The organism is Crenothrix sp. (genome assembly GCF_043729335.1).
GTDB lineage: Bacteria > Pseudomonadota > Gammaproteobacteria > Methylococcales > Methylomonadaceae > Crenothrix.
On sequence record NZ_JAYTLQ010000050.1, the window covers coordinates 53,710 to 109,518 of the forward strand.

60 protein-coding genes and 2 pseudogenes (2 of these 62 cut by a window edge) are annotated in these 55,809 nt (G+C 44.3%); 30 read left to right on the forward strand and 32 right to left on the reverse strand.

What is annotated here, in order from left to right; translation table 11 throughout:
- From ACHZC4_RS10950 to ACHZC4_RS10990, 9 genes are all read left to right on the forward strand, one after another.
- A protein-coding gene (locus tag ACHZC4_RS10950; protein WP_394753885.1) for a BrnT family toxin crosses the window boundary here: on the forward strand, window positions 1–191 show its 3' portion. It extends 106 nt beyond the left edge of the window; the window shows 191 of its 297 coding nt (coding positions 107–297); the start codon falls outside the window, past its left edge; its stop codon occupies window positions 189–191.
- Complete coding sequence (locus ACHZC4_RS10955) at window positions 181–459, forward strand: hypothetical protein (RefSeq protein ID WP_087145756.1); 279 nt, start codon at window positions 181–183, stop codon at window positions 457–459. Before ACHZC4_RS10950 ends, ACHZC4_RS10955 begins: the two co-directional genes overlap by 11 nt.
- A gap of 28 nt (window positions 460–487) precedes the next feature.
- Entirely contained in the window at window positions 488–712 is a 225-nt protein-coding gene (locus ACHZC4_RS10960) for a BrnA antitoxin family protein (RefSeq protein ID WP_394753886.1), read from the forward strand.
- A 5-nt stretch (window positions 713–717) separates the two neighbouring features.
- Window positions 718–954: a hypothetical protein gene (locus ACHZC4_RS10965; RefSeq protein ID WP_394753887.1), complete on the forward strand. Its 237-nt coding sequence runs from the start codon at window positions 718–720 to the stop codon at window positions 952–954.
- 7 nt (window positions 955–961) lie between these two features.
- Window positions 962–1,168, forward strand: coding sequence for a hypothetical protein (locus tag ACHZC4_RS10970; protein ID WP_394753888.1), 207 nt, complete (start codon window positions 962–964; stop codon window positions 1,166–1,168).
- Between the two features lie 81 nt (window positions 1,169–1,249).
- Window positions 1,250–1,684, forward strand: coding sequence for a BrnA antitoxin family protein (locus ACHZC4_RS10975; RefSeq protein ID WP_394753889.1), 435 nt, complete (start codon window positions 1,250–1,252; stop codon window positions 1,682–1,684).
- Between the two features lie 281 nt (window positions 1,685–1,965).
- Window positions 1,966–2,223, forward strand: coding sequence for an AbrB/MazE/SpoVT family DNA-binding domain-containing protein (locus ACHZC4_RS10980; protein ID WP_394753890.1), 258 nt, complete (start codon window positions 1,966–1,968; stop codon window positions 2,221–2,223).
- Window positions 2,223–2,555: a type II toxin-antitoxin system PemK/MazF family toxin gene (locus ACHZC4_RS10985; RefSeq protein WP_394753891.1), complete on the forward strand. Its 333-nt coding sequence runs from the start codon at window positions 2,223–2,225 to the stop codon at window positions 2,553–2,555. Before ACHZC4_RS10980 ends, ACHZC4_RS10985 begins: the two co-directional genes overlap by 1 nt.
- Window positions 2,556–2,692: 137 nt before the next feature.
- A complete protein-coding gene (locus ACHZC4_RS10990; RefSeq protein ID WP_394753892.1) occupies window positions 2,693–4,255 on the forward strand; it encodes an ATP-binding protein in 1,563 nt (520 codons plus the stop codon).
- A 69-nt stretch (window positions 4,256–4,324) separates the two neighbouring features.
- Here ACHZC4_RS10990 and ACHZC4_RS10995 read toward each other — a convergent pair whose 3' ends face one another.
- The 7 genes from ACHZC4_RS10995 to ACHZC4_RS11025 all read right to left on the reverse strand — a co-directional run bounded on the left by ACHZC4_RS10995 (window position 4,325) and on the right by ACHZC4_RS11025 (window position 8,652).
- A complete protein-coding gene (locus ACHZC4_RS10995; protein ID WP_394753893.1) occupies window positions 4,325–4,585 on the reverse strand; it encodes a hypothetical protein in 261 nt (86 codons plus the stop codon).
- Complete coding sequence (locus tag ACHZC4_RS11000; protein WP_394753894.1) at window positions 4,582–4,785, reverse strand: hypothetical protein; 204 nt, start codon at window positions 4,783–4,785, stop codon at window positions 4,582–4,584. The genes ACHZC4_RS10995 and ACHZC4_RS11000 overlap by 4 nt, the downstream gene beginning before the upstream one ends.
- A gap of 67 nt (window positions 4,786–4,852) precedes the next feature.
- Window positions 4,853–5,620 (reverse strand): TfpX/TfpZ family type IV pilin accessory protein, encoded by a 768-nt coding sequence (gene tfpZ, locus ACHZC4_RS11005; protein ID WP_394753895.1) that lies wholly within the window; start codon window positions 5,618–5,620, stop codon window positions 4,853–4,855.
- 65 nt (window positions 5,621–5,685) lie between these two features.
- The gene (locus ACHZC4_RS11010) at window positions 5,686–6,168 is read right to left on the reverse strand and encodes a pilin (RefSeq protein ID WP_394753896.1); all 483 of its coding nucleotides are present in this window, start codon (window positions 6,166–6,168) and stop codon (window positions 5,686–5,688) included.
- A gap of 197 nt (window positions 6,169–6,365) precedes the next feature.
- Window positions 6,366–6,905: a pilin gene (locus tag ACHZC4_RS11015; RefSeq protein WP_394753897.1), complete on the reverse strand. Its 540-nt coding sequence runs from the start codon at window positions 6,903–6,905 to the stop codon at window positions 6,366–6,368.
- Between the two features lie 525 nt (window positions 6,906–7,430).
- Complete coding sequence (locus tag ACHZC4_RS11020; protein ID WP_394753898.1) at window positions 7,431–7,751, reverse strand: hypothetical protein; 321 nt, start codon at window positions 7,749–7,751, stop codon at window positions 7,431–7,433.
- Window positions 7,752–7,836: 85 nt separating this feature from the next.
- The gene (locus ACHZC4_RS11025) at window positions 7,837–8,652 is read right to left on the reverse strand and encodes an Rpn family recombination-promoting nuclease/putative transposase (RefSeq protein WP_394753899.1); all 816 of its coding nucleotides are present in this window, start codon (window positions 8,650–8,652) and stop codon (window positions 7,837–7,839) included.
- A 550-nt stretch (window positions 8,653–9,202) separates the two neighbouring features.
- On the opposite strand from ACHZC4_RS11025, the gene ACHZC4_RS11030 reads away from it, so the two are divergent.
- Window positions 9,203–9,397, forward strand: coding sequence for a hypothetical protein (locus ACHZC4_RS11030; RefSeq protein WP_394753900.1), 195 nt, complete (start codon window positions 9,203–9,205; stop codon window positions 9,395–9,397).
- Window positions 9,398–9,456: 59 nt separating this feature from the next.
- Here the strand turns inward: ACHZC4_RS11030 and lpxD are convergent, their stop codons facing one another.
- On the reverse strand, window positions 9,457–10,500 hold the full coding sequence (gene lpxD, locus ACHZC4_RS11035; RefSeq protein WP_394753901.1) for a UDP-3-O-(3-hydroxymyristoyl)glucosamine N-acyltransferase: 1,044 nt from the start codon (window positions 10,498–10,500) through the stop codon (window positions 9,457–9,459).
- 56 nt (window positions 10,501–10,556) lie between these two features.
- Window positions 10,557–11,033: a cyclic pyranopterin monophosphate synthase MoaC gene (gene moaC, locus ACHZC4_RS11040; protein WP_394753902.1), complete on the reverse strand. Its 477-nt coding sequence runs from the start codon at window positions 11,031–11,033 to the stop codon at window positions 10,557–10,559.
- A gap of 70 nt (window positions 11,034–11,103) precedes the next feature.
- Here moaC and ACHZC4_RS11045 point away from each other — a divergent pair, with 70 nt between their 5' ends.
- From ACHZC4_RS11045 to ACHZC4_RS11055, 3 genes are read left to right on the forward strand one after another with little or no spacing between them, the layout of a single operon-like run.
- Window positions 11,104–11,337 (forward strand): MoaD/ThiS family protein, encoded by a 234-nt coding sequence (locus ACHZC4_RS11045; protein WP_394754004.1) that lies wholly within the window; start codon window positions 11,104–11,106, stop codon window positions 11,335–11,337.
- 2 nt (window positions 11,338–11,339) lie between these two features.
- On the forward strand, window positions 11,340–11,786 hold the full coding sequence (locus tag ACHZC4_RS11050; protein WP_394753903.1) for a molybdenum cofactor biosynthesis protein MoaE: 447 nt from the start codon (window positions 11,340–11,342) through the stop codon (window positions 11,784–11,786).
- A 21-nt stretch (window positions 11,787–11,807) separates the two neighbouring features.
- Window positions 11,808–12,623, forward strand: coding sequence for a DUF2797 domain-containing protein (locus ACHZC4_RS11055; protein ID WP_394753904.1), 816 nt, complete (start codon window positions 11,808–11,810; stop codon window positions 12,621–12,623).
- Between the two features lie 161 nt (window positions 12,624–12,784).
- Here ACHZC4_RS11055 and ACHZC4_RS11060 read toward each other — a convergent pair whose 3' ends face one another.
- The 3 genes from ACHZC4_RS11060 to ACHZC4_RS11070 all read right to left on the reverse strand — a co-directional run bounded on the left by ACHZC4_RS11060 (window position 12,785) and on the right by ACHZC4_RS11070 (window position 17,048).
- Window positions 12,785–14,104, reverse strand: coding sequence for a hypothetical protein (locus ACHZC4_RS11060; protein ID WP_394753905.1), 1,320 nt, complete (start codon window positions 14,102–14,104; stop codon window positions 12,785–12,787).
- A 123-nt stretch (window positions 14,105–14,227) separates the two neighbouring features.
- On the reverse strand, window positions 14,228–15,466 hold the full coding sequence (locus ACHZC4_RS11065) for a pyridoxal-dependent decarboxylase, exosortase A system-associated (protein ID WP_394753906.1): 1,239 nt from the start codon (window positions 15,464–15,466) through the stop codon (window positions 14,228–14,230).
- Window positions 15,456–17,048 (reverse strand): acyl-CoA ligase (AMP-forming), exosortase A system-associated, encoded by a 1,593-nt coding sequence (locus ACHZC4_RS11070; protein WP_394753907.1) that lies wholly within the window; start codon window positions 17,046–17,048, stop codon window positions 15,456–15,458. Before ACHZC4_RS11070 ends, ACHZC4_RS11065 begins: the two co-directional genes overlap by 11 nt.
- A gap of 243 nt (window positions 17,049–17,291) precedes the next feature.
- Here ACHZC4_RS11070 and ACHZC4_RS11075 point away from each other — a divergent pair, with 243 nt between their 5' ends.
- The 7 genes from ACHZC4_RS11075 (at window position 17,292) to ispF (ending at window position 24,738) form a co-directional block, all read left to right on the forward strand.
- Complete coding sequence (locus ACHZC4_RS11075) at window positions 17,292–17,723, forward strand: hypothetical protein (RefSeq protein ID WP_394753909.1); 432 nt, start codon at window positions 17,292–17,294, stop codon at window positions 17,721–17,723.
- Window positions 17,724–17,771: 48 nt separating this feature from the next.
- The gene (locus tag ACHZC4_RS11080; protein ID WP_394753910.1) at window positions 17,772–19,118 is read left to right on the forward strand and encodes a VanZ family protein; all 1,347 of its coding nucleotides are present in this window, start codon (window positions 17,772–17,774) and stop codon (window positions 19,116–19,118) included.
- Window positions 19,119–19,125: 7 nt separating this feature from the next.
- Window positions 19,126–21,075, forward strand: coding sequence for an O-antigen ligase family protein (locus ACHZC4_RS11085; RefSeq protein ID WP_394753911.1), 1,950 nt, complete (start codon window positions 19,126–19,128; stop codon window positions 21,073–21,075).
- A gap of 33 nt (window positions 21,076–21,108) precedes the next feature.
- Window positions 21,109–21,903 carry a serine protease gene (locus tag ACHZC4_RS11090; RefSeq protein WP_394753912.1) on the forward strand — a complete coding sequence of 265 codons (795 nt, stop codon included), beginning with the start codon at window positions 21,109–21,111 and terminating at the stop codon, window positions 21,901–21,903.
- A 61-nt stretch (window positions 21,904–21,964) separates the two neighbouring features.
- The gene (locus tag ACHZC4_RS11095; protein WP_394753913.1) at window positions 21,965–23,353 is read left to right on the forward strand and encodes a TIGR03013 family XrtA/PEP-CTERM system glycosyltransferase; all 1,389 of its coding nucleotides are present in this window, start codon (window positions 21,965–21,967) and stop codon (window positions 23,351–23,353) included.
- Between the two features lie 219 nt (window positions 23,354–23,572).
- Entirely contained in the window at window positions 23,573–24,265 is a 693-nt protein-coding gene (gene ispD / locus ACHZC4_RS11100; RefSeq protein WP_394753914.1) for a 2-C-methyl-D-erythritol 4-phosphate cytidylyltransferase, read from the forward strand.
- Window positions 24,262–24,738 (forward strand): 2-C-methyl-D-erythritol 2,4-cyclodiphosphate synthase, encoded by a 477-nt coding sequence (gene ispF, locus ACHZC4_RS11105; protein ID WP_394753915.1) that lies wholly within the window; start codon window positions 24,262–24,264, stop codon window positions 24,736–24,738. Before ispD ends, ispF begins: the two co-directional genes overlap by 4 nt.
- A 174-nt stretch (window positions 24,739–24,912) precedes the next feature.
- On the opposite strand, the gene ACHZC4_RS11110 is transcribed toward ispF, so the two are convergent.
- The 3 genes from ACHZC4_RS11110 to rluD are packed head-to-tail and all read right to left on the reverse strand — an operon-like array spanning window position 24,913 to window position 27,410.
- Complete coding sequence (locus ACHZC4_RS11110; protein ID WP_394753916.1) at window positions 24,913–25,740, reverse strand: ZIP family metal transporter; 828 nt, start codon at window positions 25,738–25,740, stop codon at window positions 24,913–24,915.
- A 4-nt stretch (window positions 25,741–25,744) separates the two neighbouring features.
- Entirely contained in the window at window positions 25,745–26,476 is a 732-nt protein-coding gene (gene pgeF, locus ACHZC4_RS11115; protein ID WP_394753917.1) for a peptidoglycan editing factor PgeF, read from the reverse strand.
- Entirely contained in the window at window positions 26,463–27,410 is a 948-nt protein-coding gene (gene rluD / locus ACHZC4_RS11120) for a 23S rRNA pseudouridine(1911/1915/1917) synthase RluD (protein WP_394753918.1), read from the reverse strand. Before rluD ends, pgeF begins: the two co-directional genes overlap by 14 nt.
- A 116-nt stretch (window positions 27,411–27,526) precedes the next feature.
- Here rluD and ACHZC4_RS11125 point away from each other — a divergent pair, with 116 nt between their 5' ends.
- Window positions 27,527–28,405, forward strand: a complete 879-nt coding sequence (locus ACHZC4_RS11125) for an outer membrane protein assembly factor BamD (protein ID WP_394754005.1) — start codon at window positions 27,527–27,529, stop codon at window positions 28,403–28,405.
- A 215-nt stretch (window positions 28,406–28,620) separates the two neighbouring features.
- Here ACHZC4_RS11125 and ACHZC4_RS11130 read toward each other — a convergent pair whose 3' ends face one another.
- From ACHZC4_RS11130 to smpB, 3 genes are all read right to left on the reverse strand, one after another.
- Complete coding sequence (locus tag ACHZC4_RS11130; RefSeq protein WP_394753919.1) at window positions 28,621–28,962, reverse strand: HopJ type III effector protein; 342 nt, start codon at window positions 28,960–28,962, stop codon at window positions 28,621–28,623.
- A 43-nt stretch (window positions 28,963–29,005) separates the two neighbouring features.
- The gene (locus ACHZC4_RS11135) at window positions 29,006–29,575 is read right to left on the reverse strand and encodes an isochorismatase family protein (protein ID WP_394753920.1); all 570 of its coding nucleotides are present in this window, start codon (window positions 29,573–29,575) and stop codon (window positions 29,006–29,008) included.
- A 128-nt stretch (window positions 29,576–29,703) separates the two neighbouring features.
- The gene (gene smpB, locus ACHZC4_RS11140; protein WP_394753921.1) at window positions 29,704–30,189 is read right to left on the reverse strand and encodes an SsrA-binding protein SmpB; all 486 of its coding nucleotides are present in this window, start codon (window positions 30,187–30,189) and stop codon (window positions 29,704–29,706) included.
- A 91-nt stretch (window positions 30,190–30,280) separates the two neighbouring features.
- Between smpB and ACHZC4_RS11145 the strand changes: the two genes are divergently transcribed.
- From ACHZC4_RS11145 to ACHZC4_RS11155, 3 genes are read left to right on the forward strand one after another with little or no spacing between them, the layout of a single operon-like run.
- The gene (locus tag ACHZC4_RS11145; protein WP_394754006.1) at window positions 30,281–31,645 is read left to right on the forward strand and encodes a sodium-dependent transporter; all 1,365 of its coding nucleotides are present in this window, start codon (window positions 30,281–30,283) and stop codon (window positions 31,643–31,645) included.
- Window positions 31,646–31,647: 2 nt separating this feature from the next.
- On the forward strand, window positions 31,648–32,082 hold the full coding sequence (locus ACHZC4_RS11150) for a type II toxin-antitoxin system RatA family toxin (protein WP_394753922.1): 435 nt from the start codon (window positions 31,648–31,650) through the stop codon (window positions 32,080–32,082).
- Between the two features lie 18 nt (window positions 32,083–32,100).
- A complete protein-coding gene (locus ACHZC4_RS11155; RefSeq protein ID WP_394754007.1) occupies window positions 32,101–32,367 on the forward strand; it encodes an RnfH family protein in 267 nt (88 codons plus the stop codon).
- Window positions 32,368–32,407: 40 nt separating this feature from the next.
- Here the strand turns inward: ACHZC4_RS11155 and glcF are convergent, their stop codons facing one another.
- From glcF to ACHZC4_RS11210, 11 genes and pseudogenes are all read right to left on the reverse strand, one after another.
- A complete protein-coding gene (gene glcF, locus ACHZC4_RS11160; RefSeq protein WP_394753923.1) occupies window positions 32,408–33,622 on the reverse strand; it encodes a glycolate oxidase subunit GlcF in 1,215 nt (404 codons plus the stop codon).
- Window positions 33,623–33,660: 38 nt separating this feature from the next.
- Window positions 33,661–34,593, reverse strand: a complete 933-nt coding sequence (locus tag ACHZC4_RS11165; protein WP_394753924.1) for a cation diffusion facilitator family transporter — start codon at window positions 34,591–34,593, stop codon at window positions 33,661–33,663.
- Window positions 34,594–34,640: 47 nt separating this feature from the next.
- Entirely contained in the window at window positions 34,641–35,690 is a 1,050-nt protein-coding gene (glcE, locus tag ACHZC4_RS11170) for a glycolate oxidase subunit GlcE (RefSeq protein WP_394753926.1), read from the reverse strand.
- A complete protein-coding gene (locus tag ACHZC4_RS11175; protein ID WP_394753927.1) occupies window positions 35,690–37,156 on the reverse strand; it encodes an FAD-linked oxidase C-terminal domain-containing protein in 1,467 nt (488 codons plus the stop codon). Before ACHZC4_RS11175 ends, glcE begins: the two co-directional genes overlap by 1 nt.
- Window positions 37,157–37,251: 95 nt before the next feature.
- Window positions 37,252–37,356: pseudogene (locus ACHZC4_RS11180) on the reverse strand (IS5/IS1182 family transposase); the annotation flags it as partial.
- A 181-nt stretch (window positions 37,357–37,537) separates the two neighbouring features.
- Window positions 37,538–40,585, reverse strand: a complete 3,048-nt coding sequence (locus ACHZC4_RS11185; protein WP_394753928.1) for a type I restriction endonuclease subunit R — start codon at window positions 40,583–40,585, stop codon at window positions 37,538–37,540.
- On the reverse strand, window positions 40,578–40,907 hold the full coding sequence (locus ACHZC4_RS11190; RefSeq protein ID WP_394753929.1) for a nucleotidyltransferase family protein: 330 nt from the start codon (window positions 40,905–40,907) through the stop codon (window positions 40,578–40,580). Before ACHZC4_RS11190 ends, ACHZC4_RS11185 begins: the two co-directional genes overlap by 8 nt.
- Window positions 40,904–41,326, reverse strand: a complete 423-nt coding sequence (locus ACHZC4_RS11195) for a nucleotidyltransferase substrate binding protein (protein WP_394753930.1) — start codon at window positions 41,324–41,326, stop codon at window positions 40,904–40,906. Before ACHZC4_RS11195 ends, ACHZC4_RS11190 begins: the two co-directional genes overlap by 4 nt.
- 166 nt (window positions 41,327–41,492) lie before the next feature.
- Entirely contained in the window at window positions 41,493–42,092 is a 600-nt protein-coding gene (locus ACHZC4_RS11200; protein ID WP_394753931.1) for a transposase, read from the reverse strand.
- Window positions 42,093–42,312: 220 nt separating this feature from the next.
- The gene (locus ACHZC4_RS11205) at window positions 42,313–42,978 is read right to left on the reverse strand and encodes a restriction endonuclease subunit S (protein WP_394753932.1); all 666 of its coding nucleotides are present in this window, start codon (window positions 42,976–42,978) and stop codon (window positions 42,313–42,315) included.
- Window positions 42,979–43,198: 220 nt separating this feature from the next.
- Window positions 43,199–45,439 (reverse strand): N-6 DNA methylase, encoded by a 2,241-nt coding sequence (locus ACHZC4_RS11210; RefSeq protein ID WP_394753933.1) that lies wholly within the window; start codon window positions 45,437–45,439, stop codon window positions 43,199–43,201.
- 539 nt (window positions 45,440–45,978) lie between these two features.
- On the opposite strand from ACHZC4_RS11210, the pseudogene ACHZC4_RS11215 reads away from it, so the two are divergent.
- A pseudogene (locus ACHZC4_RS11215) lies at window positions 45,979–46,073 on the forward strand (IS5/IS1182 family transposase); the annotation flags it as partial.
- A gap of 7 nt (window positions 46,074–46,080) precedes the next feature.
- Here ACHZC4_RS11215 and ACHZC4_RS11220 read toward each other — a convergent pair.
- Together ACHZC4_RS11220 and ACHZC4_RS11225 are read right to left on the reverse strand one after the other, a co-directional pair.
- Window positions 46,081–47,760, reverse strand: coding sequence for a hypothetical protein (locus ACHZC4_RS11220; protein ID WP_394753934.1), 1,680 nt, complete (start codon window positions 47,758–47,760; stop codon window positions 46,081–46,083).
- Between the two features lie 87 nt (window positions 47,761–47,847).
- On the reverse strand, window positions 47,848–49,080 hold the full coding sequence (locus ACHZC4_RS11225; RefSeq protein WP_394753935.1) for an amidohydrolase family protein: 1,233 nt from the start codon (window positions 49,078–49,080) through the stop codon (window positions 47,848–47,850).
- A gap of 737 nt (window positions 49,081–49,817) precedes the next feature.
- On the opposite strand from ACHZC4_RS11225, the gene ACHZC4_RS11230 reads away from it, so the two are divergent.
- Window positions 49,818–50,198 (forward strand): DUF3597 domain-containing protein, encoded by a 381-nt coding sequence (locus ACHZC4_RS11230; RefSeq protein ID WP_394753936.1) that lies wholly within the window; start codon window positions 49,818–49,820, stop codon window positions 50,196–50,198.
- 72 nt (window positions 50,199–50,270) lie between these two features.
- Here ACHZC4_RS11230 and ACHZC4_RS11235 read toward each other — a convergent pair whose 3' ends face one another.
- Entirely contained in the window at window positions 50,271–51,251 is a 981-nt protein-coding gene (locus ACHZC4_RS11235; RefSeq protein WP_394753937.1) for a malate dehydrogenase, read from the reverse strand.
- Window positions 51,252–51,473: 222 nt separating this feature from the next.
- Here ACHZC4_RS11235 and ACHZC4_RS11240 point away from each other — a divergent pair, with 222 nt between their 5' ends.
- The 4 genes in view from ACHZC4_RS11240 to ACHZC4_RS11255 are tightly spaced (at most 41 nt apart) and all read left to right on the forward strand, a layout consistent with a single transcriptional unit that may run on beyond the window.
- Window positions 51,474–52,331: an NADP-dependent methylenetetrahydromethanopterin/methylenetetrahydrofolate dehydrogenase gene (locus tag ACHZC4_RS11240; protein ID WP_394753938.1), complete on the forward strand. Its 858-nt coding sequence runs from the start codon at window positions 51,474–51,476 to the stop codon at window positions 52,329–52,331.
- 9 nt (window positions 52,332–52,340) lie between these two features.
- The gene (locus ACHZC4_RS11245; protein ID WP_394753939.1) at window positions 52,341–53,681 is read left to right on the forward strand and encodes a glycerate kinase; all 1,341 of its coding nucleotides are present in this window, start codon (window positions 52,341–52,343) and stop codon (window positions 53,679–53,681) included.
- 39 nt (window positions 53,682–53,720) lie between these two features.
- Complete coding sequence (gene glyA, locus ACHZC4_RS11250; protein ID WP_394753940.1) at window positions 53,721–54,974, forward strand: serine hydroxymethyltransferase; 1,254 nt, start codon at window positions 53,721–53,723, stop codon at window positions 54,972–54,974.
- Window positions 54,975–55,015: 41 nt separating this feature from the next.
- On the forward strand, window positions 55,016–55,809 hold the 5' portion of the coding sequence (locus tag ACHZC4_RS11255; RefSeq protein WP_394753941.1) for an endonuclease/exonuclease/phosphatase family protein. It continues 37 nt past the right edge of the window; the window shows 794 of its 831 coding nt (coding positions 1–794); it begins with the start codon at window positions 55,016–55,018; its stop codon lies off the right edge, out of view.

Consider the following 55,809-nt stretch of genomic DNA (forward strand, 5'->3'; position numbering starts at 1 on the left):
CAGTGTTTTTTGATCCATTTTTTACGTTAACTGATGCAGATCACCCTAATGAAGTGCGTGATGCAGTGATTGGCTATGATGAATCAGGTCGCTTGCTGTTTGTGGTTCATATAGAATTTGAGAGTGACTGTATCCGCATTATTTCGGCTCGCAAAGCCACTATTACAGAGCGTGAATATTATGATTTCTGAGACCATTAAAAATCGCCTAGGCAAAAATCGCCCAATGACTTCCATTACTTTACGCATTCCGGTTGACGTGGTGGAGTCCATGAAGAAAATCGCCCCGTATAAAGGTTTTTCAGGGTATCAGGCATTGCTGAAAGCTTATATTAGCGAAGGTTTACGTCGTGATGAAGCGCAATTTACTTTTAGCAAGGAGGCCCAGTTGATTGCGGCATTAAAAAAGCGTGGCGTTCCTGACAGCATTATTGAAGATGCGGCTCGTGAAGTGGCTTGAGTACGTTTATGACAACAAGGTACACATCATGAAAGAAGAATATGACCTTTTCCAGATGAAATCGCGGAAAAACCCTTACGCATCGAAGTTAAAAACCCCAGTCACTATAAGGCTGAGTGAACATGTTGTTGGTTATTTCAAAGAAATGGCAGAGGGCACAGGCGTTCCTTACCAAAGTCTCATTAATTTATATCTTCGGGATTGTGTACACCAGCATCGAACCGTTGACATATCTTGGCCGAAGAGAGATTAAATACTATGTCACGTAACATTATCATGCCAACTGAAGAAGAGGACGCTGAAATCAATGCGGGGATTGCCGCTGACCCTGATACAGTCGAATGGACAGATGAAGATTTTGCAAATGCCCGCTCGGCTTATATTGAATCCGAAGCTGAAACCCAATTTAAACTGAGGGCGGCACGGGCAGATGCTCAACAGGCTAAAGCAATTCTTAATAAGCTAAATCAACATTTTGAGGGTGTACAACAGTAAGTTAGCCGTGGAATTTAAAGTTCGTATGATCGATACCTCTTTAGATGATGGCTACAAAGCTATGGCCACAGACCACGAGCGTGAAAATGAGGCCAGCGAATGGTGTAACGCCATTACTGGCGATATGATAAATATAAACGAAGCACAGCGGCAACGGGGGAATCCCAAGCGGGCATTACAATTGCTGGATGAATTGGATCAAATGAATCTTTAACAATAAAGTGACTGTATCTGCATTATTTGGGCTCGCACAAAGCCACAAAGACTGAATCTAAACACTACAAAGGTACACGGCATGAAAGAAGAATATGACCTTTCGCAAATGAAATCGCGGAAAAACCCGTATGCATCACAGTTAAAAAGTCAGCCACTATACGGCTGGGTGAAGATCATGAATGGCTTGAAAATGATTACGATGTCGATTGATGAAATGCACGCCGCACATGAACGTGGCGATTCAAAAACAGATTTTGCTGCTTTACATCAGTATAAATCATCTGGTATTGAACCCAGTGATGATGAAGACTCCCCTGATTTGACGTTAGTTATGCGTGAAGCAATGGCCAAACGCCGTGCTGCAAGACTTATCGGTAGCAGTGGTGAAGAGCAAGTAGCAATTCGGTTTGATAAAGATATTCTGGAAGCCTTTAGAGCCACTGGCAAGGGATGGCAAGCGCGTATGAATGATGCACTTAAAGAATGGCTTAAGGAACACGAGCTACTTAGTTAAATGGGTAGCCTTTTTAGAGCTAGCACTAAGACGGGACATCCGTTCGCTGAGCTTGTCGAAGGGTTTGTTGTTCATGGTTCGACAAGCTCACCACGAACGGCTTTTTTAAACTGTCCCGTCTTAGTGGGTAGCGGTTTTTTATAAGCAGGGTCAATACGCTCACATCTAGCAGAAAAAAATTTCACAGCAATTATATTTACCAAGGCTTTAACCTATTGTTAAATAAACTAGCCAGTGCTATATTAAATTATATTTTTATATAACTTAAAAGGAACATAGCCATGCACACAACAAATCTTCGTAAAGTGGGTGGTTCGACAATGCTGGTGATTCCACCGGCTTATCTTGATCAATTGCATATAAAAGCCGGTAATGCTGTGGATATTGAAGTTGAACAGGGCCGGTTAATAGTGAAGCCACAATTTCGCCAACGCTACACGCTTAGCGATTTATTGGCTCAATGTGATGCCTCGGAAGATATAACAGCAGAAGACCGTGCGTGGCTTGATTCTGCGCCCGTAGGTAACGAGCTTATCTGATGGAACGAGGTGATATTTATTTAGTTTCACTCGACCCAACCTTAGGCCACGAACAACAAGGCACACGCCCCGTTCTGATAGTATCACCCACAGCGTTTAACAAACAGACAAAAACTCCCGTCATTGTGCCTATTACAACGGGCGGAAATTTTGCCCGTGTGGCGGGTTTTGCTGTGTCGCTCATGGGATCAGGAACGCAGACAACAGGCGTTGTCCGATGCGATCAACCACGCACTATCGATCTTGCCTCACGCAATGCCAAAAAGCTTGAAAGCGTACCCGCATCGGTTATGGATGAAGTGCTGGCAAAACTGTCCGTTCTATTTGAGTGACGCGCGATGAGACGACGGATGAGCAAGAGCCGATCATGGTTCGACAAGGCTCTCATGAGCTTGTCGAATGGCTCACCATTTATGCCCTTTGGGTACGAACGGCTTACCTCTAACAATAAGTTTTTGAAATCACGAAAATGAAAAAACTCCCTATCGGCATTCAAACCTTCAGCAAACTACGTGAAGAAAACTGCTACTACGCTGACAAAACGGCTTTCATTTCAAGTCTGGTTAACGAAGGGACGCATTATTTTCTTGCCCGTCCACGCCGGTTTGGCAAATCATTATTGCTCAGCACTTTAAAATCAGCTTTTAGCGGTGAGCAGGCCTTATTCCACGGCCTGTATTTGCAGGATCACTGGGATTGGTCAGTGCACTATCCGGTGATTGATATTAGTTTTGGGCGAGGCATAGTGACTTCGGATGCAGTCTTGGGACAACGCTTTTTAGCGATGCTGGATGAAGTTGCAGAACGTTATGAAATCGTTTTACAACAGCAAGATTTGGCGAATCGCTTTGCCGAATTGATTCAGCGCTTACAGCAAAAGTATCAGCAAAAAGTGGTGGTGTTGATTGATGAATATGATAAACCAATTCTGGATAATATTGAAAAACCGCAACAAGCTATCGAAATCAGGGAAGGCTTGAGAAATATTTATTCGGTGATTAAAGACAGCGACCCGTACATTAAATTTACGCTGCTAACGGGCGTAAGTAAATTCAGTAAAGTGAGCCTGTTTAGCGGTTTGAATAATCTAAATGATATTAGCCTAAATCCGCGTTATGCAACCCTGTGTGGCTATACCTATCCAGAAATTAAAGCTGTTTTTAATGGCCATTTGGAAGGTGTCGATTTTGCGCGATTGGCCGAATGGTATAACGGCTACAATTTTCTGGGTGAAAAAGTTTACAATCCTTTTGATGTTTTACTGTATCTGGATCAACGGGTATTTAAAAACTACTGGTTTGAAACCGGCAGTCCATCGTTTTTAATTAAGCGTATCAGGGAAGGGCAATACTTAATCCCTGATTTTGAAAACGTAGTGCTGGATGAAGCCATGCTGGCCAGTTTTGATGTTAACGAAATCACCCTGGAAAACCTGCTGTACCAGACGGGTTATTTAACCATAGACCATGTGGAAGAATTGGGTGGTAACCGTTATTATCACCTGGCTTACCCTAACCGCGAAGTGAAGGCCAGCCTGAATGGCTATCTGCTGAGGGATTTAACACAAACCTCACCCAGTACGGTATCCAGCAATCAAATTCAGCTGTATAAAGCCTTAAACCAACCTGATTTTGCCAAATTGGAACAATCACTTTTGGCGCTGTTTGCCGCTATTCCGAACGACTGGTATCGTAAAAATCAGTTAGCCCACTATGAAGGCTATTACGCATCGATTATTTACAGCGCTTTTGCCGCCCTGGGTTTAAAAGTGATTGCTGAAGATGTGACCAACCAGGGGCGTATTGATTTGACCGTCATGCTGGACAATAAAGTCTTTATCATCGAGTTTAAAGTGCTGGATGACGCAAAAAAACAAGGGTTGGCGTTGGCGCAGATTAAAGCCAAACATTACAGCCAGAAATATGCCGGTTCTAACAATAGCGTGTATTTAATCGGCATTGAATTTGATAAAACCCAGCGTAATATTGAATTTTTTGAATGGGAAGCGGTTATTAAACCACGAACGTATTAACCGTTCGCCTTGAGCTTGTCGAAAGGTGGGCGGTTAATCTTTGTTATGAGGCGGGTAGCCATAGCATTATTATGAGACTAATTTATCGTAAACCGCATGGCTACCAATCCAAAACCATTGCACACCCTCATCGATTGGAACGCCTAATGCACGATATCCCAAGCTAACACGGACGCTACGAAATGCGCCGTTTTTAACCGATTTAAATTGTAACGAGGGATGATGCGGATTTTGTTTGAGCAGCTCATAATTTTCACGCGCTTGCTGCTGGATATTAATAGGCAAACTATCAAAATGTTGCCAGAATTTTGACGAGGTGAAATGTTTCAAAGCTCACGCGCCATGCCCTTCTGGTATTCAGCTAAAGCCTCGTCGGCTAGTGCATCCAGCTTTCCGGCGTAAGCATCCGCTTCAATTTGTGCATCCCAGGCTGCTTCATCAAACTGAGCAAACCAACGACGAAATTCAGCTAAATCGTGTGCAGGGAGTTGCGCAACTGCTTGCTCAATGGCATGGATAGAAAAAGTCATAAATCGCTCCAAAATTTGTTTGATAACATAATTGTAATTTACAGTAATGCTCCATAAATTAAAAGCCTTAAGGCCACGGATTAATATCAATAATCTTCATGACCGCTGCGGAATTGGCATCCACCAAAACCACCATATCCTTCACCTTGCCACGCAACGGCAGCCACTTAACCGCCTTATCTTGCCAATCTTGTAAAGCCGCAAAATCTTGTGTTTTTATATTTAGCGCTTGGTTTTTATGGCTTAACTGCTCAAGTTCCTGCAAAGGCCTAGCTTTTTTTAATATCTGCTCTTTAACTTGCACTAAAGGTACAAACAGTTCCGGCAATAACGGCCAATCTGGACCACCTGCAGTCGCTGAAAATAAAATTTCCTGGTCTCGCTTAGGGTCTGGTGAAGCCACCGCTGCTACCCAACGTGGACTAGCCCAGCTGGTTTGTGCTGTTGCGTTTTTATTTTGCAAAGCTATTTGAGCGCTGCCCGCGTCAATATCAGAGGCTCTGGCGATTTCAAAACGGTCTTGGCTGAACACTACAAAAGCCGGACGGCCTTGAAAAACCGTGTTAATGCCATAACCTAAAGCCATTAACTGCAATAATGCAATAACCGTAAGATCAAATTTTAACGATGCCTTACCGGGCTTGTAAACCACGAAGGTTAACATCGGGCCAATAACAATATCCACCGATAACAAAATTAAAAAAATTTCGGTTACTCCCACTGCACTGTGTAGTGGCATGGGATACCACACAAAAAAAACTAAAATAACGGCGACACCAGCAACCACGCCGGATAATAACAAATGTATTAAAAAGGCAGAGAATCGATTTTTCATGGAGTGAGTAATGTAGTTAGAGTTTGACGGCTTTATGGCGGTAAATAAAAAATACAGCTAAATTCCTATACCTTGCAATTGGCGGGAACAAATTTTCTATTAAGGGTGGCACTGCCTGAAGCCGCTACGGAAGTGGAAGTGCCTTCAGATTCACATATCCAAACAATTGAACCCGATTGAGGAGGCGTTCCTGGAGTAAGGCCAGTATCACCGTCTCTAGGGACTAGGATTAACGTTGGACTTTCTGTTGCCACCTTATCTGTATAGGTAATAATAATTTCCCCCGTTGCATCGATAATTACACTGGCAACCGTGTCTGTTGGATTAGGCGGATTCCAGCCGGAGTTAAATAGGTGTCCATGGTAAGCGTTTTGAACTACCGCTATTTTTGCTGGAATGGCTAAAGAAAATCCCTCGGTTACTTTGGCACGTACCACGTAATCTTGATAAAAAGGAATCGCTACTGCTGCCAAAATGCCAATAATGGCAACAACGATCATTAATTCGATTAAGGTAAAACCTTGTACTATGTTGATACGATTTTTCATGGCGCTTGTGTTGCTCTTAAGTTAATACGCATCGACTACTTCTGTTAAACTGAAGCGTAGTCAAATTGTTAGCTATGTCAACATCCTAACCAATCAAAAATCATTTAAAAACACCAACGCAAAAAAAAACCGCCCTTGGTTTCCCTAAGGGCGGTTTTTATAACTCAGCTCAGATTAAGCAAGTTTGACCTGGGCTACTAAGCTCTACAAGTAGCGGGCACATATTTGCCAAGAATTGTACCTGGAATAGTACTTGCTGCATTAGTAGTAGGGGGTGTGGCGGAGTTGCAGTTCCAAGTAACTGAGCCAGTTGTAGGCGGAGTGCCAGGTAAAAGAGGCCCACCTGCATTAGTCCCATCACGAGGTGACAATACTAGAGTATTTGATCCAGCAGCGGCAACTTTTGCTGTATAAGTAATCACGATTTCACCGGTATTTCCACCAGTATCTCCAACAGTAGCAGTAGTACCACTTCCATCTATAGTTACACTGGCAACACTGTCTGTTGCGTTAGGCTGAGTCCAACCGGACTCAAAATTTGTGCCATTAGAAGCATTTTCAGTAACGGCTGTTTTTGCAGCAGCAGCCAAAGAAAGACCTTCTGTAACTTTGGCGCGGACAATATAGTCCTGATAAGCCGGAATCGCTACCGCTGCCAAGATACCAATAATGGCAACAACGATCATTAATTCGATTAAGGTAAAACCTTGTTGTACTTTTTGTATTTGATGTTTCATAGCGCTTTCCTAGTATTGTTGATGAAAAAATAAATGGTTACGTCGTAATCAATATTGCACTATGCGTGCCAAGAATTTTATTTTTCTAAATTATCCAGTTAATTTTTTTGAGAAATAACCAAAAATAATTAATAAACAGCGTGTTAAATAATCTTGTCGTTTTTAGAATAAACAAATTAATAATACATAAAACCCATTTGAGTATGCTAAAACATAAATTAACAGACTTTTTATGTCAGCATGTGACAATTTTTGTCACCTTGTTCAGTATTTTTTTATGCCTTAATTGGCTATTAAATTCGGTAAAACACTGGCATTTAGTTAATTCGTCTTTGAGACATTTGGCTTCCAACTTAAGTCGGGACAGGTGAAGGTGTGCCGTTCGTGGTGAGCCATTCGACAAGCTCATGAGAGCCTTGTCGAACCATGAGCGGCACACCGTACACCCTTCGACAAGCTCAGGCCGAACGGCGTGCCTTATTGAGTGTCCCGTTTTATGTGGATAGCCAGGCATTTTAACTAAACCTATTGCCCCAGCAATGCTTTTAGACGTTCTATTTCAGCTAAAGCGGCTTGTTTTTCTTGTAGTGCAGTTTCTTTTTCTTGCAATGCTATTTCTTCACGTTGCTGAGCGGCTTGTTCACTTTGCAGGGCAGCTTGTTCACTTTGCAGGGCAGCTTGTTCACGTTGCTGAGCCGCTTCTTTTTCCTGTAATGCCACTGTTTTGGCTTTTTTTGCTTCATCTAATTCAGATTGCATAGTCCGTTGCTGACGCAGATATTCTTGCCGAGCTTGATATTGCAAATAGCGGTGTTCTTTTTCTGAAAAAACGCTTAATGTGTTCATGGCTTGTTTCATCTCCTGTGTACTCACCCAATCAGGTAAGGCGCTGCCATCCAATTGCTCGTCATCTTTGAAAAATCAAACAAGTTTATTGTCCTAGCAATGCCTTCAGGCGTTCTATTTCAGCTAAGGCAGCTTGTTCACGTTGCTGAGCGGCTTCTTTTTCTTGCTGAGCCCTTATTAACTCTTGTCTAATCTCTTCTTTTTCTAGCTGAAGTGTTCGCTGCTCACGCAAATACTCCTGCCGAGCTTGATATTGAAAATAGCGGTGTTCTTTTTCTGAAAAAACGCTTAATGTGTTCATGGCCTGTTTCATCTCCTGTGTACTCGCCCAATTAGGTATGGCGCTGTCATTCAATTGCTCGCCGTCTTTGAAAAATTTTAACCAACGTTGATCTTCGCGTTCAATCTGGCTAACATTAAATTTACTCAATTCCAATAGCCAAATGCCGCCATGATGGTTGAATGCTCGCCCTTGCTCATCACGCATTTTGTAATGATGCACATACTGGCTATCGTCAGGCAGCAGATTTTCAGCGAGTAGCCAAATTGAATAAGTTGGCTTGAGTTCACCGTAATCTTGTCCACTTTTGAGTTGCTGGCTGTAGATGTCAGCCCAGTTATAAACAATCCGGGCCGGTAAACGGCCATAGCTGGTCAGTTGAATTTCAATTTGGTAGATCCGCTCATGGCTATCTTTGGCTTTGATATCGACAATACTGAGTTTATCACCCAAAAATTCTTTGTCATTGTAAGGATTAAGGATTTCCACCCACACCAAAGGTTCTGCAAGCTCTTGCGCCAAAAATGCATTCAAAAAATGAATCAATAAATTCTTGTTTTCTTCGCTACCCAGTAATGCCTTGAAAACGCAGTCAATCTTAGGATCAATGGAATGTTGCATAGGTGCTGGCTAGGGAAAAGTAAATTCGTGTATTCGATTGTAAGGTGTTTTTATTTTGCCGACAATCCATTTGAGTTTTGCCAAGTTTGCAAAACAAATCCCCTTGCCTAATAGTGTGGCTCACCGTAATTGTCCAGCTATGGGTTGTAAAAAAATTTGCAATGCTAAGTGGCAATATGTAAATATTCAGCATAAGTAGTATAAAAAAAGCACATTTACCTGTATTCAAATTCATGCAGTAGCTACCCCGCATTCATTTTAGAAAACAAATGTTTCATTGATTTTCAAGTTAACGGCACTAAGATATATTTTTACTTTGTTTTCAATATATTGTATATTGTACATGGCGTAATTACTGCACGAGATTAAAAAAAAAATTACTTTGTTTAAGTGTTTTTTAGTTATGGCTTTGACATCGTACCTTATATCGTGATAAAAATTACGCCGTTGTTTAAAGATGATTCGACAACCAACTCGTAACGCTGTGTGTTCGAGTTGCTCCCTTGAGGAGAGGGATTAAAAAATATTAATAACTATAGAGGATTTTAAAATGGCTGAAGCACAAGAAAAAGATAACACTTGGGTATACGTTGGCGTTGCTATTGCATCCATCATACTGTTAGTTGTTTTGCTGAAGAAAGACGAAACAAAGCATTTGTCTAGTGGTGCTGTCGCTGCAAGTAATGCTGAAGTTGACGCTAAATTGTCTGCTAAAAAAGCTGGTACTTCAAATAAAGCTGAATAAGCTGAATTAGTTGTTATCTACCCCCGCCCTTTGAGGTGTGGGGGTAGTTGCAAACTCCGCTAGTCTTTACCTTCTTCTAAAACTCGAATTTTTTCTTCCATTAGCTTCATCTTTTTTATCAGCTCAGGTAGTTTGCTGAGTGCGATTTGTTCTTTGTACGCAGTCTTCTTATCTTTTGCAGGGCTACCAAATACCTGCGCTCCTGCCGGTACATCATTAGCAACACCCGATCTAGCCATCACCACTGCACCACGACCTATGTTAACGTGATCAGCAATGCCTGCACTGCCTGCTAGAATCGCATAATCCTCAATAGTACAAGAACCTGATACACCGGTATGTCCACACATAATCACCCCTTTGCCGACCTTATTGTTGTGGCCAATTTGCACTAGATTATCTATTTTGCTGCCTGCGCCAATCACTGTACTGCCTAATGCGCCCCTGTCAACACAGGTGTTAGCGCCAATTTCAACATCGTCCCCAATAACAACATTACCCACCTGCGGTACTTTAATGTGCTGGCCTTTCCTAAATTTATAGCCAAAGCCATCTGCACCAATAATGGCACCGGAATGAATAATCACGTTATTACCAATTTCTACGTCATCGTAGATTACCGCATACGGGTAAATATGGCAGTTTTTGCCTATTTTTACGTTTTTGCCAATGTAGGCGTTGGCTAATAACTTACTGCCATCACCTATGCGGGTATTTTCGCCAATAACAGCGTAAGGGCCGATAGTCACGTCATCACCCAAGCTCACCCCGCTGTCCAGTACCGCATGGGGAGAAATGTGAGCCTTATAAACCCGGGCAGGGTGCAATAATTCCACGGCTTTTATAAAACTAATTTCCGGATCGGGGCAGGTTAATAGCGCAATATGCTGTGGCACATCATCGGCATTAAAGTTTTCTGCGATAAAGCACGCCGTAGCCGTTGAATTTTTAATGTATTTAGCATATTTGCTATTAGTCAGCTGAGTCACTTGCCCTTGCTGTGCCGAGGTAATATCAGCTGCAGAATCTATAACGGCAGACGAATTGCCGCCTTTAATGTTAGCGCCACAAAAATCGGCAAGTTGTTTTACGGTTATAGCCATAGCTCTCTCTTCTGTTAATGTATGTTAAGCAAAGTAGATACTTTTACAGGCTTTGATTATTGCCTTAACCAGTGTCCGGATTTACCGCCGCTTTTCTCCAGTAATTGTACTGACTGGATAATCATGCCCCGATCTATGGCTTTGCACATATCGTAAATAGTCAGCAAGGCAATCTGCGTGGCATTAAGGGCCTCTATTTCCACACCAGTTTGACCATTGGTTTTTACGGTAGTTTGGCAGCGGATACGATTTTTATCAGGTTCGGCAATAAAATTAAGCTCTACGTGTGTCAGCGGCAAAGGATGGCACAGCGGGATTAAATCCGCAGTTTTTTTACTGGCCATAATGCCGGCTATACGTGCTACCGCCAATACATCACCTTTTTTGTGCTGATTATTGATAATTAGGTGCAGCGTTTCCGGCTGCATTTCAATATAGCCTTCAGTAACGGCGATACGTTGGGTAATGGCTTTATGGCCAACATTTACCATGTGGGCTTCGCCGGATAAATTAAAATGCGTTAATTGAGTCATTACTTGTAAAATTGTCGGTGAAGAAATTGAGACAGACCATTATCTAACTTTTTGTGGCGGTGTGAACACTATGACAATTAAAATTCGCTATTTTGCAAGCTTAAGAGAGCGCCTGGGTCGCTCAGAAGATACAGTAGCCTTTGAAGAATCATTAACTGTCAGTGACGTTTGGTATCGCGCAAATGCTGATCAGGCTTTGCCGGTTAATATCTTAGCCTCTGTTAACATGGACTATGTTGCTCTTGACAGTATAGTTGACGACGAAGACGAGGTTGCCTTTTTCCCTCCTGTTACCGGAGGATAGCGGTGACGATTAAAATTTGTAGTAATGGTTTTGATCCCTGGCAGGAAATCCAAAGTTATCAAAATACGCTCAGTAATGGCTGCTTTGGGGCGACCAATATATTTATCGGCACTATGCGCGATTTTAATGCCGGTGAAGACATTACCTGCATGACGCTGGAACATTATCCAGGCATGACTGAAAAACAACTGGAAAACATAGTGCTTCAAGCAAAGCAGCAATGGCAGGTTATTGATGCACTGGTGGTACACAGGGTCGGTGAAATCTTGCCTAATGAACCGATTGTTTTAATTGCAATATGGACAGCGCACCGGGGTGATGCGTTTGATGCCTGCCGATATGTGATAGAGGCGTTAAAATCCAGCGCACCTTTTTGGAAAAAAGAAGTTTTGACGAGCTCCCAGGCACACTGGGTGACTAAAAATACCGATGGTTATCAGGGTAGTTGATATGCAAAATGGAACAGACAAATGCAAGGGCACTTAAAAAAACTACACACAACATTGAATGCGCCGGTTGACTACGAATTGCCGTTGGGCGATCAGTTAATTCCGTTAAATCCATTTATTGGCAAAACCATACGCTTGGTTCACACGGGCAATATTGTTTGTGTGCATTGCAACAAGCCCACTAAAAAAAGCTTTAATCAGGGGTATTGCTATAAATGCTTTATTACCTTGGCGCAATGCGACATGTGCATCATGAAGCCTGAAACATGCCATTTCGCGGCCGGAACGTGCAGAGAGCCAGTCTGGGGCGAACAATTCTGTTTTAAGCCGCATTTCGTGTATTTGGCCAATTCTAGCGGTATTAAGGTGGGCATTACCCGCGAAACTCAATTGCCAACCCGTTGGATCGATCAAGGGGCTGTACAGGCATTGCCGATTTTTAAAGTGGCATCGCGGCAGATTTCTGGTTTTGTTGAAGTTGTGTTGGCCAAGCACGTCAGTGATAAAACCAGTTGGCAGAAAATGCTTAAAAATGACATAGAGCCCGTTGATCTGATCGCCAAACGCGATGAGCTTTTTATAACGTGCGCTTTGGAATTGGAGGCAATAAAACAGCGTTTTGGTGTGAATTCCCTGATGTTATTACCGAATGAACCTGTGGTGGATATTCATTTTCCGGTGGATAATTATCCCACTAAAATTAAATCATTTAATTTCGATAAAAATCCTGAAGTGACCGGCGTTTTACACGGCATTAAAGGCCAGTATTTGTTGCTGGATACCGGCGTGATTAATATCCGTAAATTTACAGGATATGGAGTTGACTTTTTTCAGTAGCGGGGTAGTACTTAGTCAATATTGATTTGTCGGTCAGATGTTTTAAAAACCGTTCGTGGTGAGCTTGTCGAACCATGAACACAAGTCCTTCGACAAGCTCAGGACGAACGGAGTATTTTATAGCACTCGACAAAAAAAATGACTTAGTAGTAGGTTGCCTATTATCTTCGTAACCTGTTCAGGCGCTCAATGATTCTATCAAGCGTTTGATTAAATAAACTGTCTTGTACGGGTTCTGTCAGTGGCAGCGTTGTTTTTATTAAGGTATCTTCCTGCCTTCTGGCCTGTCCCGCTATATGTAAGGCATGGGCGGCACTCATGAATGCATAAACATAGCATAAATCAATCTTGAGTTGGCTGGCGATGTTGGGCATTGTATCGGGGCCACCGTTTATCAGTAATCCGGCTATCTGTAACGCGTGAGGCGTTACAATTAAACGAGTGAAATCAGGCCACTGGTTTAAATAAACCGGCTTGTCCACATCAATGGTATTTGGATAGCGGCCTTTAGATGTCCACAGGGCCAGTTTCCAAAGAAACGCATCAATTTCATGGATTTTTTCCAAGTCATCCATTTGTAGCATACTGTCTTTATTAGCAGGCGCTATCTGTACAGCATTGGAGTCAATCTGGATATCCGTTATTTCTCGGAGGAACTGATCGCTGGCATCACCGTAAATTTCCTGACTGAGTGGCAATATAATCAGCGGTGTCCAGATTGAAGTAGTGAGTTGCAGGTTTTGCTTTTCAATTAAAGACAAGCGATAAGCCGATTGTAAATGGCCTTGATAATAGTTTTTAGCCTCGTATGAAGCCTGATGGCGTTCGTTAATATCATTAAGTTTAGTAAGTTTAAACCCTGCAACAAGTCCTATAAAATCGCTAAACTTTTTTTCGTCTCCGCTAACGGCGGCCAAATATTTGATCTTTTTTTGGTATTCTTCAGGCGTTAGCTGGTTTTTTTGATGGATCTTGGCATCCGATACTAATAGCGCAGGCAGACGCGCGCGACGTTCTGCGTTTCCTGAAACATTGGTTTTCATCACCGGTAAAGGCGCTGTTTGGTTAGGCGTTATAGTGGCAAGTTGAGCGGTATTTGCAACAACGGATACAGGATCAAAAAAAGGTTTTTGCCGAATTTTGCCTTGTGCAATATCACTCGCCCAATCTATGGCCTCCATCATTTCATCAGCTTTTATAGGCTTATTTAGGTAGAGGAGATTATCCGCATCTATTCTGGTGATTGCCTGTGAGGTCAGCACAATAATCGCCCGTTTTGGTATGCGTGTTAGGCTGTTTTGTACAAGTTGCTCTGAATGGGCAAAATGGATATCGATGATATCTACGCTGGCTTCATCTTCTTCAACAACCTTGGCAAAGCCCTCGCAAGGCCCTTTAAAAAACATTGTTAATAGTTTGCGCGAGCGATCATCTATGCCTAAAAGCGCAACACCTAACGCTTCTTTGATTATTTTTTTCATTGTTTATAGTTTACATAAGAGGATAAAGATTCTTTTATAGTTTAGGTCAAAAGACCGTTTTATTATCAAATCTGACTGATTTTTTGTGAACTCCACGACAAACTAAATTTCAGAGTTTAATGTTCAGACTAAAACTTCCACGCAACTGGGTTGGCTTAAAAACTGATGTGGGCTTGCGGTAAACCCATAAGCCCCAGATTGATAAACCACCACAAAATCACCAATTTCCGCAATGGGTAACTCCATTTTATCGGCCAGTATATCCAGCGGTGTACATAACGGGCCGACAATACTGACCACTTCTTTTTCGCTAACGGCCATTTTATTGCCAATCGCTACGGGGTAATTTTTGCGGAGCACTTGGCCAAAGTTACCCGATGCCGCCAAGTGATGATGTAAGCCACCATCGGCTACTAAGAACGTTTGGCCACGGGATGTTTTTTTATCAATAATCTGGCACACATAGATACCTGCTTCGCCGACCAAATAACGCCCCAATTCAATGATCACATCAGCTTGCGGTTGTTCGGTTTTAAGATAAGCCATAGATTCAGCGAGCGCATTGCCCACCTGATGAATATTTAACGCCGTATCACCTGGAAAATAGGCAATGCCGTAACCGCCACCAATATTGAGCTTTTTAAGCGGGGCAGGGCAATACTCTGCCAGCGTGATGGCAAGATGAATACTTTTTTGCTGCGCTTCACTAATGGCAGCAGCACTCAGGTTTTGCGAGCCGCTGTAAATATGAAAGCCTTGAAAATCCAGATTTAACGCTTGAATGCGCTTTAATACCGTAGGCAATTGTTCCTCATCAATACCGAACTGTTTGGGACCACCACCCATTTTCATACCCGATGCTTTTAATTCAAAGGCCGGATTAATCCGTACCATAACACGCGCCTGTATACCGGTTTTTTCAGATAACTGCGCTATGGTTTCCAGCTCATGAAACGATTCGATATTAATAGTAATGCCTGCAGCAATCGCTTGCGATAACTCCTGCGGGCGTTTTCCTGGGCCTGCCATGCTGATATTTTCAGGGCGCATAATCGTATCGAGCGCCACTTTCATTTCACCCGCTGAAGCCAAATCAAAGCCATCGACAATATTGGCCATGTGCTGGACAACAGCTGGCATCGGGTTGGCTTTCAGGGCGTAATGGATTTTTAAGTCAGCGGGCATCGCCTGACGCAATTCTGCCATTCGGTTGGTTATCAATTGCCTATCATAGGCATAAAACGGCGTTGAGCCAACACGTTGCACCAGCTGACTAAGTGCCATGCCACCCATAACAAGATTGTTATTACGCACTGAAAATTGCGACATGGCGATATGCTGAGGCGGGGCTTTAATCATCATTAAAGCCAGTAAAAAATTTTTGAGCCAGTGCCTTGCGATCTATTTTGCCATTGGGATTTTTAGGTAAAACGGGCAAGACTTTTATGTCGGCAGGTACCATAAAGTTGGGTAATTGCGCTCTGCACAAGTTAATCAGCGCTTGTTCATCGTGAAAATTATCGGCATTTTCTACACTGATAACCACTAAAATGGCTTGGCCAAGTGTGTCATGCTCTATGCCTATGGCAGCGGCTTCTTTGACAAAACCGGAGGCATAAATCACCTCTTCAATTTCCGTGGGGCTAACGCGATAGCCAGAGGTTTTAATCATGTCATCTTTGCGACCCACAAAATATAAATAGCCTTCCTCATCGTAAGTAACTGTATCGCCAGACCACACGGCAATCTCGGTAAGCGGCAAGGCGTGACATTGGCCTGGCGTGGGTTTAAAGCGCTCGGCAGTTTTGATAGGATCATTCCAGTAACCCATAGATACTAAAGAACCTCGATGGACTAACTCGCCGGGTTCATAAGGTGCGCACAGCGAGCCATCTTCCCTGACCACTAAAATTTCAGCATTGGGAATGGCTTTGCCGATGGAATCGGGGTGCTTATCAATTTGATCGGGTGATAAATAAGTTGAACGGAAGGCTTCCGTTAAACCGTACATCAGAAAAAACCGGCTATTAGATGCTTTTTGACGAATATTAGCCAATACCGATTTGGGCATTTTACCGCCGGAATTGGTCATATAACGCAAATGGTCATTGATGGTTTGCGGCCACGCCAGATTAGCCAGTTGCGCCCAAAGTGGCGGCACGGCAGCTAATCCGGTTATTTGATGGGTTTCCAGGGCAATAATCACATCGCGCGGTAATAAATAATCCAGCAACACGCAACATGCACCTTGCAGCAAGCAGGTGGTTAACTGGTTTAAGCCATAATCAAAACTGAATGGCAGTACCGCCAATAAACGGTCATTTGCGTTAATATGCAAATATTCGCTAACACTTTGTGCGCCAGCAACAAGATTACGATGTGACAGCACAACCCCTTTGGGTTTTCCGGTACTGCCCGAAGTATAAAGAATAGCGGCCATATCGGTGTCGATGATGGATGGCATAACGCTATGATTATCAGCTTTGGCTAAAAAATCCGGCCAGTTTAAAATCCGTTGCGATAAGGCATTATCTTGGGGGATGTCGTTGTTATCAACTAGGATGATAGTCTGTAGATCAGGGCAATCTGCCAAAGTAGTTGCCAAAGTTTGTAAGCGATTTTTAGAGGTGATTAAAATCTGCACATTGCAGTCACTGAGAATATAAGCCACTTGCGATGCTTTTAACACGGCATTAATTGGCACAAATACGCCACCGGCTTTGGATATGGCCAGAAAACTGCTCACTGTTTCTATTTGCTTAGCCAAATAAACGCCAACCCGCTGTTGCGGTTTTAAATGCAGGCCTATCAAAGCTTGCGCTTGTTCGCACACCAACGTATCCAGAGCTTGATAGTTTAAGCTGGTTTTTTTGTAAACGACCGCGTTAGCTTGTGGTGTTTGCCGGCAAGAGTGCGTCAGTAATTGATGTAGCAGTATGGGCATAAACGGTGCTGATGTGGCTGTTAAATGAATAACAAATTATAACGGGACTCAAGCTGGATTAAAGCTTAAAAGCCGTCTACATTTGTAATGTTCCATTGAGTATTTGCAAAAGTTGTTTGCCGAAAGTATAGCCTAATAGGCGCTGCGGGTATAAATTGTGTGGTAGCGTTTTTTTAAAACGACAGCAAACAGGCCAATGGGGACAAATATTTTATTTTGGCGTATTTTTTATGAGGCATCAGTATGATTAAACCTATTATTTCTGTAAGTATTTTTTTATTGGCCAGTGTTGCTGGCGAGGCTATGGCGATCAATTGTAGTGTAAGTAATGGATATTCCCGTGTCGCTGGCGATGGTGATGTATTAAAAACTACTCTGAAGGGTAAAACTGCTTGCAAACTCACCGGCAACGATTGGGAATGGCAAGAATATCACGACGCCGACGGTACTCTGATAGACTGGAAGAAAGGTAGCGATCTTGTCGATGGAACGTCTCCTGTAGGTACGTGGAGTGCCACAGATGGCAATGGCGCACAAGTAACCTATACGTATGGCGCTCAAAGTTATACCTATGAAGTCTGGAAAACAAAACTTGGGCTTTACGACTTTTGTACAGGCGCTATTGCCAAGGTTCGCGGAGCATCTTTGCTGGATGGACAGGATTCCTGTGATTAAGGCTCAGATAGAAATGAGTGGCCTTGGTTTTAATATGTATCCTGGACAATGCAAGCCATAACTAAATATTGCTTCTATGCTGCCGTCGTTTATTTGCTGTTTGTAATTTACGGCAGCCTAGTGCCTTTGGATTATCAAAACCTACCTTGGCAACAAGCACTGGATCGGTTTAAACATATTCGCTATCTTGATTTAGGTATTGAATCCAGAGCCGATTGGATCGCTAATATTGTACTGTATATCCCTTTGGCTTTTTTGGGGTCGTCGCTTCTGAGCAATGTACGCTCTTTAGGCTTACGGTTTGCCGGAACAGTGTTGGTATTATGTCTGTGTTTACTTTTAGCGGTCGGCATTGAATTTTGTCAGCTCTATTTTCCACCGCGCACCGTTTCCATCAATGATTTGATCGCCGAATCTATCGGCACTGTCATAGGTTTATTAGCAGCACACATCTGGGGAAGACAGCTACTTAGTCTATGCCATTCTTTATCGTTAAACCATTTACTGTCTGTTAAGGCACTTTTAAAGCTGTACTTGCTCAGCTACGTGCTGCTCAGTTTTTTTCCCTATGACTTTGTGACTTCTTTTGCGGAATTGGAAATCAAGCTGGAAGCTGGCCATGATCATATTTTTATAGGGTTTCATGCGTGTAGGCATGAGTTTGTCCGGTGTGCAGTCAAATTTTTAGTTGAAATAATCGTTTTGTTACCCGCAGGTGGCTTAGTCTATTTATTACCGCATGTCTCGCATAAACTGGCGTTAGCCGTGCTGGTGGGATTTTTCTTGGGTATTTTTTCTGAACTCGTCCAGTTATTTTTATATTCCGGCATTGCCCAAGGCTTTTCAATACTGACCCGAATGTTAGGTATGGGGTTAGGTGTTATTGCGACAGATTGGTTGTGCAAACAAAAAATGCTGTATTGGCAAAAACGTTTAAAGCCTTTTGTTCTGATGGCAGCTTTGCCTTATTGTGCTTTGGTATTTATTATTAGTGGCGGATGGAATGGGATATGGCTAACCGCGGAACTGGCCCGTACAAAATTGGCCGAAACACACTTTATGCCGTTTTACTATTTTTATTACACCACTGAGACTGTTGCCTTAGTAAGCTTAATTAGCAATGTAGGGCTTTATATGCCCATAGGGTTTGCGTTCGGATTATGGTGTCGAGCCACTGATAAGTTGCCAGTATTTTCCTGGGTTTGGGTTGGCTTATGGGGCGCTGGATTGGCTGTGCTGGTGGAAACCGAAAAGTTGTTTTTGGCCGATAAACATCCCGATCCCACGGATATAGGCATTGCGTTTATGACTGCGGCGGTAAGTTATGTGATGATAAACAAAGCGCTTTCCTGGATCCAGGAAAGCAAAGTGCACGGTAATAGGGCGCTGCTTTAATAGCATAATGATGTTAAACGAGCAATCCCTAATACAGCAGCCTACAGACACTAAAATCGCCCGTTATGGCGGTTATAGAAGACGGGTTTTGTCGTTCATGTTACTGGCGATTGTTTGTACAATGGTGCTCCAGTATCCGATAGCGCCGCTGTGGCTGGCAGGATTTTTGTTGTGTTATGGCTGTTTGTTACATCGCTACCCGGCTACCTGGTTATTTTTCATTCCGGCTTTATTGCCGATTATGGATTTTACGGCGTGGACGGGGCGGTTTTTTTGTGATGAATTTGATTTGCTGGTGTTAACGACAGTGGCTGTGCAGCTTTGGCAAGTGCCGCAAAAGCAGGCACAAGCCTTATTCAGCAAAACAACACGGCTGTTATTTTGGCTTTACTGTCTTTGCTATGGCATTAGCTTACTACGTGGCTTATTGCCATTACAGGCTGTAGACGCTAATGCATTTTCAAATTATTACAGTAATTACAATAGCCTCAGAGTCGGCAAAGGTTTGCTATGGGGAATATTATTGTTACCGGCATTAAAATACGCCTGTCAAAACACTCCTCAAGCAATGCTGTATTGGGCTTATGGTGTTTTATCAGGCTTAACCGGCGTTATCATTATTGCCGTTGTGGAACGCGCTCTTTTTACTGGGGTGTTTGATTTTTCAAGCCATTACCGCATCAATGCGCTGTTTTCAAGCATGCACACCGGTGGTGGCCATATTGAATCTTACCTGATGCTAAGCCTGCCTTTTATTGCGGTTTTATTTTTTAACTCCTCCGCATCATTTATAAGTATTTTCTGTGGGATAAGCCTGTTTGTCGCCGGACTTTATGTACTTCTGGTCACCTTTTCGCGTGGCGGTTATATTGGCTTTGCCGTTGGCTTTGTCGTGCTGATAGCTAGCCTGGCTTTTCGGCATAAAGACACCTTAAAGCTGAACGGAAAGCTGCTGACACGGATTATTTTGCCGTTATTAATGGTCCCTATTATTGTGATACCGGTGTTTAAGGGACAATTAATTCAGCAACGCTTCAGTATTTTTTCAGAAGATAAGGCTATACGCACGAATCACTGGTTAGATGCAGTGAACATGATGGACAATAACCTTGCAACCTATTTACTGGGTATGGGCATTGGCAGTTATCCAAGAACTTATTTTTGGCTTAATACCGAAAATGTTGTCCCTGCAACCTATAAAATAGAAAACCAATCGGGTAATCAATATTTAAGATTGCGGGGCGGCGATGCGCTTTTTATGGGGCAATATGTTAGTGTTGCGCCTAAAACGCAATATCAAATACAAGCCGATGTGCGCAGTAAAGTGGATAACGCTGAATTGAGTGTGTCTATCTGTGAAAAATCGCTTATTTACTCTTTGCGCTGTGCTAACAGTGGTCTTCATATAAAAGCATCGCCGAATGACACCACTTGGCAACACATTGAACAACTTATTGATACCGGTGAAGTAGGCGCGAAATCAGCTAATATTGCCGCAGGTTTGCTGACACGCCCTGTGCAATTAGCACTCTATAATGCTAACAAAACCGGAACCGTTATTGATACTGATAATATTAAACTTCTGGATAGCCACGGGAAAAACCAGCTTGTTAACGGTGATTTTTCAGCAGATACCGACCGTTGGTTGTTTGCAACTGAAAAACATCACCCCTGGCATATCTTGAATTTATGGGTGCAGGTGCTGTTTGATCAAGGCTTATTAGGCTTGGTATTGGGGGTGACATTGATATTACTATCTTTGCATAATTCATATAAAAAACTGAAATACAATTCATTTGCAGCTATATTTCTATCAGCAGTATGTGGCTTTATTATTGTAGGCTGGGTAGATAGCCCTTTCGATGCCCCCCGGATTACGCTGTTGTTCTTCTTAACCCTAGTTTTCTCCGTCGCTAACGTGAACCTATGTTCTGCATTGGATTTTTCAAAAAAATGAAAATCTACTGATGTATAAATAATTTAAAAAATAATGATAGATTGTAAATCCATAAATCAACCGATAGCGAAATCAGTGTTATTGCTATGCTGTTTTATGCTGTCGGCACACGCTCATGCTGAATCGTCATCATTACCCGTTACGCTTGCAAAAATAAAGCCCGGCGTTGTTGCGGTAGGCTCGTTTATGGCCAAACGCAATCCACGCGCACAGTTTTTAGGCACTGGGTTCGCTATCGGCAATGGCAGCTTAGTTGTCACCAATGCCCATGTCATACCCACCAGCCTGGATGTTGAACATCGGGAAGAAATCGCTGTATTTTATCGTCAAGGTAATGAAGATAAGGCGTTGGCGGCTAAACTGATAGCATTAGATAACGATCATGATGTCGCTATTTTAAAATTAGTAGACAGTAAGTTGCCAGCGCTCAAATTAGGAAATGCCTCGTCGGTGCGCGAAGGCCAGTTGTATGCGTTTACCGGGTATCCTATGGGCATGGTGCTTGGGCTTTATCCGGTAACACACCGTGCTATGGTATCGGCAATTAGCCCTAATGCGATTCCCATGATGATCCCAAAAAATATCAGTCCCAAGTTAGTCAAACGTTTACAAAGCCCTTATGATGTTTTTCAATTGGATGCGACCGCCTATCCTGGCAACAGCGGCAGTCCTTTGTATGATATTGAAACCAGCGATGTTGTGGGTATTGTCAATAAGGTTTTCGTGCAGGAAAGCAAAGAAAGCGTATTATCAAAGCCCAGTGGTATTTCCTATGCTATTCCTGTAAGCCATATTCAAAAGCTTTTAAATGACAAAGGCTTAAAGTAATTTCTTTACAAGAAATTATCTCATTGCAACCTTTTTATACTGAAAGAAACAGAGTAAAACCGTGATTCGTATTTTTCGACACTATATTTCCAGAGCGTATTTATGGCTCATTATCATTGAAAGCAGCCTGTTTTTTGCTTCAATGTATTATGGCAGTCGTGCCCGTTTTCTATTTACTGAGTCCTGGTATACGCAAGATGACATGACCATTGCCAGTGTTATTTTTTCACTGGTGTTAATGCTGTGTTGCTTGGGGTTGGGTTTATATAGGCGCACGCTCAGTTGGGATGATTACAATTTACTGGCCCGCACCTGTGTCAGTTTTTGTGCGGCCATCTTTACGGTTGTTAGCATTTATTATTTGATACCCGATATCCTGATTGGCCGAAGTGTTCTGGTTTATGCCATAACCTTTGCTTTTTTAGGCATGATGATAACCCGGCATTTATTCTATAAATTTGCCAGACTTGATCAGTTGCAACGCCGTGTTTTGGTTATCGGCAGTGCTTATAAGGCGCATAAGCTATTGTCGTTGAATGAGTCCTTTATTCACAAAGGTTTCAAAATAGTGGGCTGTATTCAGCTTCCTGATGAACAAGCTGTGGTTGATAATGAGTATTTGATTAAATCATACAAAAGTATTGCGCATACCGCTATGCTGCATAAAGTTGACGAAATTGTGATTGCCCTAGACGATAATCGTAAGTTGATGCCGCTTAAAGAATTATTGGATGCTAAGCTGTCAGGGTTTTCTATTATGGATTCTATGGGCTTTTACGAGCGCGAACAAGGGCTTGTCTCATTAGATAATATTACACCTAGCTGGCTGGTTTTTTCTGATGGCTTTTCGCAAGGCGGTGTAAGGGCTTTTCAAAAGCGGGTATTTGATTTGGTTTCAAGCACGTTATTATTGTTGGTTTCCTGGCCCATCATGCTATTAACTGCCTTGGCTATTTATCTGGAAAGTGGCTTTAAAAACCCCATATTTTATCGTCAACTGCGGGTCGGTGAAAATAGCATGCCGTTTTATGTATTAAAATTCAGAAGTATGAAAATTGATGCTGAAAAAGATGGCGCACAATGGGCACAGAAAAAAGACAGTAGAGTGACTCGTGTAGGTGGGTTTATTCGAAAATGTCGTATAGATGAGTTGCCCCAAATATATAATGTGTTTAAAGGCGAAATGAGCTTTGTAGGGCCACGTCCAGAACGACCTGAATTTGTGGAGAGCTTTGAGCAAAAAATAGCCTATTATCAGGAAAGGCATCGTGTTAAACCGGGCATTACCGGCTGGGCTCAGTTGTGTTACCCTTACGGAGCCAGCGAGTATGACACTATACAGAAACTTCAATATGACCTGTACTATGTTAAAAACTACAGCATGTTTCTGGACTTTTCGATAATGCTAAATACCTTTGAAGTTGTGTTATGGGGTAAAGGCGCAAGATAAACTGAGGTAACCCATATATTAACTACTCAGTGACGCTTTCATTGCTTTGGCCAACAAACTTCACCCATTTAAAAACCAGCTACCCGATACCTTCTGCTATCCTAAAGCGCCTCGTTGAATGTAGCACTGTAAAGGTCTATTTTCTACGGAAACATAAAACAAAAAAGTGAAATTCCGTATTTCCCGTGAAAAAAAATATAAACCCATAATGTAATCTTAATGACTGATAAAACAAAATTCTGGGCGGTAGTTCCCGCTGCGGGTGTCGGCAAGCGCATGAGTGCCGATCGCCCCAAACAATATTTATTGCTGGCGGGTAAAACCGTATTGGAGCAAACTCTATTACGCTTATTGCAAGCGGATGTCTTTACCACAATTAGTGTAGCCATTTCGGTAGAAGATCCGTATTGGCCTGAAATTCCCATCTCCAAGCATGAAAAAATAATGACTGCACCTGGCGGTAAAGAACGCGCAGATTCGGTGCTATCGGGCTTAAAGTCGATACGCACTATGGCTTCTGATGATGACTGGGTATTGGTACACGATGCGGCGCGGCCTTGTTTGACGGCCTCTGATATTCATCATCTGATTAACACGCTGATTGATGATGAAGTCGGTGGTATTTTGGCGTTATCGTCGCATGACACGTTAAAAAACGTGCAAGGCAAAAACATTTTGGGAACATTGGACAGAAGCCATATTTGGCGGGCGTTAACCCCACAAATGTTTCGTTACGGCATGTTAAAAAACGCACTTGAAGCCGCCGAAGGCAATCCCGCTGTCACTGATGAAGCCAGTGCCTTGGAAATGCTGGGCTTGCAACCGAAAATCGTCGAAGGTCGACCTGATAATATTAAAATCACCCGACCTGAAGACTTGGCATTAGCGCAATTTTATCTGGAGCAGCAATGATTAGAGTAGGGCAGGGCTATGATGTGCATCGTTTTGGCGATGGCGACCATATTATTTTAGGTGGCGTAACAATTCCGTATCAACAAGGCTTAGAAGCCCATTCCGATGGTGATGTGGTGTTACATGCTTTATGTGATGCCTTATTGGGCGCGGTGGCGTTGGGTGATATTGGGCAGCATTTTCCTGATACCGATCCTGAGTTTAAAGGCGCGGACAGCCGTGTATTGTTGCGCCATGTTGTCGGTATTGTGCAGGCAAAAGGCTATCGTTTGGTGAATGCTGATATGACTATTATCGCCCAGGCACCAAAAATGGCGCCTTATATTGCCGATATGTGCGCCATTATTGCCAAAGATTGTCAAGTTGAAATTGATTGCATTAATGTTAAAGCTACAACCACTGAAAAATTGGGCTTTGAAGGCCGTAAAGAAGGCATTGCTGTCCAGGCAATTGTGTTGGTTGAAAAGCCATGAGCAAAGGCAGTCCACGTAAGCATTGATACGTATTGTAATATCTGGCCTTTTAATAATGCGAGCAAACAGTTTTATTGTTTGCCCGCTTTTGTGAATAGGTTTATGGTGTTTCATGACGGCATTTTCATCATTCGAGTTAAACAAATTCAGAAAATACCGCGTTGGTATTTTTTCCTACTTGCCATGGACAATGCCATGCAAAGTACAAATCAACAGCACGCCTGCCGCAATCAAGACAATCTGTTGCACTGAGGTTTTCATATCGGTTTTTTTATGCAGCGATGGAATTAAATCGGCCACCGCAATATAAATAAAACTGGATGCCGCTAAAGCTAAAAGATAAGGTAATTTATCGTGCAAATCAGCAAGACAGAAATAGGCCAGAACGCCGCCTAACACTGTCGATAAACTCGCTAAAATATTGTAAAAAAGTGCTTTGGCGTTGGAATAACCGCTGTGCAACAAAATGGCAAAATCGCCCACTTCTTGTGGAATTTCATGCGCGGCAACCGCAAGGCTGGTGACAATACCTAACTGAACATCGGTCAAAAACGCAGCAGCAATCAATACGCCATCGACAAAGTTGTGGATGCTATCGCCGACAATAATCAACGATCCGGCCGATTTAGCCCCATGACCATGATGGCCATGATTATGGTCACTATGAGGCGCGTGTTCCAATTCATCACCGTGAGCTTCGCAGTGTTCACCGTAATGACAATGCCGCCAGATTAGTAACTTTTCCAACACAAAAAATCCCAAAATTCCCGCTAATATCGTGCCAGACAACGCTTGAAATTGTTCAGGTGGGGCATCAGTAAATACTTCTGGAATCAGCCCCCAAAACGCCACGGCAAGCAAAGCACCAATCGCAAAACTGATGCCATGCGGTAATACTGCCTGTCTTTTTTGTTCAGGGAGCAACAAAAAAACAGCCGCCGCCATAACGCTTAACACCCCGCCAATGGCGGTAAAAATAATAATTAAAACCAGTAAATGCACAGCGTTATGTTCTCCAAATTAAAGTAGCCATGCGTCCGGTTTCCTTATCGCGCCGATAAGAGTAAAAACGTTCATGTTCGGTAACGGTACAAAAATCACCGCCGTAAATCTTATCAATACCCAAGGTGTTTAATTCAACTCGCGCCAACTGATAAATATTGGCCAGCCACCGATCCCCTTGCGGCTTGAAGGCATTGGCAAAATGTGCCGACTTTTCCACGAAAGCCTCACGTACTTCTGTGCCTACTTCAAAACAACCCAGCCCTATGGCGGGGCCAAGCCAGACCAGCAGATTATCAGCCTGCATAGCCGTTATTGTGTTGGTAATAATGCCATCCAATAAACCTTTCCAGCCTGCATGAATAGCCGCCACACACTCTCCATCGCTAGAACACACCAGTAACGGCAGACAATCTGCCGTCATCACTGTGCAAACAATATTGGCAGCATGGCTGTAACTGGCATCGGCTTGGGGCAGCGATGTCACTTCAGCTGCGTTAACCGCGATATTGCTATGTACCTGCTGTAACCACACAGGCTCTGCGGGTAACGCCAAGGTTTCCCGAATGATGTTCCGGTTTTGTGTGACTGCGTTAAGATCATCTCCCACATGTGTAGCAAGATTCAAGCTGGCATAGCAGCCGGTGCTCACTCCACCTGTGCGTAAGGTTGTTAGTGCATGGATATTTTTGGGTGCGAGCCAGTCTGGCACCAGTACATTATTATTGATTGTCATTCTCAGCCAAGGCATCCAGTAAATCGACCATATCGGCAGGTAATGTTTGTTCCCATTCCAGATATTCATCGGTAACTGGGTGTTTTAAACCCAATTTCGCAGCGTGCAAGGCCTGACGTTTAAAGCTGCGTAAGGTATTGGCCAAACGTTCGGTGCAATTGGGCGGCATTTGAAAGCGTCCGCTGTACACCTGATCTCCTAGCAAAGGGAAGCGAACATGCGCCATATGCACCCTAATTTGATGGGTACGGCCTGTTTCCAGCTTGACCCTAATGAGCGTATGGCGCAAAAATCGCTGCGTCACACGGTAGTGTGTAACGGCTTCTTTGCCGGACATTCTGACCATATAGCGTTTACGATCGCTAGGATCTCTGCCAATCGGCTCATCGACAGTACCCCCGGCCGTCATCCGCCCCCGGCAAATGGCAATGTATTCGCGGACAATGCTTCGCTCTTGTAATTGCTGGGTCAGGCTGTTGTGCGCCTGTAAGGTTTTAGCGACCATTAATAAACCGCTGGTGTCTTTGTCAATACGATGCACAATACCCGCTCGGGGCAGACTGTCTAAGCCGGGCACGTAATTTAACAAGGCGTTGAGCAACGTGCCGTGCCAATTGCCCACGGCAGGATGTACCACTAGGCCAGCAGGTTTATTGACAATCAGGATGCTGTCATCTTCGAAAACAATATCCAGTGGAATATTTTCAGCTTCGGCAGTAATCACCACTTCGGCTTCTGCATCCAGCGTGATGAGTTCGCCACCATCCAGCTTGGCTTTAGGGCTGATGCTGATTTCATCGTTAATCTGCACGCGCCCTGACTTAATCCAGGTTTGCAATTTACTACGCGAATAATCGGAAAACAGTTCTGCAAGCGCTTGATCTAAACGCATTCCCGCCAATTCGTAAGGTACTTCTTCGGTTAGTCTTGTCATAACAAGTTCTTCTGATAAACCCATTGTTAAGTTATACTCGCAGGCAAGTTTGGCGCATTTTTATGCCATAACCACCTAGCGAAAAACCTCTAATGTTACAACGTGTCGTCCGTACTATGCGATTAATTTTGATTAAATCTTTATTTATTTTTACAGCAAGCTTTATTTTGGTGGGCTGTCAGACGCTCAAAAATATTTTGCCGGGTGATTCTGAATCGACAAAAAATGAATGTTCTCAATGGAAAGATGCTGATTCTAAGGAAGACGATTGTGTCGATTGGGATGCCGCCAAATTTGGTAGCATGGCCAAAAAAGCGCTGGATAACAACAACTATGATAAAGCCATCAAAATTTATGAGGCCATGGAAGCCCGTTATCCGTTTGGGCCTGACTCAGCGCAAACTCAACTTAACATCGCTTACGCTTATTACAAAAATAGTGATCACGATGCCGCCATTAGCACGGCTGACCATTTTATTAAAACCAACCCGCGCAGCCCTTACGTGGATTATGCCTATTATTTGAAAGGCTTAGTGAATTACAAACGCGATATTGGTTTTATTGACCGTTATTTACCCACCGATGGTTCGCAACGTGATCCGAACAGCGCCACTGAAGCTTATAATATTTTTTCTGAATTACTGCGCCGTTTTCCCACTAGCAAATATGCAGCGGATGTTAAGCACCGCATGCTGGGTCTCAAAAATAAGCTGGCTATGCACGAAGTACATGTGGCGCGTTATTATATGAAACGTAAGGCCTATGTTGCAGCAGCCAACAGAGCGGTAGGCGTTGTTGAAAAATACCAGCGTACACCGGCGATTCCCTATGCCTTACAAATTATGCAAGAAGCCTATACCAAGCTTGATATGACCGACTTGGCCAAAGATGCGCAAAAACTTTATGAAGCAAACTTTGCTAATACGCCACCTGAAGACATTGAAAACCGGCCACCGGCTCAAAAAGTCTGGGATTTTATTGGTTTGGAACAATAGGTTTTGGTTACCAACTTAAGACGGGACAATTTAAAAAAGCCGTTTGTGGTGAGCTTGTCGAACCATGAACAACAAACCTTTCGACAAGGGCGAACGGATGCCCCGCCTTAAGTTGGAAGCCACATTTTTAAAGTAGGGACGAAAATTTTGCGTCCCTACCACTACGGGCATTTTGAGTTGCGGTTTTTACTGGCTGTATTTTACAAAACTAAAACTTACTTATCCGTCAAAGCAGTACCGTTAAATTGTATGCCTTCCCAACCATACCGCATAAAATTACGGATATTCTGATGTCCTGTTCCTTCAGGATCATTTAACACATCGTGCCGGTAATAATCGCCGAATAAACTCAATGTTTGTTGCTGATTCAATTGGTTTTTCATTGCAAACGCGAAGATTTTACAGGATCCTTCGTTAGTACCCGTAGTGTTAACCAAGTCACCATTGCTGAATTCTACGGGATGATAATCGTAGTTGTCGGCAATCACAGCCATCGTTTCCTTGAAACTGACGGCTTCATTACGGTGTATTTTTTCAATAAATAAAGCGAGTGTCATAAGGTTTTATTAAAGTTTTTGATAAACTATCGCGGCATTACGATCATTGCCGAAGCAACGCCGAGACCCGCCTAAAATTAGGATGCGAAGAGTCTCTGATCCATTCAAACAGGACTGACTCGTAATTAACAATACTGACGTCATGCTTTTGTAAACGCTGTACGGCATTAATACTATGCCGAGTTTTACGTGAGCAAATGGCATCTTCAACCACATAAACATCATAACCAATGTGGAACAATTCTAAGGCCGTCTGCAAAACGCTTAAATGCGCTTCCTGACCGACCAAAATAATTTGTCGGCGGCCACTGTGTCGCAAAGCCATATAAAAACCCTCAGCTGCAAAACACGAAAAACTGGTTTTACTAAAAATATGCCGCGTACCGATTAATCTTTTGCTAATCGATTTGTCGGTTTCGCCGAGTATATTCGGGCATAATTCGGTCAGAAAAACAGGTATATCTAATATGCCTGCCGCTTCAACTAAGCTACCGATATTGGTAAGTACCGGTCTATGCTCAGCTTTTGGCATTACCGCAGATAACTTGGGCTGTTGATCGATAACGATTAACAGGCTATTTTCCGCAGATAAAAGATTAAGTTGAGTGTTCATGATTCAAGCATCCAGCCGTCAGTAAATACTGACACTAGGCTAGAGGAAACAAGCCCCTCAGACAATACGTAGTATTACCTATTGCCTCGCATGCACATTCATGTCACAACCACTATTTAGGGCGCACTTTAAGCATGTTTCATGATGCGTTCTTTTTCGCGTTGCCAATCGCGGTCTTTTGAGGCGGTGCGTTTGTCGTGTAATTGCTTGCCTTTTGCCAAGCCCACTTCCAGTTTGGCGCGGCCACTTTTCCAATACATCGATAATGGCATTAGCGTGTAACCTTTGCGCTCAACCGCACCAATCAATTTATTAAGCTCATGACGGTTCAGTAATAATTTTTTCATGCGCACTGATTCGGGTTTAATATGGGTAGACGCTGACAGCATAGGGGAAATATGCGCCCCCGACAACCACGCTTCGCCGCGTTTAATGACCACGTAACTTTCTTTCAGCTGGAGCCTGCCATCACGCAGGCTTTTGACTTCCCAGCCTTCCAGCACTAGGCCTGCTTCAAAACGTTCTTCGATAAAATATTCATGTTTTGCCTGACGGTTAACCGCTATCGTCGCGTTTTGTTGTTTAGTGTCTTTTTTGGACTTTTTATCAGCCATAGTGTTTGTTTAATATTTTTAAACTGACGTAAAGGAATAATTTTGTTATTTTACTCGATAATACCAGTAAAGTTAGTTTTTAAATGGGCTCATAATGGACACAAAAAAATCAATACACGGTGAATGGTCTTCAGATTTTGGCTTTATTCTCGCTGCCACAGGTTCTGCCGTCGGCTTAGGTAATATCTGGAAATTCCCCTACATCGTCGGAGAAAATGGTGGCGGGGCATTTGTCATCGTGTATTTAGCCTGTGTGCTGCTCATTGGCATCCCGATTATGATGGCGGAAATTATGATGGGACGGCGCAGTCGGCAAAACCCTATCGATACCATGGTTACCTTAACCGCCGAAGCTAATGCGGACAAACGTTGGCATTATGTAGGTTGGATGGGCGTTATTGCCGGTTTTTTGATACTGTCATATTACAGCGTGATTGCTGGCTGGGCATCGGCTTATGTCGTTAAAAACTTCACCGGCAGTTTTTCCGGCGCTAGTCCTACCGACATTAAAATAATTTTTAATAACTTTATCGCCAGCCCGATGCAATTGATATTCTGGCATACGCTATTTATGATTGCCACCATGTTGATAGTCGCACGCGGCATTACCGGTGGCCTGGAAAAATCGGTGCGGTTTTTAATACCGGCGTTATTTGTATTGCTGATTTTATTAGTGGGCTACGCTATGAGCACCAGCGGTTATTTCCAGGGATTACGATTTTTGTTTAACCCTGATTTTAGCAAGCTGACCGGCAATTCGGTATTAGTGGCTATGGGACAAGCGTTTTTCACCCTCAGCATCGGTATGGGTGCGATTATGGTATACGGCGCTTATTTACCCAAAGACGTATCCATTGCTAAAACAACTTTTATTATTGCCGGTGCAGATACCTTGGTAGCACTATTGGCAGGCATTATTATTTTCCCCATTGTCTTCACTTATCAATTACAAGCTGATTCAGGTCCGGGCCTTATATTTCAAGTGTTGCCGATCGCTTTTGGCAATATGACGGGCGGCTGGCTGTTTGGTACCTTGTTTTTTATTGCCCTGGTGTTTGCAGCGCTGACCTCGTCTATTTCGTTAATTGAACCGGCGGTAGCCTGGCTAATCGAACACAAAGGCTTGTCGCGCCAACAAGCCTGTATAAAATCCGGCTTAGCGGCTTGGGCGCTGGGTTTAATAACGGTATTTTCCTTTAATGTGTGGTCAGATTTTAAAATTTTTAATCAAACATTATTTGAATTAATTGATTACATCACCGCCAACCTGATGCTACCTACGGGTGGTTTATGTATAGCGGTATTTACTGGCTGGATGATGCAGCGCCAGCACAGCGAAAAAGAGTTGGCTCTGCCGTCAGATACCCAGGGTTACCCACTATGGCGCGTTGTTGTACGCTACGTGTCGCCCTGCGCGGTATTTTTGGTGTTCCTGCATGTTACTGGAGTGATTTAATCATGACAACTGTAGAAAAAAGTGCATTAGTTAAGTTTTCTGCACTGCAAATGTTTGAGTTGGTTAACGACATTGAGTCTTATCCAAAGTTTTTACCGTGGTGCAGCGCCAGCCGCATTATTAAACGCGGCGAAGATTTTATTGAAGCAGAGTTGCTGATTGCCAAGGGTGGTTTCAAAAAAGCTTTTTCCACCCGCAATAAAATAGATGATAACGGCAAGATAACGGTTTCTTTACTGGATGGGCCGTTTTCGTATCTGGAAGGTTCGTGGAATTTTTTGCCGTTACGTGAAAATGCCAGCAAAATTTCACTTAATCTGGAGTTTGAAATGGCGGGAAAGCTGGCCAATCTGGCGTTTGGCGCTGTGTTTAACCAAATCTGTAACACGATGGTAGGGGCCTTCACTCAACGCGCCAAAGATGTTTATGGCTATTGAAGTCTGGGTAAATTAATGATGACCATAGAAGTGGCGTACGCCACGCCCGACAAACAAGCACTTGTTAGCTTGCCTGTGCCTTTAGATACTACCGCTGAACAAGCGATACACGCATCGGGCTTACTGGCGCAATTTCCTGAAATTGATTTGGAGCAAACTAAAGTAGGCGTTTTTGGAGTGCTCTGCAATCTTGATCATAGTCTTAAGCACGGTGATAGAGTTGAAATTTATCGCCCGCTTATGCTTGATCCTAAAGCGGCCAGGTTACAACGGGCCAAGAAATAACTACCGCCGATAGAATGCACGCTGAGTATCTGCGGACTGGCTATGTTGATAGACCTTCAGCTAACAGCTCAACCCAATGCACTACCGGCACATCCACTATTTGTTGCAAATGCAGTAAGCAACCTATATTTGCCGTAGCAATCATATCCGGCTGACCGTTTTGCAGGTGCTGTAATTTATTGGCGCGCAATTGCTCAGAAAGCTGGGGTTGTAAAATAGAATAAGTGCCCGCAGAACCGCAGCACAAATGGCCATCGATAACCGGCGTTAGCTCAAAACCCAGACGTCGTAATATTTCTTCCACAACACCGTTAAGGTGTTGTCCATGTTGCAAAGTACACGGGGATTGAAAGGCCAGTTTACGGGGCGTGACATTTAAAGCACTTAAATCTTCGCTGCGCAATACCTCGCTTAAATCACGGGCCAATGCCGAAAATTGCACGGCTTTTTCAGCGTAAAGTGCATCCTCGCGCAGTAAATGGGCATAGTCTTTTAGCATAACGCCGCAGCCGCTGGCGGTCATAATAATCGCTTCTACACCGGATTCAATCTGCGGCCAGCATGTATCAATCATACGGCGCATAAAATTCAGGCTGCCGTTATGATCGCTCAGATGATAATTTAAAGCCCCGCAACACCCTGCATTAGGCTGACGAACAGCACTGATACCCACTTGATCCAGAACGACAGCAGCAAGGGCATCAATATGTGGCGCTAACCCACGTTGAACGCAGCCTTCCAATAATAATACCCGTTGTGGATGACGAATAGCTGGCCAGACAGGGCAGGGGCGTTGTATTGGAAGTTTGTTTTTTAATTTACTGGAAAACAGTGGTCGCAGTAAATAAGCCACCCGCAACAGTGGCTTTAATCGCTGGGGATAAGGTAAGGTCAACATCAGTAATTGCCGTAGCCTACGTTGATGCCAAGGTCGTCCTACCTGTTGTTCAATAACATTACGGCCTATATCGGCCAAGCGCCCGTATTTAACACCCGAAGGGCAGGTGGTTTCACAGCTTTTACAGCTTAAGCAGCGGTCAAGATGAAATTGGGTTTTCTGGGTAACTGCCTCGCCTTCAAATAGCTGTTTTAGCAGATAAATACGTCCACGTGGGCCATCGCGTTCATCGCCTTGCAATTGATAGGTAGGACACACGGCATTACAAAATCCACAATGCACACAGCGGCGTAAAATGTCATCCGCTTCTTGTGCATCATTGGCATTAATACGATTGCTGATGAGTGATGTTTGCATGGCGGCGATTTACCTTAGCGCTGCTAAACCTAAAGCTGTTAGACAGCTTCTACCGGCGCTTGCCGACATAAATGAGAGACATCGCCAAGCTCAAACTGTATGGTCGTGTGGCCAATACCAAACCTGTGCTGCAATTCTGTGTTAATTTGTGATAACAGCGCATCATCAATAACAGCATCGGGCTTGACCAGATGCACGGTTAAGGCAATTTCTGTGGTACTCATGCCCCAAATATGTAAATCGTGAACGGCGTTTACACCCGGAAGCCCTGCAAGGTAAGCTTCAACTTTGCCAGGATGAATACTTTCAGGTACCGCATCTAAAGCCAAATTAACTGACTCACGCAATAAGCCCCAGGTTCCAAAAATGATAATGATGACAATAACTAAGCTCACTGCGGGATCAAGCCACAACCAGCCGGTAAAGCGCATGATTAAAGCAGCGACTACTACGCCAAATGAAATACCGGCATCCGCAGCCATGTGCAAATAAGCACCACGAATATTGATATCTTGCTTTTGCCCAGACATAAATAACCATGCCGTAAAACTGTTGATTACAATGCCAACCGCTGCAACCCACATCACTGTTTCACTGGCCACTGCTTCGGGATGGTTAAAGCGAAAAATAGCCTCCCAGGCTATCCCACCTACCGCAACGAGTAAAACCAAGGCATTGAGTAAAGCCGCTAAAATAGAAGAGCGCCGTAGCCCGTAGGTTCGCCGTTGTGTGGGCAATCGGCGCGCTAAAACACTCGCCCCCCACGCCAGTAATAAACCCAGGACATCACTCAAATTATGGCCAGCATCTGCCAGTAACGCGAGAGAATGCGCTAAGCTGCCAAAAATAGCTTCCACGATAACAAAACCAAAATTAAGGACTATGCCTACCGCAAAAGCGAGATCAAAATTTGCAGGTGTATGGCAGTGTTGGTGTTCGTGGCCATGATCATGGGAATGATTGTGCTCCATAAAGCTACCTTATTTTTAACAAAAAAGACAAAATACCACACTAATTTCTAAGGCAGTGGGTTAAACAGACCGTAAGGATCAAACGCGTAGCGAATTTTTTGGTGTAATGCCACAAGCCCAGGTTCTAGCCTGAGCCAGTCGGTTTTATCATACCCTCGAAAACACACGGCATGTCCTAAATTTTCCTGGGCGATAGCATGAATGCGAGCGGCAGGTTCTGATGACTTCAACCAACGCTGTGCACCGCCCCAATCTAACAGCCAATCGCCGGATAAATCAAGCGGAGGCGTTGCTGGTGGCTGACTAATACGCCACAAGCTTTGAGCGCCCTGAAAAAATGGCAGTTGCTGTTCACGTAACGCCTGCCAAAAATGCGTGCCTTGAGAATCGATTTCACCGCCCAGTTTTTGTGCCGCTGCCTGTATCGCAGCTTCTGCGCCAGATAACCTTACTCTTATTGCATCATCTATAAAACACAGCGCCGATAATGGCCAGGGTTGATTTTGCCAGCGCTGCATTAAGTCCAGTGCGGATTGTGCCCCCGTCGCTGGGTAGCATAAGGTTATTTCCGCTTCCGGCTTAGGCAATACGCGCAAAGAAACATCCAGCAATACCCCTAACTGGCCTAACGCACCTACCATTAAACGCGAAACATCAAACCCTGCCACATTTTTGATGACTTGACCGCCAAAACGCAGTACTTGACCGTGGCCATTAATAATCCGGCATCCCAACATAAAATCACGCACACTGCCGGTAAAAGGGCGGCGCGGCCCTGAAAATCCGCAGGCAATCGTTCCGCCAAGGGTAGCATGCGGTGAAAAATGCGGCGGCTCAAATGCGAGCATTTGGCCGTGTTCTGTTAATAACGTTTCCACTGCGTGTAACGGCGTACCGGAACGGGCAGTAATGACTAACTCGCTGGGTTCGTAAGCAATAATGCCCGTATGACCGCCAAGTTCAAGGCGCTCCGTTGCCGTGCTTGGCGATCCGTAAAATGCCTTACTGTTACCACCAATTATGTTTAAAGGCGTAGCATTAGCAATGGCTTGTAGCACTTGAGCCTGTAAAGATAAACTCAAATCTTGCTCAATCATTAAAAACGCTCTAATTCAGGAAATGGCAACTGGCCTTGATGAATATGCATGCGGCCAAATTCTGCACAGCGATGCAAACTTGGAATGGCTTTGCCGGGATTGAGTAAATCATGTTCATCAAAAGCTGCTTTTAAACGCTGAAATTGCTGTATCTCTGCGCTAGAAAACTGCACGCACATTTGATTGAGTTTTTCGAGACCGACACCATGTTCACCGGTAATAGTACCGCCGACTTCCACACACAGCTCTAAAATCTGGCCGCCTAACTGTTCGGCTTTCTCATAATCGCCCGGAATACGGGCATCGTACAAAATTAACGGGTGTAAATTGCCGTCGCCGGCATGGAAAACATTGACTACGGCTAAGCCCATAGTGTTGGTAAGCGTGTTTATTTGAGTGAGAACTTTAGCCAGGTGTTTACGTGGAATAGTGCCATCCATGCAATAGTAATTGGCGGCAATACGGCCGACCGCTGGAAACGCGGCTTTACGGCCTGCCCAAAAGCGTTTGCGTTCATCGCTATCTTTTGCTGTGCGTATTTCGCTAGCGCCATTGGCTGCAAAAATAACATGGGCTTTGGCCATGTCAGTAGCAACCTGTTCGGGTAAGCCATCCAGCTCACACAGTAAAATGGCAGCGGCATCAATTGGATAATTGGCCTGAACAAAGTCATCCGTTACCCGAATGGCGGCATTGTCCATCAGTTCGAGTCCTGCGGGAATAAGCCCTCCGGCAATAATCGCTGCAACGGCATCACCGGCTTTGGCTATGCTATCAAAAGCTGCCAGTAATACTTGCGTACAGGGTTGTATCGGCAATAGCCGTAATGTGGCCTCTACTACAATGCCTAACAAGCCTTCCGAGCCGATGCTAACAGCCAGTAAATCAAAACCGGGCGCGTCCAAACCGCCACCACCCAAGGTTAACAGTTCGCCCGTTATGGTAATTAGTTTAACCTGCAAGACATTATGTACAGTTAAGCCGTATTTTAAGCAATGCACCCCCCCAGAATTTTGGGCGATATTGCCGCCAATTGAGCAGGCGATTTGTGATGATGGATCGGGCGCATAATACAAGCCATAAGCTTTGGCAGCTTCTGAGACCGCTAAATTGCGAACCCCTGCCTGTACCTGTGCGGTGCGATTGTTGGGATCAATGGCCAGAATTTTATTCATTTTGCTCAAGCCTAAAACCACGCCGTTATTAACTGCTAAAGCACCGCCGGTTAATCCTGTACCTGCACCGCGCGGTACTACGGGTATGCGTTGGCTATAACACAGCTTGAGTATAGCCTGGACTTGTTCAACCGTTTCCGGTAACACCACCAGTTGCGGTAAGGCTTTTAGTGCCGTTAACGCATCACATTCAAACACTTTCAGCATTTCAGAGTCGGCAATGACATTCTGGCTACCGATGAGGGTTTTGCATTGGTTGATAAAGTTGGCGGTTAGCGGCGATGATGTCATGTAAGCGATTAAAGATTAACAAACCAGCGATAAAAGCATTTTTTAACAGGATGTTCAAGTGATTTAACAGTAGCAAACTCTGGTTAAGAATCTGTTCAATATCTTCGCAATAGCAAGGTCAAAAAATCCAGGTTAACAAATTGTAGGCTGGTGTTAAGCAAGCGTTCGGTGTTTTTCCAAAGCCTACGGCATTTCTCCAACAGCTTAGAGGAGCAGTAGGGAAAGGATATTATCAACTTTATGAACCACATTACCCTATAAAGACGAACTAAATTATCTTACATGCTTATAGCATAATGTTTGACCCAATTAATTATTTTTCACACATACAAAACCAGATAAAAACGATAAGGTACTGCTTTTAGTTTGCTGTTCCACTGCTCACCCGACCACCCCAACGTCATTCCCACTCCGAATTTGTTGATAAACCGCCCGCATCAAATGTTCGGACGCTATATTGCGAAAAGCTTCATCGTTCATCAGCCTCACAAAAATATCCTCGTTGCCATCCATACGTTCAACAAACAAATTTTCCAATTGCTTGTTGAACACCGGTTCAAAATTCTCTATCGAGTTGGCCATTACCGCCTGGCGTAATTGCTGATTTGCCACCGCTGTTTCACGCACCTGGTCAAAGAACAGTTGGTCGGCCAGGTTGAATTCGGTACCGAACCGCTCATTGAGCTTATCAACTAGCGTTGATAGCTGCACTTCCTCATCAGGTTGGCCAGTACCGACGGCAGTAGGCCCATACACAGGTTCAGTCTCTCCGACCTTAAGATCAATAGCACCTTCGCTGATTTTCTGTAGCCGGTAATATTTCAGCTCAACATCATCGTCAACTTGAACGTTGCGGGTATCGGCGTTTCGTGGCAGTTTGTTCAGCAAAAAACGGGTATAGGTATAGAGTTTCTCGTGATCGGAATCTTGATAAGGGATAATTTGTGAAATGAACAGGTACAGGTTACGAAACGTTGCCAGCTGTCCCTTGAAGAAGTTTTGATCCTCTTCTTTTAATTTTATAAATCTCTCGACAGCCAAATCAAGCAGGCCATTTAATTTCTTGTGTTCGCCGCCCGTTGGGTTCATGCGGTTTCGGAACCAAATTTCACACCAGGCGCTCACTTCCTCTGGTGAATAGATTTTCCATTCAGCCAGGCCATGTGCCAAGGTATTGAGTTGCTGCGGGTCTGAATCTTCACCTTTGGGAGTCACCTCGTAATATGGCTTAAACGCCGTGTAAATATCCGCCGGTTCATTCACGAAATCGAGTACAAAGGTATCGGTTTTGCCAGGCGTTGTACGATTGAGGCGCGATAACGTTTGTACCGCTTGAATGCCGGAAAGCCGCTTATCCACATACATGCTATGCAATAAGGGCTGGTCAAAACCGGTCTGGTATTTTTCAGCCACCAGCAGGACTTGGTAATCTTCCGTGTTAAATTTTTCCGGCAGTTCGGTTTCTTTAATACCGTTATTCATGCTGACTTCAGTGAATTTTTTATCGGCAAATTCTTTCAGGAAAATTTCACCGGAAAACGCCACCAGCGATTTTACATCCGTGTAACCCTTATCCTTGATGTACTTGTCAAAGCCCAGCTTGTAGCGTACTGCGTGTTCGCGTGAGCCTGTCACCACCATTGCTTTGGCACGCCCGCCTATTTTATGGCGGGTATGGGTGCGAAAGTGCTCAACAATAACTTCAACCTTTTGGGCAATCTCGTAGTCATGGAATTCCACAAAACGTGCCAGCGCCCGCGCCGCTTTACGACGAGGCACTTCTGGGTCTTGCTCGACCTTTTGCAGTAGCTGGTAATAACGTTTGTAACAGGTGTAATTAGCCAGCACATCGTGGATGAACCTTTCATCAATGGCTTGGCGCATACTGTAATGATGGAACGGTGCGTTGCCGTTCAGCCCTGGCTCATTAAACACGCACAGCGTCTTAAATTTTGGCGTTGCCGTGAAAGCGAAAAAACTTAAGTTGGGTTGTTTAGCCCGTTTAAGTTGTTCACGAAGCAGCTCTTTTTTAGCCTCCTCACTCAGCGATTCATCCTCCATGTCGAGAAATTGTTCAGCAATAGCCGATTCTATACCGTCCTTGTTCAGAATTTTACGCAGCTCCATAGCGGTCTCGCCGCTTTGAGAGCTATGCGCCTCATCGACAATCACCGCAAAACGTTTGCCTTTGGTGTCAATGGCAAGCGCTTTACCATTGGCTTCCATCGTGCGGATAGCTTGAGTGATAAACGGGAACTTTTGGATGGTTGAAATAATAACGGGCACGCCACCTGCCAAGGCTTTCACCAATTGTTGGGTGTCTTCGTCGATTTTTTGCACCACGCCCAGTTTGTGCTCAAATTGAAAGATGGTGTTCTGTAATTGTTGGTCGAGTACGCGTCGGTCGGTAATGACGATGACGGAATGGAAAATTTTTTCATTGCTGGCGTTATGCAGACAGGATAAACGATGTGCCAGCCAGGCAATGGAATTCGACTTACCCGATCCGGCTGAATGTTGGATCAAATAATTATGGCCTGAACCCTGCGCTTGGGCATGGTTTGTTAAAGCGCGGACACAATCAAGCTGGTGGTAACGCGGGAAAATGAGGGTTTCTTTGCGGTGGCGCTTGATGCCCTTATCGGTTACCACCGTCTTCTCTTCCACATCCAAATGAATGAAGCGGGCGAGGATATCCATCAGGCTATCGCGGGTAAGCGCCTTGTGCCATAAATAAGTCGTGCGTACATCGCCTTCCGCCGGTGGATTTCCCGCCCCGTTCTCATGCCCAAGGTTGAAGGGCAGGAAGAATGTGTCTTTGCCCTCCAGTTTGGTGGTCATGAACGCCAGTTCGGTATCTACCGCAAAATGTACCAGGCAGCGTTGTTTGAAGGCAAACAGCAATTCCTTGGGATCACGTTCAAACTTATATTGGTATTTGGCATTTTCAACATTCCAGTGCGTTGCCGACATTGGATTTTTTAATTCCAGTGTGGCGATAGGCAAGCCGTTGACCGCCAGCACCACATCGGGAATTGCACCGCTCTGGGTGTTGACTTGGCGCACGATGGTCAGGCGATTGTCTGCGTAGCGATCCGTTGCGGTGGGATCAAGGCCGGTATTGGGTGCAAAATAGGCCAGACGCACCGTCTTGCCGACACATTTAAACCCTTCGCGCAAAACCGCCAATGATCCTTTGGCAGCCAGTTCCTTCACCAAACTATCCATTAACATCGCCGGGGCTTTACTGGCATCCAGTTGGGTCAGGCGTGACCAGATTTTCGGTTGCGTTTTTTGTACAAAGGCTATTATATCGACCGGAAACAACGCCGTTTCTGGGTCATAGGCTTTGGGGTCGCCTTTTTCATAGCCACCCGTATTAATCAACGCCTGTTCAATGTCGTTTTCAAAGTCGATTTCTTTATGCATGAGGTGTCTCAGGGTACGGGGTCTTTATCAATTCAATATAGTGCTGCTGGATATTAGCTTTAAAGTTTTCCGGGATGTCGTCCCAGATCAGCAAATCAACTTTGAAGGGCAAGTTGCTTTCTTCCAGTGCTTCTTGCAAGGCAAATACCTGTGGCTTTTGTGAGGATTTGGCAAACACTACCAAATCAAGGTCGGAGGTAGTCCGGGCATTGCCTTTTACCCGTGAACCAAACGCCCAAACCGCAACATCGGGCAAAAATTGCTGTACCATCTGCAACAGTAAGGTTTGTTGCGCGGGGGTAATGTCCATATTTGGCTTCATTCCCACGTTTCTTCAGTCAAGGTTTGATACAGGGCGATGGCATCAGCGATAAAATCAGCCATCAGCGCTAACGCCGCCTGCGCTTTGTCACCATTGTAATCGTGTGACGTTTGGATACGCGCATCGGCATAACCCAACCATTGCTCGGTATTGGCACGAAACAGGAGGTTGTCGGCGGCGATGCGAAAAATGGGTTTAGGGCTGTTTGGTACTTCCGGCAGACCCAAAGTTTCAATTAAATAACGTTTAAGGTGCTTCCATACGCAGTCATAACAGGTTTCAAAACGCTGAATCACCGATTCGGCAATGGCTTCTTTATCCAATGCGGATAAATTTGTGCGTTCTGCCGAACGTTGATAATTGGCAAATTGCAATTCAAGCTGTTTCAGGGATTTTTTGAATTTGCTGTAATCGATCATAAATTCTGCTCGGTTAAGTTTTTGTTTTTTAAAATTATCTGAATGGGAATTGGGCGAACACGTTTAGGGCGAACACGCAGGTTCGCCCCTACGGGGTGTCATCGTAGGGGCAGACCTGCGTGTCTGCCCTGTATGTACAATTGCTGAAACTGAAACATGCGCGATGTCAGCCATATTGATTTTCCTCATATAACTTATCCAATGCCCAGCTCTTGGGATTGTTGGCTATGTATTCGCGTAAGCGTTCTAAATCCGCCTCGTTACGTACCACATGCTCCCAATAATTACGTTGCCATAATTTACCCTCAAAACGCGGCCATTGGTTTTGGTTGACCTCGCGGATATATTCATTGGTGGTCATGGTTTTAAACCATTGCACCACCCGATGTAGGGGCGAACCTACGTGTTCGCCCTTTGTATCTTCGTTCGTAGCGGATTCAGGGCGGGCAACGCATTCAGGGTGGACATCGCATTCAGGGCGGACACGTAGGTCCGCCCCTACGTTTACCACGATGAAATGTATGTGGTTCGGCATACAAATACAGGCATCACATTGGATGTCTGGAAATTTGTTTTCCAATTCCAAATACCAGCGCATCACCATGTTACCGGCAGGATTTAATACCATGTTGTCATTGGCGATGTGCCCAAACAGGGAATCCCTGTTTTGTTGGCAGATGGTGACAAAATAAGCGCCTGCCTGCGAATAATCGTAATTTTTTAGGCGAATAGAACGGCGGTGGTGAATGGCGGGGTTATAGGTCATGGCGCAGCATTTCGATTAATGTGCCGATTACGGCCATAACCCGTAGGGGCGGACCTATGTGTCCGCCCTTTATTACGGACAGGTGTGATATGTTGGGCGATCTCTTCGCAAAGGGCGAACACATGTAGGGCGAACACGCAGGTTCGCCCCTACGCATGGGTTGCCTCTGTGGGTAATTTAAAATCGCGCACATCGATTTTACCGGTGACGGCGTTGGTTATTATAGGGCAGAGCGGTATTCCAGAAGTAAACTACCTATATTCTTTGATTGGTTGCCTTGTGCAATTGAAGTAACCCCACACATTGATTGTATTAATCTATCAATTTGGGCAGTTTTGTAGTCGAGGAAACAGGCTATGGATTTTTGTTCAGGCATAGGTGGCTCAACAACGGGAATACAAACCAAATCACTTGCATTGATTGCGGGATAACTAACCCCAACTGAGTTGGCAACCACATCACCAACAAACCCATCGGATTGCAAAAGATAGCCTGCGAAACCAGAATATAGATTTTGCATAGGTCGCACAACTACAAAACCCGTTGATACAATCATATTTTCCGATGGGTGGTTTACAGGTGCTATCGCTTTTAGATACGTGCGAACTGTCGAGACAATAATATCACCATGCTTAACCTTCCTTCTTGCGCGGGAAGGAGCCTTGTCAAAGGTCATTGATTCAAACTTCTCAATACCATTGATTAACGACACACTTGAAATGTCAACGTATTCAATCTCCAAGTCGGGTTCTGTTTTATCGTCTAGTGTTTCATCGTTATAAGTAGCAATGTTTTTAACGCGCTTTACAAGCCAATGAGTAGGCACGTTTTTCAACCACGCGCACTTTGTTGATTTGTAATGAGGATATTGTTGATAACTTGCCATCAAACCATCGCCCCCAAAATAACCCACCCCGTAGGGGCGGACCTGTGTGTCCGCCCTATTTTACATGTACCCCCCATTTTACGTGTCTGCCTTATCCCACATATCCATCCAATTCGATACCACGAACAACGAACAACTTCCAAACCTTTACCTGAAAAAATACCGATGCGGAAAACAGGGCGAACACGTAGGTTCGCCCCTACGAATTGTATTGACATCATCAAACCACCTCACTCAACATCGCCATAATGTCTTTTTCCAACTGGCTAATTTCACATGCAATCACATCCAACGGACGCGGTGGCTGATACACATAAAAATGCCGATTCAAAGGAATTTCATAACCCACCTTAGTTTTGCTGTGGTCTATCCAGGTATCGGGCACATGCGGCAATACTTCGACCTGTAAATAATCTTCACAATGGCCTTTAACCAAAATCAGCAATTTATCATGACCTGTTTCGCCGTCATACGCCAGTGGCAACGGCAAGCTAATATCTTCCGGCAGCGCCACAATCTCGGTATCACGTAATTCGGCATCCGGTTCAGGCTTGCCTTTGGCATCCAGACAAATAGCCGCTTCAGGGTCGCGCTCAGAAAGAGCAGCCAAAATAGCTTTTTTAACGGGTGCAGCGATTTTAAGGCCAGCCTGCTTTATAGCATCATCCACTAATTGCTCAAATTCAGTCCGATTGCGATACACAATGTCTCTGTCAAGCGTTGCAAGTGCCGCTATAACTTCCATCTGCATGACTTTACCCTGGGTAATCTCAGCTTGATAAGCGGCATCATCCTTGCGTTTTTTACTATTGGCCAGATTGGTAAATGCACTTTGGTCGTTCAAACGGAGAATCCGCTCGACACCGACTTGAAAATTTAACCGTAACGGGCGTTCAACGGTAATTTTTAAATAACCAAAGTCTTGGTTTTTAAATAGCTTGCTGCACACACGCGGTTCAAGCGTGCCATTCATCGGCACGTCGCTGGTCGCATCGTGGTAGTATTCACCGTAAAGCCGCACCAATGCCTTGATATGCTCGTCAGACAATTCATTACGCTTGTTGCCCAAGCTCTTGTCCATTTTTTTAAAGTGCCGCGTACCATCAATCAACTGCACCTTGCCTCGGCGGTGTTCCGGCTTCTTGTTGGTGACGATCCAAATGTAAGTATAAATGCCGGTGTTGTAGAACATCTGGTCAGGCAGCGCAACCACGGCATCCAACCAGTCATTTTCAATAATCCAGCGCCGGATATTACTTTCACCACTGCCCGCATCACCGGTAAACAGCGGCGAGCCATTGAACACGATAGCAATCTTGGAGCCGTCGCCACCGGTGTTGTTACCCGAATCATCCAGCATAGGCGGCTTGTGCATCTTGGAAATCATGTGCTGCAAAAACAGCAGCGAACCATCATTGATACGCGGCAAACCCGCACCAAAACGACCAGAAAAACCCTGGTCTTTATACTCTTCCCGTACAAAATCTTCTTCAGGTTTCCATTCCACCCCAAACGGCGGATTGGCCAACATGTAATGGAACTGCTTGTTGGGATGGCCATCGTAGGGCAAAAAACCATTGGTCTTGTTTTTGGCATCTTTGACACCCAAAGTGTCACCATAAATCAAATTATCAATTGGCTCATCTTTAATCAACAAATCTGAACAGCAAATGGCGTAAGACTCTGGGTTGTATTCCTGCCCGAACAGTTCAATGTTGGCATCTGGATTCATACCAGAAACCACGCCATCACCGCAGATGAATTTTTCCGCTTCCGAGAGCATACCGCCGGTGCCTGCCGTTGGATCGTAAACGCTACGGTAAATGCCTTTTTCGTAAACATCTTTCTCACCAGTGAACAGTAGCTGCACCATCAACCGAATGACTTCGCGCGGCGTAAAGTGATCCCCTGCTTCTTCATTGGCTTGCTCGTTAAATTTCCGCACCAACTCTTCAAACAGATAGCCCATTTGCAAGTTGCTGATAGCTTCGGGTGACAGGTTGATTTCTCCAGAGAAAAATTCTTTAATGATTAAAAACAAGCGATTGGCTTCATCCAGCTTGGCGATTTCGGCTTCAAACTCAAACTTGTCAAAAATGTCGCGTGCGCGTGGCGAAAAGCCCTGAATGTAGGCGATCAGGTTACCGGCAATGTTGGGCGCATCACCCAACAGTTTTTCAAAGGTAAAGCCGCTGGTATTGAACAGCTCTTGTTTACGGTCTTTTGCCGCTATGCGCGACAAGGCTTTTTGTAATGCGAGACCAGTAATCTTTTTATCTTCAAGTCGCTGCTTTTCATCAAGTACTTTTTGCTTGTTTTTTGCCAGCACCAGATCAAAGCGCCGTAAAACAATGAGCGGTAACATCACACGGCGATATTGCGGTGGGCGATAAGGCCCGCGTAACTTGTTGGCAATATTCCAGATGAAGCCGACAATGTTTTGGTGCTGTGTGTTTTGCATGGGGTGATTTTAGTGTGGCAAGTAAATTATTTAGGTAACGTAAATAAAACAACCGAATACGTTTTTAGTGTGAATAAAGATTTGCGTGCCTATAGAGGATCAACAGAGGATCAACAAAATGGGGCTTTAGAGAAATATTTACAGCCTTGATTCCTCCTCTGTAGCTAGCAATAAGCAAAGAATAACAAATATTGTTACTGTTACTTCAATATTTTGGCTAACCTCAAAACAAAAAGGCCAAATTAATTCATTAAGTGTATGTGGAATTTGATTAGTTTGTTATTCAAATATCCAAAATTCACTTAATAAACCGCTTCTACTTGAAATATGCTAACGATTCCTTGGTTTTCAGGCCCTAAGCTATTCAGCGCTACTTTCCCATTGCTCAATAAAGCAAACGTTATTTGGTACAGATGCCGCTAAAAAAATTCATTTTTGGCGGAATTAGAGTTGTTTTTTAATGCCTGGAAACTCGTATATGAAATCAAAGTCCCTATTTGTAAATCAGATTGAGTTTCGTGGCACGTTTTTAAGCTTAAAACAGTAGGCTTTGGAAAAAACCGAACGCTTGCTCAACACTAGCCTACATTTTGTTAACCTAGCTTTTTTGACCTTGCTATTGCGAAGATATTGAACAGGTTCTAAGATTCTGCAAATAAAGTACGTTTGACGATGAATATTGTCAGCAACGGTATAGCAAAGCCTAAAAATATCTGAATAAAAAACAAGCTGCCTAGCTGGCTATAGTCAGCAGGTATAGATACTACCCCGGTTACGGCATCTTTAACTTCACGGGTAACTACAAACCAGTGGTTAAGCAATTTAGTCAACAATTGGGATAAGGAAAGTGCCAGATTGATCATTGCCGCCATAACGGCAAAGTAGGTGGCTTTAAGCTGGGGCGGTGCTGAATTAGCAATCCAGGCCAGCATGGGTATCATGGCAATCTGGCCTAAAGGTGATTCCAGAGCGGTATCTATCAGCGCGATAAAACGTGCGTCAATAAAGCCTGCAATGTGCGCCTGTGTCCATTCATGCAGGCCATAATATAAGCCAAGTTGGGGTAAACTTAACACCGTCAGCGCAACAGTTAACGTAGCGATAATCTGGGTAATAGAGCGTTCGGCCATAAAACGGCGAAATATAAACATACCCATTAAGGTTAATACGCTGGTAATGAGCGCAAGTTTTGATAAAAACTGTTGGTCAAAACCTAGTTCGTCAATCATCCACCATGTAGAACCCGCCCCCGCTGTAGGTACAGCGCGGAAAGCAAAGATGACTGCTGCGGTACCGAATAACTGCTTTCTAACCGTAGCAGACAGCTCATCAGTTAAACGCCACATCAAAAATACTATAATAGACAGCGATCCTACAAATATCAGTTCTTCGTTATAAGGTACTTTGGCAAGCCCCATAAGAGCCGCAAATAATGTAAAGCTGAGGCAGCCACCTAAAATCCACCAGTTAACTTTGGCTAACTCTTCAATAGGCCTTGATAAAATCTTTTCAATCTCGTCAAACTCATAGCCTTGTGCAGCAAGTCGCCACTCTTCATTGGAACGCAAGTAAGCGGCCAGCATAACGCCACACACGGAGGCGGCAGGAATTAACAGCGCCCAGCGAAATATTTTAATATAAACGGCTAATTGGGTATTAGCGTCCATGTTTGTTATATCTCTAAACCAGTAAACATTAGCTAACGCCACAATTAGGGTGCCGCTGATAATGGCAACACGCCCCAAGGTTTGCATGGTGGTATGAGCAAGTTTGATTTGCTCTTTAGAAAAAGGCAGTCCGTACTCATCTATGCGTGGCACTGCTTCTACGGTCATGGCATCGGCTACGGTATCTTGTATAACATACCCGATAGGCGCGAGTAAGGTTGAGATGACAAACCAGGTTTCTACTGAAAAAAAGCCGGTCATTGATTTGGGATCGGCAAGAATAGTGAGCATAATTAAAAGACTTGCCACAATTAATGTAGCCCCCAGGTAGATTAATTTGGCTTTATGTTGCCAGAGCAAATCAACCATATGGCCAATAGGCATTTTCATTGCCCAAGGCATCATTGCCCAAAAACCAAGGGTAGCTAAAAATTCAGCAGACAGCCCCAAATAATCTTTAACAAAAAAAGTGCCTACAATGCTTGTTAAACCTGAAATCCCGGCTGCCAGATAAACCATCATAGGCGGCACATAACTCAAGCGCATTTGCCTTGCCAAATCAAAGATATTTTTATCTAGCCAGATGTACATTAACTGCAAAACGGAGTTTGCTGTAAGTGGATGAAGATGAGGTGGCAAAGATTCTTTTTGCATAAACAATCCTTAGCATGCTGTAAAAATAAATTACTAAATGTAGACTCTATATTCGTGTTTTGGTTCGGCGAAGTCTAGGCTTCCTCTTTAGGGTTTAATCGTTTGGTTTACAAAAAACGGCCGTGTCTCAAATATTTCCTTAGCAAAACGCTGGCCTTGCCATGACAAACTGCGTTTCAGTACAAAATCAAAACGAAACGGATGGTAATCCTGTAACGCTTGCAACGGTTCGATGCTGTCTTCTGCCAGTAAACCGGCCGTAGCAAATTTTGTCAGCGAGATCAACGGCAGCACACCGGTCAACGGGTAGTCGGAGCCATTTAGCAAGCGGCTGTGCCAAGATGTTTCTGTTAATAAGGTTTTAACGACATCCATATCGCGGTTGCGCAAAATGACTGCGGCAATATCGCCAAATAATCTGCCTTGCCATTGTTTTTCTGCCATCAGTTTGGCAAAAATATCGAAACTTCTCACTTCCTGACCCTTATCATCAATATCAGTACCCAACGTCGCGCAATGAGCAATGACCACGCGAACCCCAGCATCCAGGGCACGACGTAAGCGCAAGGGATTGCTGAACTGTGGCTGGTTTGCACCATGCAGCGCCCTTTCTTCGCCGGCATGGCTGATAATAGGTATGTTAAGCTCAACCGCTGCTTTGTAAAAGCGGTCGCATAAGGGTGAGGCAGGATCAATTCCCATTACCGGCGGCAACCATTTTACTGCTCTCGCACCGTCGGCAACGGCCTGCTGCAAAACAGCTACGCAATCGTGACGATAAGGATGAATGCTGGCAACCCACTCGAAACGCTCAGGATAAGTTTTTGCTAGCTTCATAGCATAGTCGTTGGGCACAAAATAAGCCGTGTTGGCATGATCGGGATCTCCCCTGGCACCGTGAGTCTTATCAAAGGCGTACAACATTGCCTTAGCGCCTTTGGGCATAGCATTAAGCAATGCCAGAGTGCGGATAACAAAATTAACATCCTGTTTGCCCATATTTCCGGCACAGGCGGCATTTGCATAAACCCAGCGTTGAAAAGTTTGGACAGGATGTAAAAAGGGCTCATTCATGTCTGGGTTCTGAGTAATGCCGCTATCGCCATCCCCAGAGCCAACAATATGTGTGTGGCAATCCCACCAGTTTTCAGGATTAACGCCTTGCCATGCGGCTGTTTCTAACAGCGACGTTGGCGTATGCAGAGGATCAAGACAAGAATTGGCAAGCCTAAACAATGCCGAAGCGGGTGTGCTGGCGGTAACCAAGCTAGCGGTAGCCAGCTGTAAAAATCGGCGGCGGGAGTAGTCCGAATGGGTCATGATTAAGGTTTTAAAAAGGAGAGCTTGATATGAAACAGTAGCTACTTTTAGCCCCCGACAACAGCGTTATTTAAAGCTGTTGTCGGGTTGTTGGTATCATCATTACCTGGAAAACGTTGTGCTAAAGAGCTAAAGCATTGAACGGATCAGGGGAGATTTTTTGTTACAAAGACAGTTGAGATGAATGGGAAGCTGTCGGTTTTTTGGGACCTTGTCCACCATCGCAGGCTGTTAAAGCCAGAACAGCAAAAATGACGACTATTGAACTAACAATTTTCATGGTTTTTCTCCGAAATGAATTAATGATAGGTTTCTGCAAATCTACCGACTGAATAGACGTGGAAGCCCTTTGTTTGGCTAAAGTCATTGTGGCATGATTATCAGTTTATGTCTTGAAATGTATCCATAACCTTCTCCCTCTGGAGAAGGGGCGAGTTCTTAACTTAATGGCAGTGCCCACCTTGCGTGGGTAGCCACACTCTGCAACTTATTGAAAGTGAAGATTATTGAGTCTTCCGCCAAAAATTATCAGCATTAACCTAGAGTTGGTGTAAAATCTGGTTGGCAGCTTTTTAGCAAGATTAAAGGTGTTGCTATTGTTAGTCTCTAGAATTGTTAAAAAGTTTGCTTTTATGTCGTACTAAAATTAAAGCGCCTTTAACCTGTTTTTTATAAGTTAAGCGGCTCATTCAATTTGCAGAAATAATCGCAATAACATACACACATAAGGATTAATCATGAGTATATTTAGTTCCATTCTCTCAAAGTTGGGTATTGGTAGTGCCGATGCTGCCGAAGCGCCTGTTGCAGCGGATGCGTCTCCCGCTTCTGTCACCGCGCCTGCTGCCGCTATTAGTGATGTTGATGTTGTTTCCAAGTTGGATGGACTTGCTGCTGCCAGCGCTGAAAAGCTCAATTGGAAAGCTTCAATTGTTGATTTGTTAAAGTTATTAGGACTTGACAGCAGTTTGGCTGCGCGTAAAGACCTGGCTGCGGAACTGGGTTGCCCAGCTTCAGCAATGGGTGATTCAGCACAAATGAATATGTGGTTGCATAAAGCGGTATTGCAAAAACTGGCTCAGAATGGCGGTAATATTCCGGCAGATTTGTTGGATTAAGATCGCATTAATCTTGGTGGCAGACTTGCATCACTGAAGTCTGTCCTTGGCTTTTTCTAGATAAACCAAAAATTAGCGCAGCAAATGCTTAATTGCCTCTTTCTCTTCTTTTAGTTCTGTTTCAGTAAGCTGCATTTTTTGGCGGCTGAAGGCGTTAATATCAAGCCCCTGCACCACACTAATCTTGCCATCGGTTACGGTAACCGGATAGGAATACATGAGCCCAGCTTCAATACCATAACTGCCATCAGAATAAATCCCCATACTGACCCATTTACCCTCTTGTGTGCCTAGTGTCCACGCCCTCATCTGATCTATGGCTGCGTTAGCCGCAGAGGCGGCACTGGATTGGCCACGCGCTTTAATCACAACCGAACCGCGTTGTTGTACGGTAGGAATAAAAGTATTTTCAAACCAATCCTCCCCGACTAGCTGTAAAGCCTCCTGATCTTTGACTTTTGCATGATGAATATCAGGGTATTGCGTGCCGGAATGGTTACCCCAAATAATGACATTTTTAACATCAGATACTAATACACTGCATTTTTCTGCCAGTTGGTTAAGGCCACGATTATGATCAAGCATGGTCATACAAGTGAAATTTTCCGGTTTTAAATCAGGTGCGTTATTTAAAGCAATCAAGGCGTTGGTATTGGCGGGATTACCGACAACAAGCACTTTAATACTGCGGCTGGCCACTTCATTAAGCGCTTTGCCCTGTACCGAAAAAATGGCCGCATTAACCTGTAATAAATCTTTGCGTTCCATATCGGCACTTCTGGGTCTTGCGCCTACTAAAAACGCATAATCGGCATCTTTAAAAGCTACTTTGGGGTCATCGGTGATTTCTATACCATGCACCACGGGGCTTGCGCAATCATGCAACTCCATCACCACACCTTGTAAAGCTGGCATGGCTGGGGTAATTTCAAGCAAATGCAAAATAATCGGTTGATCCAAGCCCAAAAAATCGCCCGCCGCTAAACGAAAAAGCAAGGAATAACTGATTTGTCCTGCTGCACCGGTAACTGCTATATGAACGGGGTTTTTCATCTGCTCGCCTTTTGTGAATGATGTTGTTTTTTATTGGCTATGGTAGCGATGCAAAATCTTGTGTTGCTACATGGCTCAGGCTTTTTAACTACTCGTTATCCAATCATAACGAAAACGTACGGGTATCTGCAAATCTATCTGCCCAAGTGCGGCAACTGTTACTATCTCGAGTATAATTAGCGCATCTAAAATATCTATGCGAACTATATACCCCGACAACCCATGAAAAAACTGCTATTCCAATTTGACACTGACATTCATCCTTCCTCTTTTGATACTGTGGTTGCTTACGATGGCGGCGCGGATAATGTTGTGGCTTACGGCGGTTTAACGCCAGAGACTATCTCAGCCTTGGTAGAAGGTACAATTTTTACCCGCGCACCCAAAGATAAAAAAAACACCGCTATCTTTGTCGGTGGCAGTGATATGGTTGCAGGACAATTGTTGTTAAAAGCCATTCAAAAACACTTTTTTTCTAATTTCCAGGTTTCGGTTATGTTGGACTGCAATGGCTGCAATACTACAGCGGCGGCGGCTGTGGCTAAATTAGCTTTGAACGGATCATTAGTGGGTAAGAAAGCAGTGGTGTTGGCAGGAACGGGGCCGGTAGGACAGCGCGCAGCAGTCATGCTGGCTAAAGAAGGTGCGCAGGTTTCAATTACCGCACGCACACTTGCACGCGCAGAGCAAGCCTGTAACGCTATGAACAGTCGTTTTGGTGTGGCATTGGAACCCATTGAGGCACTGGACAATAACGCCCGTGCCCAAAGCATTGAGAGTGCACATATTGTCTTGGCAACCGGAGCTGCTGGCATAGAGTTGCTGAGTGTTGAGCAATGGCAAAACAACAGTACGCTGGAAGTCATCGCCGATGCTAATACTACGCCGCCATTGGGTATTGGGGGTGTTGATATGATGGACAAAGGTGTTGAGCGTCACGGTAAAATTGTGTGGGGAGCGTTGGGTTTTGGGGCTTTAAAACTGGCTTTACACCGCGCCTGCATCGCGAAATTGTTTGAAGATAATAAACAGGTGCTGGATGCTGAGGCTATTTTTGCATTGGCCAAAGAAATGGCTTAAATCGTCACCATGAACCGTTGTGTTGAACAGATGCGACAAGATGCCCTTTATTGCTTTAAAGCAGGCATAGAAGCAGCTGATCCTTATCTGGCAGTAAAACGCCATTTATTAACAGATGGCAATCAATTCGGCCTAGTTTTGGCGGATGCTAGCCAGTATTTTGGAACATGGCCAAAAATTCATGTCATTGCGTTTGGCAAAGCCGCTTGCGCTATGGCAAAATCCGCTAAGGAATGTATACCTGAACCGTTGTTGGGTTGTTGTGTCGCTGTTGCCAATGATGAAAACGTCATAGCTTTAGAGGGTGTGGATGTATTAGTTGCTGCGCACCCGTTGCCAGATGATCGTGGTTTTAAGGCCGCAAAGATGTGCGCGGGTATTGCTGAATCTGCTAAAAAAGATGAACTGGTGCTGGTGTTAATCAGTGGTGGTGGCTCGGCGTTATTGCCTTATCCGGTTGAATCAGTGACCTTACAAGACAAGATTGCTACCACGGATTTATTATTGGCCAGCGGCGCAACCATTAATCAAATGAATTGCGTGCGTAAGCACCTGTCGCAGCTTAAAGGCGGTGGTTTAGCCAAGCTGGCTTATCCTGCCGATGTGCATGCGCTGATATTATCAGATGTATTAGGTGATGACGTGAGTGCTATTGCCAGCGGGCCAACAGTTGCAGATGAAACCACTTATGCGGATGCTATTGCCATACTTGAAGATAAAAGCTTGTGGGATAAGATCCCGATCAGTGTGCGCCAGCATTTAGAACATGGCCGAAACGGTAAAATACCGGAAACACCTAAGCCTGATGATAGCGTATTCGCTAATACATCCTACACCTTGGTAGGCAGTAATAGCCTTAGTGTCCATGCGCTAATACAAACAGCGCAGGCGCAAGGCTACAAAACGCAGCTATACAGTGATCATCTGTGTGGTGAAGCCAAAGATGAAGCTGAAAAACTGGTGCTGTTCGCAAAAAAAACTATTCGTTCAATGAGCACTCCGCTAGCCATCATTGCCGGTGGCGAAACGACGGTGACACTAAAAGGCAATGGCCGTGGCGGACGCAATCAGGAAATGGCACTGGCCTTTGCTATCAGCGCACAGCAACATGGGTTGACTGGCAACTGGGTGTTTTTAAGTGGTGGTACCGATGGCCGCGATGGTCCCACAGATGCTGCCGGTGGTGTTGTGGATTCAGGTACAATACAACGCATGTTAGCCGCAGACATCAATCCAGGTGAATTGCTTGCCAATAACGATTCCTACCCGGCGCTGAAAGCTTCACACGATTTACTGATCACCGGCGCCACAGGTACCAATGTGGCTGATTTACAACTATTACTTATCTAACCCTAACTTCACGCACAGAGTTCTTTTCAGGAGAAAATTATGTTTAACAAAACGATGACAATCGCCGGTTTTGATGATGAATTATTCGAGGCGATGGAACAAGAACGCCAACGTCAGGAAGACCATATCGAGCTGATCGCCTCAGAAAATTATGCCAGCCCCAGGGTGCTGGAAGCGCAAGGTTCACAATTAACTAATAAATACGCAGAAGGTTATCCCGGCAAGCGTTATTACGGCGGTTGTGAATTTGTTGATAAAGCCGAGCAGCTGGCTATTGATCGTGCCAAAGCTTTATTTGGTGCGGATTATGCGAACGTACAACCGCATTCAGGATCGCAAGCCAATATGGCGGTGTTTATGGCTTTAATTCAACCCGGCGACACTATTTTGGGATTGAGTTTAGCCAATGGTGGGCATTTAACGCACGGTGCCAAGCCCAATTTTTCCGGCAAAATTTATAATGCAGTGCAATATGGTTTGGTTCCGGAAACCGGCGAAATCGATTATGAACAAGTTGAAGCTTTGGCTTTAGAGCACAAGCCTAAGGTCATAGTGGCAGGTTTTTCGGCATACTCCAGGGTATGGGATTGGCAACGTTTTAGAGATATTGCCGATAAGGTCGGTGCGTATTTATTTGTAGATATAGCCCATGTAGCCGGTTTGATTGCCGCAGGTTTATACCCTAATCCAATATCTATTGCCGACGTAGTTACCAGCACGACACATAAATCACTGCGTGGTCCTCGCGGCGGATTAATTTTGTGCAAAAGTAATCCTGAATTGGAAAAGAAATTTGATTCCAATATCTTCCCTGGTATACAAGGCGGGCCTTTAATGCATGTGATTGCCGCCAAAGCGGTGGCTTTTAAGGAAGCAATGCAGCCAGAATTTAAGGTTTATCAGCAGCAAGTTATTGATAATGCGCGCGCTATGGCGGCGGTTTTTATGCGTCGCGGTTTTGATGTGGTGTCGGGCGGTACGGATAACCATTTAATGCTGGTATCGTTGATTCCTAAGGGCATTACCGGAAAGGCAGCGGATGCAGCTTTAAATAAAGCGCATATTACAGTTAATAAAAATGCAGTGCCGAATGATCCACAATCGCCGTTTGTAACCAGTGGTATTCGGGTAGGTACGCCAGCAGCAACTACCCGTGGTTTTAAGGAAACCGAAGTGGCCGATGTTGCTAACTGGATGTGCGATGTAATGGAAAATATGGAAGATGAGGCTTTGATTGCATCGGTGCGTGAGAAGGTTAATGCACTTTGTAAGCGGTTTCCGGTTTATGGTTGATTGACTTAAACTTGATTTAACTTCATCGAAACGCAGAACCGATGATTAACCTATTGTTTTGGAATATCAATAGGAAAGACTTAACGGATGAAATTAAAACCTTATGCGATTATTATGATGTCGATGTCCTCGTCTTAGCGGAGAATAAACTGCGAGACGTGGATATCCAAGTGAAATTAAACAAGGGGGGAAGAGTGTTTGTTTCTCCGTTTAACCCTTCAACTCGCATTTCTTTTTTTACGCGTTATCCGGAGCGGTTTCTTGAATTGGTGCATGATGACCACTGGGGTTCAATAAGGAAATTGACACACCCGATAGGCATTGAAATTTTATTGGTTGCCGTGCACATGCCCAGCAAACTCCACTGTAGCGATCAAGATCAGGCATTAATAGCGATTAGAATTGCTGAGGAAATTCATAAACGCGAACTGGAGCAAGGCCATACCCGTACCATTGTGATGGGTGATTTTAATATGAACCCTTTTGAAGCAGGGCTTGTTAGTGCTGACGGTTTTCATGCCATTATGGATAGAAATATTACTTCAAAGGGACATAGAGTTGTCTTTGGGAAAGAGAAGAAGTTTTTCTATAATCCTATGTGGAGTCGGTTAGGTGATGCGTCGGAAGGTTCGTCAGGGACTTATTATTACGATTCCTCGAAGATGACGAATTATTTCTGGAATACTTTTGATCAAGCTCTTATCCGCCCATCATTGCTTTCTTGTTTTGATAATAATAATTTGAAAGTTATCGATAAAATAGGCGATGTTAGCTTATTGAAAAATGGAAAAATATCAAAACAATTTTCGGATCACTTGCCACTGTTGGTTACGCT

Excerpts from the sequence above, each read along its gene's own strand:
- ACHZC4_RS10955 (WP_087145756.1), top strand. The coding sequence starts at position 181 with ATGATTTCTGAGACCATTAAAAATCGCCTAGGCAAAAATCGCCCAATG.
- ACHZC4_RS10960 (WP_394753886.1), top strand. The coding sequence starts at position 488 with ATGAAAGAAGAATATGACCTTTTCCAGATGAAATCGCGGAAAAACCCT.
- ACHZC4_RS10965 (WP_394753887.1), top strand. The coding sequence starts at position 718 with ATGTCACGTAACATTATCATGCCAACTGAAGAAGAGGACGCTGAAATC.
- ACHZC4_RS10975 (WP_394753889.1), top strand. The coding sequence starts at position 1,250 with ATGAAAGAAGAATATGACCTTTCGCAAATGAAATCGCGGAAAAACCCG.
- ACHZC4_RS10980 (WP_394753890.1), top strand. The coding sequence starts at position 1,966 with ATGCACACAACAAATCTTCGTAAAGTGGGTGGTTCGACAATGCTGGTG.
- ACHZC4_RS10985 (WP_394753891.1), top strand. The coding sequence starts at position 2,223 with ATGGAACGAGGTGATATTTATTTAGTTTCACTCGACCCAACCTTAGGC.
- ACHZC4_RS10990 (WP_394753892.1), top strand. The coding sequence starts at position 2,693 with ATGAAAAAACTCCCTATCGGCATTCAAACCTTCAGCAAACTACGTGAA.
- ACHZC4_RS11000 (WP_394753894.1), bottom strand. The coding sequence starts at position 4,785 with ATGACTTTTTCTATCCATGCCATTGAGCAAGCAGTTGCGCAACTCCCT.
- tfpZ (WP_394753895.1), bottom strand. The coding sequence starts at position 5,620 with ATGAAAAATCGATTCTCTGCCTTTTTAATACATTTGTTATTATCCGGC.
- ACHZC4_RS11010 (WP_394753896.1), bottom strand. The coding sequence starts at position 6,168 with ATGAAAAATCGTATCAACATAGTACAAGGTTTTACCTTAATCGAATTA.
- ACHZC4_RS11015 (WP_394753897.1), bottom strand. The coding sequence starts at position 6,905 with ATGAAACATCAAATACAAAAAGTACAACAAGGTTTTACCTTAATCGAA.
- ACHZC4_RS11020 (WP_394753898.1), bottom strand. The coding sequence starts at position 7,751 with ATGAACACATTAAGCGTTTTTTCAGAAAAAGAACACCGCTATTTGCAA.
- ACHZC4_RS11025 (WP_394753899.1), bottom strand. The coding sequence starts at position 8,652 with ATGCAACATTCCATTGATCCTAAGATTGACTGCGTTTTCAAGGCATTA.
- ACHZC4_RS11030 (WP_394753900.1), top strand. The coding sequence starts at position 9,203 with ATGGCTGAAGCACAAGAAAAAGATAACACTTGGGTATACGTTGGCGTT.
- lpxD (WP_394753901.1), bottom strand. The coding sequence starts at position 10,500 with ATGGCTATAACCGTAAAACAACTTGCCGATTTTTGTGGCGCTAACATT.
- moaC (WP_394753902.1), bottom strand. The coding sequence starts at position 11,033 with ATGACTCAATTAACGCATTTTAATTTATCCGGCGAAGCCCACATGGTA.
- ACHZC4_RS11045 (WP_394754004.1), top strand. The coding sequence starts at position 11,104 with ATGACAATTAAAATTCGCTATTTTGCAAGCTTAAGAGAGCGCCTGGGT.
- ACHZC4_RS11055 (WP_394753904.1), top strand. The coding sequence starts at position 11,808 with ATGCAAGGGCACTTAAAAAAACTACACACAACATTGAATGCGCCGGTT.
- ACHZC4_RS11060 (WP_394753905.1), bottom strand. The coding sequence starts at position 14,104 with ATGAAAAAAATAATCAAAGAAGCGTTAGGTGTTGCGCTTTTAGGCATA.
- ACHZC4_RS11065 (WP_394753906.1), bottom strand. The coding sequence starts at position 15,466 with ATGATGATTAAAGCCCCGCCTCAGCATATCGCCATGTCGCAATTTTCA.
- ACHZC4_RS11070 (WP_394753907.1), bottom strand. The coding sequence starts at position 17,048 with ATGCCCATACTGCTACATCAATTACTGACGCACTCTTGCCGGCAAACA.
- ACHZC4_RS11075 (WP_394753909.1), top strand. The coding sequence starts at position 17,292 with ATGATTAAACCTATTATTTCTGTAAGTATTTTTTTATTGGCCAGTGTT.
- ACHZC4_RS11080 (WP_394753910.1), top strand. The coding sequence starts at position 17,772 with ATGCAAGCCATAACTAAATATTGCTTCTATGCTGCCGTCGTTTATTTG.
- ACHZC4_RS11085 (WP_394753911.1), top strand. The coding sequence starts at position 19,126 with ATGATGTTAAACGAGCAATCCCTAATACAGCAGCCTACAGACACTAAA.
- ACHZC4_RS11090 (WP_394753912.1), top strand. The coding sequence starts at position 21,109 with ATGATAGATTGTAAATCCATAAATCAACCGATAGCGAAATCAGTGTTA.
- ispD (WP_394753914.1), top strand. The coding sequence starts at position 23,573 with ATGACTGATAAAACAAAATTCTGGGCGGTAGTTCCCGCTGCGGGTGTC.
- ispF (WP_394753915.1), top strand. The coding sequence starts at position 24,262 with ATGATTAGAGTAGGGCAGGGCTATGATGTGCATCGTTTTGGCGATGGC.
- pgeF (WP_394753917.1), bottom strand. The coding sequence starts at position 26,476 with ATGACAATCAATAATAATGTACTGGTGCCAGACTGGCTCGCACCCAAA.
- rluD (WP_394753918.1), bottom strand. The coding sequence starts at position 27,410 with ATGACAAGACTAACCGAAGAAGTACCTTACGAATTGGCGGGAATGCGT.
- ACHZC4_RS11125 (WP_394754005.1), top strand. The coding sequence starts at position 27,527 with ATGCGATTAATTTTGATTAAATCTTTATTTATTTTTACAGCAAGCTTT.
- ACHZC4_RS11130 (WP_394753919.1), bottom strand. The coding sequence starts at position 28,962 with ATGACACTCGCTTTATTTATTGAAAAAATACACCGTAATGAAGCCGTC.
- ACHZC4_RS11135 (WP_394753920.1), bottom strand. The coding sequence starts at position 29,575 with ATGAACACTCAACTTAATCTTTTATCTGCGGAAAATAGCCTGTTAATC.
- smpB (WP_394753921.1), bottom strand. The coding sequence starts at position 30,189 with ATGGCTGATAAAAAGTCCAAAAAAGACACTAAACAACAAAACGCGACG.
- ACHZC4_RS11150 (WP_394753922.1), top strand. The coding sequence starts at position 31,648 with ATGACAACTGTAGAAAAAAGTGCATTAGTTAAGTTTTCTGCACTGCAA.
- ACHZC4_RS11155 (WP_394754007.1), top strand. The coding sequence starts at position 32,101 with ATGACCATAGAAGTGGCGTACGCCACGCCCGACAAACAAGCACTTGTT.
- glcF (WP_394753923.1), bottom strand. The coding sequence starts at position 33,622 with ATGCAAACATCACTCATCAGCAATCGTATTAATGCCAATGATGCACAA.
- ACHZC4_RS11165 (WP_394753924.1), bottom strand. The coding sequence starts at position 34,593 with ATGGAGCACAATCATTCCCATGATCATGGCCACGAACACCAACACTGC.
- glcE (WP_394753926.1), bottom strand. The coding sequence starts at position 35,690 with ATGATTGAGCAAGATTTGAGTTTATCTTTACAGGCTCAAGTGCTACAA.
- ACHZC4_RS11175 (WP_394753927.1), bottom strand. The coding sequence starts at position 37,156 with ATGACATCATCGCCGCTAACCGCCAACTTTATCAACCAATGCAAAACC.
- ACHZC4_RS11185 (WP_394753928.1), bottom strand. The coding sequence starts at position 40,585 with ATGCATAAAGAAATCGACTTTGAAAACGACATTGAACAGGCGTTGATT.
- ACHZC4_RS11190 (WP_394753929.1), bottom strand. The coding sequence starts at position 40,907 with ATGAAGCCAAATATGGACATTACCCCCGCGCAACAAACCTTACTGTTG.
- ACHZC4_RS11195 (WP_394753930.1), bottom strand. The coding sequence starts at position 41,326 with ATGATCGATTACAGCAAATTCAAAAAATCCCTGAAACAGCTTGAATTG.
- ACHZC4_RS11200 (WP_394753931.1), bottom strand. The coding sequence starts at position 42,092 with ATGACCTATAACCCCGCCATTCACCACCGCCGTTCTATTCGCCTAAAA.
- ACHZC4_RS11205 (WP_394753932.1), bottom strand. The coding sequence starts at position 42,978 with ATGGCAAGTTATCAACAATATCCTCATTACAAATCAACAAAGTGCGCG.
- ACHZC4_RS11210 (WP_394753933.1), bottom strand. The coding sequence starts at position 45,439 with ATGCAAAACACACAGCACCAAAACATTGTCGGCTTCATCTGGAATATT.
- ACHZC4_RS11220 (WP_394753934.1), bottom strand. The coding sequence starts at position 47,760 with ATGCAAAAAGAATCTTTGCCACCTCATCTTCATCCACTTACAGCAAAC.
- ACHZC4_RS11225 (WP_394753935.1), bottom strand. The coding sequence starts at position 49,080 with ATGACCCATTCGGACTACTCCCGCCGCCGATTTTTACAGCTGGCTACC.
- ACHZC4_RS11230 (WP_394753936.1), top strand. The coding sequence starts at position 49,818 with ATGAGTATATTTAGTTCCATTCTCTCAAAGTTGGGTATTGGTAGTGCC.
- ACHZC4_RS11235 (WP_394753937.1), bottom strand. The coding sequence starts at position 51,251 with ATGAAAAACCCCGTTCATATAGCAGTTACCGGTGCAGCAGGACAAATC.
- ACHZC4_RS11240 (WP_394753938.1), top strand. The coding sequence starts at position 51,474 with ATGAAAAAACTGCTATTCCAATTTGACACTGACATTCATCCTTCCTCT.
- ACHZC4_RS11245 (WP_394753939.1), top strand. The coding sequence starts at position 52,341 with ATGAACCGTTGTGTTGAACAGATGCGACAAGATGCCCTTTATTGCTTT.
- glyA (WP_394753940.1), top strand. The coding sequence starts at position 53,721 with ATGTTTAACAAAACGATGACAATCGCCGGTTTTGATGATGAATTATTC.